At 41.6% G+C, this 57,671-nt stretch carries 49 protein-coding genes and 2 pseudogenes (2 of these 51 running past the window's edge); 6 read left to right on the forward strand and 45 right to left on the reverse strand.

Annotated elements, in window-relative coordinates:
• The 12 genes from MK409_RS06460 to MK409_RS06515 all read right to left on the reverse strand — a co-directional run.
• A protein-coding gene (locus MK409_RS06460) for a metal ABC transporter ATP-binding protein (RefSeq protein ID WP_033630490.1) crosses the window boundary here: on the reverse strand, positions 1-635 show its 5' portion. Its footprint begins 70 nt before the window's first position; the window shows 635 of its 705 coding nt (coding positions 1-635); the start codon lies at positions 633-635; its stop codon lies beyond the left edge, outside the window.
• Positions 635-1,075: a zinc-dependent transcriptional regulator AdcR gene (gene adcR / locus MK409_RS06465; RefSeq protein ID WP_001249325.1), complete on the reverse strand. Its 441-nt coding sequence runs from the start codon at positions 1,073-1,075 to the stop codon at positions 635-637. The genes MK409_RS06460 and adcR overlap by 1 nt, the downstream gene beginning before the upstream one ends.
• A gap of 148 nt (positions 1,076-1,223) precedes the next feature.
• Positions 1,224-3,275, reverse strand: a complete 2,052-nt coding sequence (gene nt5e, locus MK409_RS06470) for a cell surface ecto-5'-nucleotidase Nt5e (RefSeq protein ID WP_268705726.1) — start codon at positions 3,273-3,275, stop codon at positions 1,224-1,226.
• Positions 3,276-3,417: 142 nt separating this feature from the next.
• Positions 3,418-4,686, reverse strand: a complete 1,269-nt coding sequence (dltD, locus tag MK409_RS06475; RefSeq protein WP_268705727.1) for a D-alanyl-lipoteichoic acid biosynthesis protein DltD — start codon at positions 4,684-4,686, stop codon at positions 3,418-3,420.
• Positions 4,679-4,918 (reverse strand): D-alanine--poly(phosphoribitol) ligase subunit DltC, encoded by a 240-nt coding sequence (gene dltC, locus MK409_RS06480; RefSeq protein ID WP_061853292.1) that lies wholly within the window; start codon positions 4,916-4,918, stop codon positions 4,679-4,681. The genes dltD and dltC overlap by 8 nt, the downstream gene beginning before the upstream one ends.
• A 13-nt stretch (positions 4,919-4,931) precedes the next feature.
• The gene (gene dltB / locus MK409_RS06485; protein ID WP_268705728.1) at positions 4,932-6,176 is read right to left on the reverse strand and encodes a D-alanyl-lipoteichoic acid biosynthesis protein DltB; all 1,245 of its coding nucleotides are present in this window, start codon (positions 6,174-6,176) and stop codon (positions 4,932-4,934) included.
• Complete coding sequence (gene dltA / locus MK409_RS06490) at positions 6,173-7,723, reverse strand: D-alanine--poly(phosphoribitol) ligase subunit DltA (protein WP_268705729.1); 1,551 nt, start codon at positions 7,721-7,723, stop codon at positions 6,173-6,175. The genes dltB and dltA overlap by 4 nt, the downstream gene beginning before the upstream one ends.
• 20 nt (positions 7,724-7,743) lie before the next feature.
• A complete protein-coding gene (locus MK409_RS06495) occupies positions 7,744-7,875 on the reverse strand; it encodes a teichoic acid D-Ala incorporation-associated protein DltX (RefSeq protein WP_061407648.1) in 132 nt (43 codons plus the stop codon).
• Between the two features lie 235 nt (positions 7,876-8,110).
• Complete coding sequence (locus MK409_RS06500; RefSeq protein ID WP_268705730.1) at positions 8,111-8,815, reverse strand: MIP/aquaporin family protein; 705 nt, start codon at positions 8,813-8,815, stop codon at positions 8,111-8,113.
• Positions 8,816-8,885: 70 nt separating this feature from the next.
• Positions 8,886-10,712, reverse strand: a complete 1,827-nt coding sequence (gene glpO, locus MK409_RS06505) for a type 1 glycerol-3-phosphate oxidase (RefSeq protein ID WP_268705731.1) — start codon at positions 10,710-10,712, stop codon at positions 8,886-8,888.
• A 41-nt stretch (positions 10,713-10,753) separates the two neighbouring features.
• A complete protein-coding gene (glpK, locus tag MK409_RS06510) occupies positions 10,754-12,262 on the reverse strand; it encodes a glycerol kinase GlpK (protein WP_268705732.1) in 1,509 nt (502 codons plus the stop codon).
• Between the two features lie 156 nt (positions 12,263-12,418).
• Positions 12,419-13,846: a helix-turn-helix domain-containing protein gene (locus MK409_RS06515; protein WP_268705733.1), complete on the reverse strand. Its 1,428-nt coding sequence runs from the start codon at positions 13,844-13,846 to the stop codon at positions 12,419-12,421.
• Between the two features lie 164 nt (positions 13,847-14,010).
• Between MK409_RS06515 and hslO the strand changes: the two genes are divergently transcribed.
• Positions 14,011-14,883 carry an Hsp33 family molecular chaperone HslO gene (gene hslO / locus MK409_RS06520; protein ID WP_268705734.1) on the forward strand — a complete coding sequence of 291 codons (873 nt, stop codon included), beginning with the start codon at positions 14,011-14,013 and terminating at the stop codon, positions 14,881-14,883.
• On the forward strand, positions 14,870-15,850 hold the full coding sequence (gene dusB, locus MK409_RS06525) for a tRNA dihydrouridine synthase DusB (protein ID WP_000183317.1): 981 nt from the start codon (positions 14,870-14,872) through the stop codon (positions 15,848-15,850). Before hslO ends, dusB begins: the two co-directional genes overlap by 14 nt.
• Positions 15,851-15,915: 65 nt before the next feature.
• Here dusB and MK409_RS06530 read toward each other — a convergent pair whose 3' ends face one another.
• Positions 15,916-16,599 carry a hypothetical protein gene (locus MK409_RS06530; RefSeq protein ID WP_268705735.1) on the reverse strand — a complete coding sequence of 228 codons (684 nt, stop codon included), beginning with the start codon at positions 16,597-16,599 and terminating at the stop codon, positions 15,916-15,918.
• A 265-nt stretch (positions 16,600-16,864) separates the two neighbouring features.
• On the opposite strand from MK409_RS06530, the gene MK409_RS06535 reads away from it, so the two are divergent.
• Positions 16,865-17,095, forward strand: coding sequence for a hypothetical protein (locus tag MK409_RS06535; protein ID WP_268705736.1), 231 nt, complete (start codon positions 16,865-16,867; stop codon positions 17,093-17,095).
• A gap of 72 nt (positions 17,096-17,167) precedes the next feature.
• Here MK409_RS06535 and MK409_RS06540 read toward each other — a convergent pair whose 3' ends face one another.
• From MK409_RS06540 to MK409_RS06640, 20 genes and pseudogenes are all read right to left on the reverse strand, one after another.
• On the reverse strand, positions 17,168-17,941 hold the full coding sequence (locus MK409_RS06540; protein ID WP_268705737.1) for an NUDIX hydrolase: 774 nt from the start codon (positions 17,939-17,941) through the stop codon (positions 17,168-17,170).
• A 1-nt stretch (position 17,942) separates the two neighbouring features.
• A complete protein-coding gene (gene pnuC / locus MK409_RS06545; protein WP_215804229.1) occupies positions 17,943-18,722 on the reverse strand; it encodes a nicotinamide riboside transporter PnuC in 780 nt (259 codons plus the stop codon).
• Between the two features lie 9 nt (positions 18,723-18,731).
• Positions 18,732-19,790, reverse strand: a complete 1,059-nt coding sequence (locus MK409_RS06550) for an AAA family ATPase (RefSeq protein ID WP_071851763.1) — start codon at positions 19,788-19,790, stop codon at positions 18,732-18,734.
• 145 nt (positions 19,791-19,935) lie between these two features.
• Positions 19,936-22,368, reverse strand: coding sequence for an ATP-dependent Clp protease ATP-binding subunit (locus MK409_RS06555; protein WP_268705738.1), 2,433 nt, complete (start codon positions 22,366-22,368; stop codon positions 19,936-19,938).
• 1 nt (position 22,369) lies between these two features.
• A complete protein-coding gene (locus tag MK409_RS06560) occupies positions 22,370-22,828 on the reverse strand; it encodes a CtsR family transcriptional regulator (RefSeq protein ID WP_001211258.1) in 459 nt (152 codons plus the stop codon).
• 171 nt (positions 22,829-22,999) lie between these two features.
• Positions 23,000-27,121: a Spy0128 family protein gene (locus MK409_RS06570; RefSeq protein WP_326845913.1), complete on the reverse strand. Its 4,122-nt coding sequence runs from the start codon at positions 27,119-27,121 to the stop codon at positions 23,000-23,002.
• A 204-nt stretch (positions 27,122-27,325) separates the two neighbouring features.
• On the reverse strand, positions 27,326-28,054 hold the full coding sequence (locus tag MK409_RS06575; RefSeq protein ID WP_268705739.1) for an ABC transporter ATP-binding protein: 729 nt from the start codon (positions 28,052-28,054) through the stop codon (positions 27,326-27,328).
• Positions 28,054-28,790, reverse strand: a pseudogene (locus tag MK409_RS06580) (ABC transporter substrate-binding protein). The gene MK409_RS06575 and the pseudogene MK409_RS06580 overlap by 1 nt, the downstream one beginning before the upstream one ends.
• Before the next feature lie 38 nt (positions 28,791-28,828).
• Positions 28,829-29,374 (reverse strand): annotated as a pseudogene (locus MK409_RS06585) (ABC transporter permease); the annotation flags it as partial.
• 113 nt (positions 29,375-29,487) lie between these two features.
• The gene (gene polA / locus MK409_RS06590; protein WP_268705740.1) at positions 29,488-32,121 is read right to left on the reverse strand and encodes a DNA polymerase I; all 2,634 of its coding nucleotides are present in this window, start codon (positions 32,119-32,121) and stop codon (positions 29,488-29,490) included.
• A gap of 128 nt (positions 32,122-32,249) precedes the next feature.
• Complete coding sequence (locus tag MK409_RS06595) at positions 32,250-35,039, reverse strand: SIALI-17 repeat-containing surface protein (RefSeq protein ID WP_268705741.1); 2,790 nt, start codon at positions 35,037-35,039, stop codon at positions 32,250-32,252.
• Between the two features lie 107 nt (positions 35,040-35,146).
• Positions 35,147-36,256, reverse strand: a complete 1,110-nt coding sequence (locus MK409_RS06600; protein ID WP_268705742.1) for an SH3 domain-containing protein — start codon at positions 36,254-36,256, stop codon at positions 35,147-35,149.
• 90 nt (positions 36,257-36,346) lie between these two features.
• On the reverse strand, positions 36,347-36,622 hold the full coding sequence (locus tag MK409_RS06605) for a Veg family protein (RefSeq protein WP_268705743.1): 276 nt from the start codon (positions 36,620-36,622) through the stop codon (positions 36,347-36,349).
• 1 nt (position 36,623) lies between these two features.
• Entirely contained in the window at positions 36,624-37,976 is a 1,353-nt protein-coding gene (gene dnaB, locus MK409_RS06610; protein WP_268705744.1) for a replicative DNA helicase, read from the reverse strand.
• Positions 37,977-38,019: 43 nt separating this feature from the next.
• Entirely contained in the window at positions 38,020-38,472 is a 453-nt protein-coding gene (gene rplI / locus MK409_RS06615) for a 50S ribosomal protein L9 (protein WP_000864211.1), read from the reverse strand.
• Positions 38,469-40,442, reverse strand: coding sequence for a DHH family phosphoesterase (locus MK409_RS06620; RefSeq protein WP_268705745.1), 1,974 nt, complete (start codon positions 40,440-40,442; stop codon positions 38,469-38,471). The genes rplI and MK409_RS06620 overlap by 4 nt, the downstream gene beginning before the upstream one ends.
• Positions 40,443-40,604: 162 nt before the next feature.
• On the reverse strand, positions 40,605-41,783 hold the full coding sequence (locus tag MK409_RS06625; protein ID WP_268705746.1) for an acetyl-CoA C-acetyltransferase: 1,179 nt from the start codon (positions 41,781-41,783) through the stop codon (positions 40,605-40,607).
• A gap of 155 nt (positions 41,784-41,938) precedes the next feature.
• Positions 41,939-42,487: a ribosome hibernation-promoting factor, HPF/YfiA family gene (gene hpf / locus MK409_RS06630; protein ID WP_000599111.1), complete on the reverse strand. Its 549-nt coding sequence runs from the start codon at positions 42,485-42,487 to the stop codon at positions 41,939-41,941.
• A 79-nt stretch (positions 42,488-42,566) separates the two neighbouring features.
• Positions 42,567-43,229: a ComF family protein gene (locus MK409_RS06635; RefSeq protein WP_268705747.1), complete on the reverse strand. Its 663-nt coding sequence runs from the start codon at positions 43,227-43,229 to the stop codon at positions 42,567-42,569.
• Complete coding sequence (locus MK409_RS06640; RefSeq protein ID WP_268705748.1) at positions 43,226-44,524, reverse strand: DEAD/DEAH box helicase; 1,299 nt, start codon at positions 44,522-44,524, stop codon at positions 43,226-43,228. The genes MK409_RS06635 and MK409_RS06640 overlap by 4 nt, the downstream gene beginning before the upstream one ends.
• A 56-nt stretch (positions 44,525-44,580) precedes the next feature.
• On the opposite strand from MK409_RS06640, the gene MK409_RS06645 reads away from it, so the two are divergent.
• The 3 genes from MK409_RS06645 to cysK all read left to right on the forward strand — a co-directional run bounded on the left by MK409_RS06645 (position 44,581) and on the right by cysK (position 46,698).
• Positions 44,581-45,216 carry a YigZ family protein gene (locus tag MK409_RS06645; protein WP_268705749.1) on the forward strand — a complete coding sequence of 212 codons (636 nt, stop codon included), beginning with the start codon at positions 44,581-44,583 and terminating at the stop codon, positions 45,214-45,216.
• A gap of 15 nt (positions 45,217-45,231) precedes the next feature.
• Entirely contained in the window at positions 45,232-45,675 is a 444-nt protein-coding gene (locus tag MK409_RS06650; protein ID WP_268705750.1) for a PH domain-containing protein, read from the forward strand.
• Positions 45,676-45,771: 96 nt separating this feature from the next.
• Entirely contained in the window at positions 45,772-46,698 is a 927-nt protein-coding gene (cysK, locus tag MK409_RS06655) for a cysteine synthase A (protein ID WP_268705751.1), read from the forward strand.
• A gap of 89 nt (positions 46,699-46,787) precedes the next feature.
• On the opposite strand, the gene tsf is transcribed toward cysK, so the two are convergent.
• The 12 genes from tsf to yfmH all read right to left on the reverse strand — a co-directional run.
• Positions 46,788-47,828, reverse strand: a complete 1,041-nt coding sequence (tsf, locus tag MK409_RS06660) for a translation elongation factor Ts (RefSeq protein WP_268705752.1) — start codon at positions 47,826-47,828, stop codon at positions 46,788-46,790.
• 78 nt (positions 47,829-47,906) lie between these two features.
• The gene (gene rpsB / locus MK409_RS06665; RefSeq protein WP_000268475.1) at positions 47,907-48,686 is read right to left on the reverse strand and encodes a 30S ribosomal protein S2; all 780 of its coding nucleotides are present in this window, start codon (positions 48,684-48,686) and stop codon (positions 47,907-47,909) included.
• 278 nt (positions 48,687-48,964) lie between these two features.
• On the reverse strand, positions 48,965-50,176 hold the full coding sequence (locus tag MK409_RS06670; protein ID WP_268705790.1) for an aminoacyltransferase: 1,212 nt from the start codon (positions 50,174-50,176) through the stop codon (positions 48,965-48,967).
• A gap of 210 nt (positions 50,177-50,386) precedes the next feature.
• Positions 50,387-51,598, reverse strand: coding sequence for a peptidoglycan hydrolase PcsB (pcsB, locus tag MK409_RS06675; protein WP_268705753.1), 1,212 nt, complete (start codon positions 51,596-51,598; stop codon positions 50,387-50,389).
• A gap of 93 nt (positions 51,599-51,691) precedes the next feature.
• The gene (gene mreD / locus MK409_RS06680) at positions 51,692-52,186 is read right to left on the reverse strand and encodes a rod shape-determining protein MreD (protein ID WP_268705754.1); all 495 of its coding nucleotides are present in this window, start codon (positions 52,184-52,186) and stop codon (positions 51,692-51,694) included.
• Positions 52,186-53,004, reverse strand: a complete 819-nt coding sequence (gene mreC, locus MK409_RS06685; protein WP_268705755.1) for a rod shape-determining protein MreC — start codon at positions 53,002-53,004, stop codon at positions 52,186-52,188. Before mreC ends, mreD begins: the two co-directional genes overlap by 1 nt.
• Before the next feature lie 60 nt (positions 53,005-53,064).
• The gene (locus tag MK409_RS06690) at positions 53,065-53,859 is read right to left on the reverse strand and encodes an energy-coupling factor transporter transmembrane component T family protein (protein WP_268705756.1); all 795 of its coding nucleotides are present in this window, start codon (positions 53,857-53,859) and stop codon (positions 53,065-53,067) included.
• Positions 53,852-54,691 (reverse strand): energy-coupling factor transporter ATPase, encoded by an 840-nt coding sequence (locus MK409_RS06695; RefSeq protein WP_268705757.1) that lies wholly within the window; start codon positions 54,689-54,691, stop codon positions 53,852-53,854. Before MK409_RS06695 ends, MK409_RS06690 begins: the two co-directional genes overlap by 8 nt.
• Positions 54,676-55,503, reverse strand: coding sequence for an energy-coupling factor ABC transporter ATP-binding protein (locus tag MK409_RS06700; protein WP_268705758.1), 828 nt, complete (start codon positions 55,501-55,503; stop codon positions 54,676-54,678). The genes MK409_RS06695 and MK409_RS06700 overlap by 16 nt, the downstream gene beginning before the upstream one ends.
• Positions 55,500-56,045, reverse strand: coding sequence for a CDP-diacylglycerol--glycerol-3-phosphate 3-phosphatidyltransferase (gene pgsA, locus MK409_RS06705; protein ID WP_000712145.1), 546 nt, complete (start codon positions 56,043-56,045; stop codon positions 55,500-55,502). The genes MK409_RS06700 and pgsA overlap by 4 nt, the downstream gene beginning before the upstream one ends.
• A gap of 10 nt (positions 56,046-56,055) precedes the next feature.
• Positions 56,056-56,877 carry a cytoskeleton protein RodZ gene (gene rodZ, locus MK409_RS06710; RefSeq protein WP_268705759.1) on the reverse strand — a complete coding sequence of 274 codons (822 nt, stop codon included), beginning with the start codon at positions 56,875-56,877 and terminating at the stop codon, positions 56,056-56,058.
• Between the two features lie 36 nt (positions 56,878-56,913).
• A protein-coding gene (gene yfmH, locus MK409_RS06715; RefSeq protein WP_268705760.1) for an EF-P 5-aminopentanol modification-associated protein YfmH crosses the window boundary here: on the reverse strand, positions 56,914-57,671 show its 3' portion. 526 nt of this gene lie beyond the right edge of the window; only the last 758 of its 1,284 coding nucleotides appear in the window; the start codon falls outside the window, past its right edge — the gene reads right to left on this strand; it ends in the stop codon at positions 56,914-56,916.

Genomic DNA, 57,671 nt, shown 5'->3' on the forward strand with positions numbered 1-57,671 from the left:
ACTAGATGGATATTGCGATCCGCATAGTCCTTGACCTCCTCAGGATCATGGGTAATCATCAAAACGGCCTTGCCATGATGGTGGGCACTATGGTGCATGAGTTCGTAAAATTCATTTTTGCTTCCTGCATCCATCCCTGTCGTCGGCTCATCCAAGACAAAAATATCTGGGTCAGAAGCAAACATCCTTGCAATAACTGCTCGTTGCTTTTGCCCTCCCGAGAGAGAGCCAATTCGTTTGTCACGGTGTTCCCACATACCAACTGAGTCTAGACTGGCCTTGATGTGCTCCTCATCATGGGCATTCAAGCGACGGAACCAGCCCTTTCGAGGATAGCGACCCGACTTGACAAATTCATAAACCGTACTTGGAAAGCCAGCATTAAAACTGGCTATCTGCTGAGGAAGATAGGCTATCCTAAGCTTTTTCCCATGAGTATTTGTCTTTGAGATGGTTACCTTGCCAAATCTTGGCTGCAAAATGCCTAGACTCGCCTTGATCAGCGTCGTCTTGGCAGCCCCATTTTCACCAGTCAGGGTAACAAACTCCCCACTATCAACACTATAGTTGATGTGCTTGAGGACAGGTTCCTTGTCATAATAGAAAGACAAGTCCTCTACTGTAATATACCGCATTATTTGATTTCTCCTACTAAAGCAGTTAAAAACCGCTGGATGACTTCTTGTTCATTTGGAGTAAACTGATTTGCTACTTGTTCATAGGCTGAGAGCGTGTGCTCATGGTGGTGATGATGCTCCGCCGCTACTGGTCGAGCTAGCTCTGTCAGTTGATAAAAGATCACACGCGCATCCTTTGGATCTCTGGATGTCTCTAACATACCCTCTTTGACTAAAGACTTGATAGCCTTGGTCACTGCCGCCTGACTGACATTGAGGCGACGGGCCAACTCTGAATTGGTTAGGGATTCTTCTGACAAGAGCATGAGGATGTGTTCCTGAGTATTGGTCAAGGCAACGTCACTCGTGCAATGCCCGATCAGAATTTCATGCTGGTTCTCAGATCTCAAGATCACCTCGTTTAAAAAGTTATCGATTTCCTGCGCAAGCTGTCTCATGTGTTACTCCTTCCCTAGCTATCTTTTTCGTAAAAAACATAGATAATCACCGATTCTTTACTGGTTAATTATATCATAAACCCAAAAAGAGTCAAGGGAAAAAGGCGTAAAAACGTTTCCCTAGACTCTTCTAGAAGTAAAATTTAATCTATTTTTGCTTTGATTTTCGGCTCGATAAGATACCTGCCAGACCAGCTACCATTCCCATCAAGAGCAAGAAGATGGATTGTTCACTTCCTGTATTTGGGAGAGTTTTTTCTGAGACAACTGCCTTCTTGCTAAATTGACCTGCCACCTCATAAGTAAGTGGTACATTCGTAGTCGCATCGCTAGCAGCTGTATTCGTTTGAGGTGTTTCTACTGGTAGACTAAAGTTTTTAGAATCCACAGAAATCGTCCGTGAGTTCGGATTGATCTTTTCATACTGGGTCAAATCAGCGGTTTTCAGATAATCTTCAAAGGCAGCATCCATAGAAGGACCTTCTTCTCGCGCACCACCTAACATCGTGTAGCCATCGCCACCCGCAGCTAAGAAATCATTGGTTGCAAGATAGTAGGTTTTTGCGAGATCTAGGAGATCATAACGACCAGTTGTGCGGTTTTTGACCTGGATGGCCAAGACACGTTTACCTGATGGTAGATTGGTATCATAGTAAACCTTCACACCTGAAACTTGCAAGAAGCCACCACTTGGTTCTAGCAATGGTTGCCCGTTCTCATCCAAGACCTTCTTGCCATCCTTATCGACCTGCAAGATAGATCCGAGTGACTTTTCAAACATATCCAATACTTGTTGCCCAGTCACTTGGATTTGTGAGATGGTATTTCCAAATGGAAGAACAGCAATGACATTTCCTTTAGTGATCGGTTTGCCTTTTGCAATAGTTTCACGCAAGCCACCACCATTTGTCACAGCGATGTCAGTCGGACGGCTAAATCCTGTTTGACCATACTGATAGAGCGAGTCTGCTACGACGTTTCCGAGGTTAGTTTCACGAACCCGAACATTTTCACGATCTCCGTTGAGTTCTACAGGGCTGTTTGAAACGACTTCAACCGCATTTTCAGCATCGTATTTTTGTTTAATGTCTTTGACTAGTTTTTCTACTGTTGGATTGGCTGGTAATTTTTTAGCATCAGCAGCCGGAATCTGAGTTGGATTGCCCAAAAGCTGACGTGATTTGTAGGTGATTTTTCCTACATTATGAAGGTAGCTTCCCGTCTGGTTATAGGTAACATTATCTCCATAAGTCGTTGATTCTACTGTATGAGAGTGACCGTCGATTACTGTTACGCGTTTCCCTTTCAAACGAGGATTTTTAGACAAGGCTTCTGCCAAAGTTGAACCACGCCATTCGACTGGGGTTGTGGTATCCACACCCAAGTGAGCCAGCACAACATAGTGTTTGTAGTCCTTGCCTTCTGCACGAGCCTTGGCTTGAACTTCTTCGATGACCTTATTGACTTCAGAGATTGGATCTGTAAAAGTTACTCCTTTGACATTTTTAGGGTGAGTTTTGGTAGCTGTTTCAGGTGTTGTCACGCCGATTACAACAAACTCATCACCTTCCACAGTCTTATCTTTATCAACGATTGTAGAAGCTTCAAAGAGACGAGCACCATTGACGTAGGTATTTGAGCTAAGTAATGGGAATTTCAAGATTTCCTTGTATTTTTTAGCTTCGTCTAAACCAAAGTCAAACTCATGATTTCCTACTGCCATGGCATCATACTGCATCTTATTAAGAATTTCAGCGCGGGCTTCGCCCTTTGTAGAGTTGGAAATCGGTAAACCTTGGAAAGCGTCTCCCGCATCAACAACCAGAGTATTTTGATTTGATTTCGCGCGTTCCTGCTCAATAACAGTCGCTAACTTGGCATCTCCAATAACTCCTTTTTCCTCTACAATACGACCATGGACATCATTGGTGTGTAAGATAACAGTGTCCTTTTCTTCGCTTTTAGGAGATTCAGCAGGAGCTGACGGAGCTTCTGCAGGTGCATCTGCTTCTGAAGTTGCCGAAGTTTCCGGTACCGCAGGGCTCTCAACAGGAGCTGGAGTCGCCGACGTAGCAGGAGTCGCTACAACAGCTGAACTTTCTGCAGGGGCAGTTGCTTCTTCAGCATAGACTTGTCCAGCTAAGAAGGCTGGAGCTAACAGGGCTGTCGACAAGACAGGTAACAAAGAACGTTTGTTCATTTTAAAATCCCTTTCTTTTCTTCTTTTTCTATTACATTATACGCTATTTCTGAAAAAATTTAAACTTTTGACCTATTTCTCTCTCAAATATTCGCTATTTAACAAAAAAACCTGAACCAAAAAGTTCAAGTTTTTTCTTGATCTATTGAAAATCTTTGATCTTTCCATCATAGGTCGCCCAGTCCTTACTGAAGAAGCGGTCATTCATTTTATAGTCTGGAGCTGGGGTCGGATCCGTTAAGAAGGGATTGACAACCTTATCAAAAGCCAGCCAACCCAACCAACCAATATGAATCGTATCCTTGACAAAGTAGGGATCTCCGCCTTTTTTAGAAAAGTCTGCAATGTTGGTGAAACCTTGACTTTCTAACTGGTAACGAATTTTTTCAACAGCATGTTGGTACATTTCCTCGCTGAGCCCTGTATGGGTCATCCATTTTTTATTGACAGGCTGGATCACAAAAAGGACATTGACCTTTGATTTGGCAAATTGATTGAGGACCAACTGCAAATCATTGTATTCAGACGACTTGAGGAAATTGTAATTTTTTTGATAGCCCTTATACTTTTCGAGGTAGTCTTTCACCTGGGTCTTATAAAATTGATTTTCAATTCCCATATCGTTGTTATTGGTATTGGCTTCTGCATCCTTTCGAGCAATTTTTTCTAACTCCTCATAAGAAAATTGATCCGGAAGATCTTTTAAATAGTTCTCCACATGTTCCTTGTACTTGAGTTTTCCTCGAATGGAAAATTGCCCAAATAGCGAAGCCTGACGCTCATTAAAACGTGCAAAAGCCTTGATAATAGCATGGTCGATCTCTGATAATTCCTCACCCTTTGACAGCTTCTCAACGATACCCTTCATAGAGACTCCTGGATTTTGCTTTAAGAGACGTTTAGCCGCATGTTTGGCTCCTATATCTCCCGATTGATTTTCTAGAAAGGCTGTCAACTGATCGTTGTTAAAGTAGTTTTGGAAGAAGGCTGGCTCATAGTCCTCCTCTGTAAACCACTGAGGGGAAATGACAAATACCGCCTGCTTTTCCTCGATTTCTGGTAAGATCTGCTGCATACCGAAATACTGATTGAGAGAGGCCGCTCCTGCTTGTCCCAAAAAATAGGGCCGGTAGGGGCGACTATATTTCTCCGCCAAGACCGCAGGATGCATGCTATCAAAACGAATCCACTCACTTGAGCCAAAAAAGGGAATAAAGCGCATATTAGGTTCCGTAAAGGCTCTCACTTTTTGACTTCTCTCTTTAAAGCTCTCCGAACTAATCGCTGCTGCAGAATATTTTTCTTCAGTCAAATTATGACTCGGATTGTTTGGGTAGAAAAAGATTAGTAAGAAAACAAGAAAACTAGCAAGAAGCAGAGGGCCAAAGATTAACCACAAACGCTTAAGCATTCTGCAACTCCCTAATGCCTGCTACGATTTTATTGGCTGTATTCCAGTCATCGCGACCGAACTCCGTCACTGGCACACGAATGTCAAAACGATTTTCAATCTCAACAATCAATTCAACTGTTCCCATGCTATCCAAGACGCCTGCATCAAATAGATCCTCATCCATCATGTCAGAAACATCTTCCATAAACAACTCATCAATAATTTCGATAACTTCTGATTTGATATCCATATTTTATTTCCTTTTATTTTTTAAACCACAAATCATTCAAGAATCCAGAAAAGATCAAGAATGAAAACATGACGACATGGAAGGTGACAACCATGCCAAACAACTGAATCCAGCGATTGTCAGGTAAGGAAGCCTTCCCTGCTTTTTTGCGTTCTTTATTGAGTGCTTTTTTCTTGCGAACCCAAGCATCATTGATGACCAGTCCAATCCCATGAAAGAGTCCGTAGGCGATGTAGTACCAGGTCACTCCGTGCCAAAATCCCATAATCAGCATATTTACAATATAGGCGACACTTGAAGTCACATTGCGATTCTTAAAGACCTTCTTTCTAGTCAAGACCATCACCATTCGCATAAAGACAAAATCACGGAACCAGAAAGACAGGCTCATATGCCAACGATTCCAAAACTCCTTTAAATCCCTTGATAAAAAAGGCTTGTTGAAGTTTATCGGGCTACGAATGCCCATCAAGTTTGAAATGGCTAAGGCAAACATAGAATAGCCTGCAAAATCAAAGAACAGTTCTAAACCGAAGGTATACATGACTGCTAGGGCATAATGGTTAAATAAGCCACCGGTCTGCAGGGCCAAGTTCTTTAAAGGAGGTAGCAAAATCTCTCCTAGAATATGGGCCAAGATAAACTTGTAGAGAAAGCCAAGCATGATATACTTGACAGCCTCTTCTAGCATATCCATCAACTCTTCTCGCTCAGGAATGGTCTCGTAATTTTCATTGAAACGTTTAAAGCGATCGATAGGACCACTTGAGAAAGTCGGCATAAAGAGGAGAAAGCGGAGAAATTCCCATAAGGTGAAATCCCTAATCACCCCATCTCTCAGCTCGATGGTCATCCCAACCGAACGAAAGGTCAGGTAAGAGATTCCCAAAAAGCCAAGCAAGGACTGGGGAGCATGAATAGCAGGAGCTACTTTCACAAAGATAATCGGCAATAGAGATAAAAAGCTAACCAGATAAAAGACCCACTGACTATCCCGCTTCTTTCTGTATCTTTTGTAGGAAAAAACAAGTAGCAATTGCCAAACGACATAAAGAAGGAGAGCGCTTATTTGATCCGTCTTCCCACCTGTCAACATGGCTAGGATAAAGAAAAGACTAACGAGCACCTCATATAAGGCAAAACGTTTCTTGAAAAAAAGACCGATAAAGATGGGCAAGGTCGCTCCGATGATGTATAGAAAATACTGTGGATTCCCATAAGGTTCCAAATGAGGAAACTGTTTGAAAAATTCCATCATCGGCTGTTCACCTCGTTAATCAAGCCTTTGATGTCAATCTTACCATTTGGAGTCAGCGGTAGACTGTCCCGATAAAGGAATTTAGACGGCATCATATAGGACATCATGATATCAGTCAAGTCTTCCTTGATAGCCTTGGTTATATCGATATCGCGTTCAAACTGCTGACGGACACCGTCCTTTAGGATAACATAGGCCAGTAAATTCTGTACCTTATGGTCCTTGTTATAACGTGGGACAGCAACAGCCGACTCGATATAGCGAGACTTGTTGAGGTTTTGCGAGACATCTTCAAGCTCAATGCGATAACCATTAAACTTAATCTGGAAGTCCATCCGTCCACCGTAGAGCAGCAGGCCCTCATCTGTCATGGTTCCTACATCCCCTGTGTGATAGGCTGGAAGACCTTCGAACGTAAAGAAGGCTTCTGCTGTTTTTTCAGGATTGTTCATATAGCCTTTTGAAACAGCTGGTCCAGAAATGATGATTTCTCCCTGTTCACCATTTGGAACTTTCTTACCTTCCTCATCAATGATAAAGGTCGGAGAATCCGCCTTGGTATAGCCGATTGGCAGGCGTTTGAGAGTCGCCAACATCTCGTCTGTTACAGCAACTGCTGACAAAGCTACTGTCGCTTCTGTGGGACCGTAGGCATTAATGATACGAGCATTTGGGAATCGCTCGCGCAGTTTTCGAGCTGTTTTGACCGTCAATTCTTCCCCATCAAAGTAGAAATGCGTGATTCCTGGCATTTTCTCACTATTAAAGTCTTCTGACAACATGGCCATATCTGCAAAGGAAGGCGTCGAAGTCCAGATAGCGATGGGCAAGGAAAAGATGGTCGCAAAGAGTTGCTTAAAGTCCTGTGTGATGGCAGACGGTAGAGCAAAGAGTGTTCCACCTAGTGCCAAGGTTGGCGCCCAGTACATAACAGATAGATCAAAAGAATAAGGTGGTTGGGCCAGCATTTGTGGACGACTTGGCGTCGCAAATTCCTTGTCTGTAATCATCCAGTTGGTAAAGCTGAGGAGATTATCATGGGAGATCTGCACTCCCTTTGGCTTACCAGTCGTTCCAGATGTAAAGATGATGTAGTAGTTGTCATCTCCTTTTACTGGATGCGTGATGGTATAGCTGGAACGTCGAGAAAAGGCTTCATGGACCTGCTCTAAATTCAGCATTGGTATACTTGTCTGCTCTAATGGAAAATCTGATATAGCAATAATCAAGCTCGGTTCTGCTACTTCTACGATAGCAGCTACCCGTTCTAAGGCTGAATGGCTATCGATGGGAATATAGGCATGACCTGACTTGGTCAAGGCCACAAAGGTAGCCAACATCTCATACTCCTGCCCGCCATAGACGACAACAGGAGATTTTTCTGGCAAATTCAACTGATCAATGGCTGCAGCCAAACTATCCGAATCAGCCTTCAGATCACCATAAGTATGCTCTTGCCCCAAAACGTTGTAAACAGGATAACTAGCTTGTGTCTGAGCAAAGCGCTCAATCGTTTCAATCATATCAACTATGGGTTTATTTGACACAATAGATTTTCTCCTTTGAATTAAAATTCATTATAGATAAAGCCACCTTGTCCCTGTCCAAGGTAACTAAAAAAATATAGCAAGCCTAGTAAAATAACAAAATACAGGAATGTTTGAGCCCAAAAAATATAAAATGTTCTCTTTTTTTTCATATTCGACTTCTTTTCTGTAAACTTTCAGGAATATTGTGCAAATAAGCACTTACTATCTTATCTTTTTACCATTTTACCACTTTATCATGCTAATTTTCAACTGTTTACCGTCACTTAAAAGTTGGTTTTAGCTTATTTTAAGATAAATTAAAATGTTAATGATTTTAACATCAAAAAGACAAGAAAAGAGCCTGAGATTTCCATCTCAAACTCTGTTGCAAAAAGCTCTTTTATCTTAGAAAAGTGAAAATACGAGGACTGCCAGTGCTGCACCGAGGATAGGCCCTACAACAGGAATCCAAGCATAAGACCAGTCTCCGTCTCCCTTGTTTGGAATTGGTAAAATGCTGTGCATGATTCGAGGACCGAGGTCACGAGCTGGGTTCAAGGCATAACCAGTTGTCCCACCTAGTGAAAGACCGATACCGACAATCAAGGTCCCCACTGCAAAGGTTCCTAATCCTGCCTGAAGGTCATAGAGCCCCAAGGCAAAGATTGTCAAGAGCAAAACAAAGGTTCCAAGGATCTCACTAATCAAGTTTGACACAGTATCTTTGATAGCTGGTCCAGTGCTGAAAGTTGCTAGAATATTGCCTGCATTTTCTTCTGCTTCATAGTGCGGTTTGAATTGCAACCAAACTAAAATTTGAGCAAGCATCGCTCCAGCGAACTGAGCTAGGATATATGGGAATACTGAAGCCCAAGGCAAGTCACCTTTTAAGGCTACACCAAGCGTCACAGCTGGGTTTAAGTGTGCAGGACTAAGTTTGCCAGATACAAAGACAGCAACCGCAACGGCGATCCCCCATCCCATCGTGATGACAATCCATCCTGAATTGTTACTCTTGGTTTTGGGAAGAACCACACCTGCTACAACACCATTTCCTAGGAGGATAAGGATTAAAGTCCCCAAAAATTCTCCAAATAATTCTTTCATCATATCGTTGTCTCCATTTAAAAGAAGGAGAGAGAAAGCAAGGAAGGCTTGTCTCCCTCTCTTCTAGTTTTTCTTAATTTTTTAATGCCGCTAAATCGTTGTTAGCAAGGGCTGCTTCAACATCCGCACGGTAGGCTGCTTTTTCTTCATCAGACCAGTCATAGAATCGTCCCATTTCATCCAGAACTGGCTCCACAATGCTATCCAAACTATCACGCATGAAGAGCATGTGGTTGGTACGGCGAAGGAGGAAGTCAACTGGGCTCAGAGCCAACTCATTGCGCATTGCATAGTGAAGGGACAAGGTATCTGCCAAGCTGAGTCCTGGTGCTTGTTCCAAGCTGTGAGCAAGGGCAAAGACCTTCGGTGCATTTGAACCATAAAGATTTGCGAGATAGTGGGCTTCCTTGCTATCCAAGCCACGTGACACTCCCAGTTGCGCAAAGGCTTCGATTTCTGAGTCCACATTTGCTGGGTTCAATTCTCCGCCTGAAACAGGATAAGTCTTCGAGTTGATGAGTTTAAAGCTACGGTCAAATTCTGCTTTGAGAATATCAACTACGCGCTCCATAGCCCCTTCAGCCATCTTACGGTAGTCTGTGATTTTACCACCAGCAAGGGTCAAGAGGCCATTGTCATCACGGTCCAAGCTCGAACCACGTGAAACTGCAGATGGGTCCAAATGTTTCTCAGATGTGCTACTTTCAAGCTTGCTGACAGCAGACTCAACATCTTCACGCGTTTTTTCTTTCGATAGATAAGCCTCGACAGTCGCAATCAAGCTATTGAAGCTTTCGTCGCTAATGGTACCGTTATTTCCGCCGTTGTAGTCAGAAGCGCTATTGCCTGCGATCAATGGGCGAAGACCAGCCCAGCTGCTTTCGATATCATCAATGGTGATGTTGGCTTCTGGGAAGCGGTTGTTGACAATACCAAGTAGATAATCCACATCTTCTTGTGTTACTTTTGGATGTTCCAAATCGCCTGTGTAGTCTGTATCCGTTGTACCAAAGTAAGTCTTGTTTTCACGTGGGAGGACAAAGACCATCCGGCCGTCTCCCAAACCTGTATCAAAGTAAACTGGCTGTGAAACCTTGATCTTGCTTGAATCCACTACCAAGTGAACTCCCTTAGTTGGGCGCATTTGTGAGAATTGGGTTCCCTTATTGGACAAATTACGTACCTTATCGCTCCAAGGTCCAGTTGTGTTAATAACTAGGCGAGCCTTGATTTCAAAGACTTGGTCTGTCAACAAATCACGAGCTACAACACCTGTAATCTTGCCGCTTTCGTCAAAGAGGAAGCCTTCTGCCTTGACGTGGTTGGCAATTAGGGCACCGTCTTGGTTGGCACGTTTGATGTTTTCAATCACAAGACGCGCATCATTGTTACGGAAGTCAAGGTAAACTCCACCTCCTACCAAGCCTTCTTTCTTCAAGTTTGGCTGGCGTTCCAAGACTTCTTCCTTACTCAAGACCTTATTAGCAGCTGGCGTATTGCTGACACCTGCCAAAAGGTCGTATAAGTCCATGGCTACTTTGAGACGGAAGAGGCTAAAGGTCGCTCCATCTTCATCGTAAACTGGCAAGAGCATTGGATCTGGTTTTGGAATATGTGGAGCGATTTGTTGAACCACCGCACGTTCAGAAACTGTATCTGAGACCACTTCTACGTCGAATTGTTTGAGGTAACGCAGACCTCCGTGGACCAATTTTGTTGAACGGCTAGATGTTCCTTCTGCGAAGTCCTGCATTTCAATCAATCCAGTGTCAAGACCGCTGGCTGCTGCCTGCAAGGCTACACCAGCTCCTGTAATCCCTCCACCGATAATCAAGAGATCCAAGGTGCGTTCCTGCATTTTTTTAATTGACAATTCACGTGTTTTCTTTGAAAATTCCATATTTACACACTTTCTAACTGAGTCGCTTTATTCTTTCAGTATTAGTCGTCGATTTCCGCAAAGACTTGCGTTGCTTTCACAGCCTTCTTCCAGCCCTTATAAAGTTGTTCCTTACGCGATTCGTTCATCGATGGTTCGAAGAGTTCTCCTGTCTCGTTCAAGAGTTTCAACTCATCCAAGTCCTTCCAGTAACCCACTGACAATCCTGCCAGGAAGGCTGCACCGAGGGCAGTTGTTTCCAAGTTTTTAGCACGTGCGATATCAATTCCCAAGATGTCAGCTTGGAATTGCATGAGGAAGTTGTTCATGGCTGCACCACCATCCACCTTCAAGACTTGGATAGCTGTCTGCGCATCCACTTGCATAGTGTCGATGATGTCACGCACTTGATAAGCGATAGATTGCAAGGTTGCCTTGATAAAGTCTTCTTTGCTTGTTCCACGAGTTAAGCCAAAGACCGAACCACGAGCATTTTGATTCCAGTATGGAGCCCCTAGACCTGTAAAGGCAGGTACGACATAGACTTCGTCATTGTTGTGAGAATTGAGAGCATATTTTTCAGACTCTGGTGAATTTTCAACCATGCGAAGTCCATCACGAAGCCACTGAATGGCACTTCCTGCGATGAAGATAGAACCTTCCAAAGCATAGTAAACCTTGCCGTTGATTCCATAACCAATCGTTGTCAAAAGGTTGTTTTCAGACAACTGTATCTCTTCACCAGTGTTCATAATGATGAAAGAACCTGTTCCATAAGTATTCTTGACCATCCCTGGTTCAAAGGCCAACTGACCGAAGAGGGCTGCCTGTTGGTCCCCAGCCATACCTGAAATTGGCACTTCTCCACCGTAGAAATGGAATGGAGCAGTCTTGCCGTAGATTTCAGAGTTAGAACGAACTTCTGGAAGCATGGCCTTAGGAATGTTGAGGATTTCCAAAATATCATCATCCCATTTAAGATCCTTGATGTTATAGAGCATGGTACGAGCTGCGTTTGAGTAGTCAGTTACGTGAGCCGCGCCGTCAGTCAATTTCCAAACCAGCCAAGTATCAATGGTACCAAAGAGCAATTCACCCTTTTCAGCTCTTTCTTGCGCTCCCTCTACATGATCCAAAATCCAGCGAACCTTGGTAGCAGAGAAGTAAGCGTCAATAATCAAACCAGTCTTTTCATGGAATTTTTCCACATAACCTTGGCTTTTTAGTTGTTCAGCCAGAGGTGCTGTCTGGCGTGATTGCCAAACGATAGCATTATAGATAGGGAGACCTGTTTTCTTATCCCAGACGACAGTTGTTTCACGCTGGTTGGTAATCCCGATGGCCTCGATTTGACTTGGTTTCACACCACTTTCGATGAAAGCACCCGCGATAACTGACTGAACAGAGTTCCAAATTTCATTGGCATTGTGCTCTACCCAACCTGCTTGAGGGAAAATCTGAGTGAATTCTTTTTGACTAGAGCTGACCTTTTCTCCTTTTTTGTTAAAAATGATGGCACGAGAACTGGTCGTTCCTTGGTCAATGGCCATGATGTATTTTTCTTGTGACATGTGCTGTCCTCCTGATAAAATCTTGAGGGGGTCCCTCTTTACAGTAACTAGTATACAAAATAAAGCGCTTTCTTGTTTATCAATTTTTTTAAAATTTTAAAAAAATGTGAGGAGATTGTGCGAATTTCACAAAAAAGACCTGAAAATTCAGGTCTTTTAGGCAAATAGCATCTGACGAATCGTAGCTAAATCTTCGATGTCCAAATCATTTTTCAAATAGTAGACGGGTGTTTGTTCTTTCTTATGGATAGGGTTGTTAGTAATCAACAAATCATAATGTCGACTAGGATCATAGGCTTCAATAGTAATGAAACGATTGTACTCCAAATATCGTTTTAAAAGGGCTGACATTCTTGAAAAAACAAGGAAGCCTGCTGTTAGATCTAGCCCTATTCTCAGATGTTGACCACCATTTTCTGCCATATACTCGATCAACTGGAGCCATTCCCAGAGGATTTTTTTATCTAGATCCGTCCCCTGATGAAAGGCTGGCAAGGAGGCGAAAATTTTCTGAGCAATATCTCGAAAGTCATGCTCCATCAGCAAATAAGGGTGCCGATGCTCAATCTGATACTTGTATCGATCTTGCAAGATATAGCCCTTGTAGAGATAAACTTGACCACAAAGTTGACTCAGTTCATAAGTGATATGGTCCTCTGTATAGTCCCCTAACAGCTTCTCCTTCTTCATTTCCTGGATCATTTGTGTCAGTAAAGCCGCAAGTTCTCCCCCAAAACCGAGGATGTACTCCATGGTATGAAGAGGCAAAATGCGATGAGAAAGGAGGAAGGAGAAGAAAATCATCATCTCTCCATCCTCAGTTCCTAGAGGAATGTGCTGCCCACCAAAAAAAGAAGGAGCCTTGCCAAGTAGACGAAGGTAGAAAATATTGTCAAAATAGCCCCGCATTTTTTCTTCTATAACCTGAAATTGACAGGCATTAACCCGAAGGCGCTGTTGACTGATATGAGTCCAGAGAACCAAGTCTAATTTCTGACCCGAAGACAAGTTTGCACCGCAGATTTCTTCTAGGATAGCAATATCCTGCTTTCTCTCAGCTTTCTGCATATGCCTTTCCCACTCCTGACTGGACCAGACCTTGCGGAAAAGGCAGAAATAAAAGTAACGAATCTGATGCTCTGGACCTCGCCAACGACCATTTTGGATGGATAAGTCAAACTCTGACAAAATATGATTTAGACTAGCTAAGTGGCGACTAAGCGTGGCCTCGCTAATCATCAATTCTTGAGCCAGTTGATGGGCTAGGAACTGTTGGTGATAGAGAAGGTACACTAAAATTTGGTATTTAATGGCATTGTCTAGAAACAAGCTCCGAATCTCTCTCCCCTTTGTGGCAGTACCGACAGACAGACGCAGGCTTTCATCATCCAAGTGGATGGCCAGCTCTAATCCTCTTACCAAGGCATTTTCGTTAATCAGAGAGATGTACTTGGTTAGGGTCGCCTTTGAAAAACCTGTTTCTTCCATGACTTCCTTGACTGTTGTCTGCGAATCTTGTAATAAAAAGGAAAGGACTAAAAATTGACCAGATTCGGCTTTTTCCATCAAATCACCTAAATACATTTGTTACCCCTTTCATTTTCTCCTTCAAGAATAGCATAAATCTTTCAAATGCGGAAATAATCTGTTTCTCATTTTACTTTCAAGCTGATTTCCTCGTCCTTATTCCTCAGAAACAGCAAACACACGACTCCCCCTTTAGGCATTTTTATGCTAAAATAGTAGCTATGGATAAAATTATTAAAACTATATCAGAAAGCGGAGCCTTTCGTGCTTTTGTCCTTGATAGCACTGAAACCGTCCGCACTGCTCAAGAAAAACATCAAACCCAAGCCAGTTCAACCGTTGCACTTGGTCGAACTCTTATCGCTAGCCAAATTCTCGCGGCCAATGAAAAAGGAAATACCAAGCTAACCATTAAAGTTCTTGGAACCAGTTCTCTTGGTGCCATCATCACGGTCGCAGATACTAAGGGAAATGTCAAAGGCTATGTGCAAAATCCCGGTGTTGACATCAAAAAAACTGCAACGGGTGAAGTCCTAGTCGGTCCTTTTGTCGGCAATGGCCAATTTCTCGTTATCACAGACTATGGTACTGGAAATCCTTACAACTCCATGACTCCTCTCATCTCTGGAGAAATCGGTGAAGACTTGGCCTACTACCTGACTGAAAGCCAACAAACCCCTTCAGCAGTCGGCCTCAATGTTCTTTTAGATAAAGACGACAAGGTCGAAGTTGCCGGTGGTTTTCTTCTCCAAGTCTTGCCGGGGGCCAAGGAAGAAGAGATTGCTCGCTTTGAGAAACGTATCCAAGAAATGCCTGCTATCTCGACTCTTCTGGAAAGCGAAGACCATATCGAAGCTCTCCTCAAGGCCATCTACGGTGACGAGGCATACAAACGCCTATCTGAAGAAGAAATCCGTTTCCAATGTGACTGCAGCAAAGACCGTTTTATGAACGCTCTTGCCAGCCTTCCAAATTCAGACCTTGAAGAAATGAAAGAGGAAGACCACGGGGCAGAAATCACTTGTCAATTCTGCCAAACGACTTACAACTTTGATGAAAACGACCTGGAGGAACTCATTCGTGACAAATCTTAATACACCTTTTATGATTGGCAATGTTGAGATTCCCAATCGTACCGTTTTAGCACCCATGGCTGGTGTCACCAACTCAGCCTTTCGTACCATCGCAAAAGAGCTCGGAGCTGGACTCGTTGTCATGGAAATGGTCTCTGACAAGGGAATCCAATACAACAACGAAAAAACCCTGCACATGCTTCATATCGATGAAGGAGAAAACCCGGTTTCTATCCAACTTTTTGGTAGTGACGAAGACAGCCTCGCACGCGCAGCAGAATTCATCCAAGAAAACACCAAGACTGATATCGTCGATATCAACATGGGTTGCCCAGTTAACAAAATCGTGAAAAACGAAGCTGGTGCTATGTGGCTCAAGGATCCAGATAAGATCTACTCTATTATCAACAAGGTCCAATCTGTCCTTGATATCCCCCTCACCGTCAAAATGCGCACTGGCTGGTCTGACCCATCTCTTGCAGTAGAAAATGCCCTCGCTGCTGAAGCAGCAGGTGTTTCTGCCCTCGCCATGCATGGCCGTACCCGTGAACAAATGTATACAGGTCACGCAGACCTCGAGACCCTTCACAAGGTCGCTCAAGCCTTGACCAAGATTCCCTTCATCGCAAACGGTGATATCCGTACTGTCCAAGAAGCCAAGCAACGCATAGAAGAAGTCGGTGCTGACGCAGTCATGATTGGCCGTGCTGCCATGGGAAATCCTTACCTCTTCAATCAAATCAACCATTACTTTGAAACAGGAGAAATTCTCCCTGATTTGACCTTTGAAGACAAGATGAAAATTGCCTACGAACACTTGAAACGCTTGATTAACCTCAAAGGAGAAAACGTCGCAGTTCGTGAATTCCGTGGCCTCGCTCCTCATTACCTCCGTGGAACATCTGGCGCTGCCAAACTCCGTGGAGCCATTTCGCAAGCTAGCACCCTAGCAGAGATTGAAGCCCTCTTGCAATTAGACAAAGCATAATAGAAAAAACCGTAACTCGCTTGGAGTTTACGGTTTTTTTAGATTCTAGGAAAACCTAGATACTATTATTGAATCAAGGCAACGCTTGAAACTTTACCATCCGCACCTGTTGTAATTTGGATGATTTTTCCTCCACCGATTTTGGCATTATACTTACCATCATCAAGAGTGTAAGAGTAGCCTCTGATAGAATAGTTTTCTTTCTTTCCATCTGCAGTTTCTACTGTAAATTGGCCCCCTGATGAAACCGTAATAGTTTCGCCATTCGCTCCCTTCCAGTTGCCTGCTGCAGCTGAGAAATCACCATCCACCATGGTTAAAACTCCCTTGTAGCGTTTGTTGTGTTCTGCTTGCTTGTCTTGAAGTTTGCGGTCAGTTGTTGGATCATAGCTTGACTGGTTAGACTGGGCTTGAGAACCTTGCTGGGTTGACGGAGCCTGAGAAGGGGCTGGTTGACTAGGAGTTGCTTGTTCTTGTCTTGATTCAGGTGCTGATTTCGCTTGTGACTGATCTGCCGTTGTAGAAGACTGATCAGAAGATTCTTGAGCTTTTTCAGATGAAGCTGAGCTTGAAGATTTTTGAGTCTTGCTTTCTTTGTTAGAAGAAGCTGCTTTAGAACTTGATGATTGGCTTGTCTTTGCAGAGCTGCTGCTTTGAGTGGTTTCGTTTTTATTTCCACAAGCTCCTAGTAGCAAGGTAGAAGCCAATACAGTCGCTGCCATCAATTTGATATAGGTTTTCTTTTTCATTTTTCTACTCCTTTGTAACATTTTTGAAATGTTAGGAAATCTTTTTGTAATATAATTGTAACATTGGACTTTGAATCTGTCAACCATTTAGAGAAACTATTTTAAAAATTATTCTCTACTATCTCTATTCGTAATCGAAACGAAAAAATAGGAAATTTTTTTAGATAAGAGTCCTATTTTTTACACCACCTTTGTGTAATCGCTTGCATTGTATTAGACAAAGGAATATAATAACATTGAAATAGAATATAGGAGGTATGCTCTTATGCTAAATAAGTATTACAAGTATCTTCCTTGGTTGATTTTGGGAGCTATTGGCTCTTATCAATCAGCCACTTACTATGCGCGAACTGCATTTGATGTCTTCTATCTGACGATAATCTTTATGATTGTCTATATCGCTTTGTTATTTTTACATGAGAACTATCTCAAGTATCGATACAAAGACTTCTTTACTCATATGTTGAGCAATCCTAAGAAAGATAGGCACACCTAAAAGCAATCGCAACAACAAAACTATCTCATGATGGTACATAAAGAGGTCGGGAACTTTTCCCGACCTCACTTTTTATTTCAATCGATAGGTTTTCCTTGGTTTCTTTTTAGGCACTCGTTTGAGTCCGACTTCTTCTACATATTCGCCGTATTTTACGAGAAAGTTATTGCTGACGATTGGGCGACCAGGGTTGATGAGATTGACCAATTCAGTCCCCTCGTAGACAGTGAACTCCTCCTCCAGCAGATAGAGGAAGGTCGGATTCCAGTCGAGACGGCCTTGAATTCGTTTGATGGATTCTTGGATAATGGCATAATGGTCAAAGGCGAAGGCTTGCTCCTCCAGCTCGACTCCATCTAGGTAGCATTTGCCTGTCTGAAAATCGACATCTACAAAAACCACATCCTTGGCATCGTCACCTGCCTGAACGAGGTCTAAGGCACGACTAGGTAGGTACACTAAGTGGGCAATGGTCACTGTCCAGCCCCGGGGGTCACGCCCGGGAGTCGATACGGTCATCAATTGCTCGATTTTTTCCAAAGGTAGATCGAGACTAACTTCTTCTCTCACCTCACGCTGGCAGGCATGTGCAGCATCTTCCCCCTTGTCCATAAAGCCCCCAACCAAAGCCAAACAGTTCTGATAAGGGTGGGCCTTGCGACGGATCAGCAGGAGCTTGATCTTTCCTTCGACAAAGCAGTAGGCTACCATATCCACTGTCACACTTGGTTTTTCATATTGAGGGAGTTCCTGCCTGTAGTACCAGTCTAAAAACTCCTCCTGACTGGCATGGATTTCATAATATTCTTTTTCCGTCATCCCTTCTGGAATCTTTATGTCTGCCATCTTATGCCTCCTTTCGAACTGCCTTGGTCCATTGGTACCAACCCACTAGACTGTTGAGTGTGTAAACCCAGTACATCCCTTGGATGTGGATATTTTCACCCCACCAGAGATAAATACTAAAGAGATTGGTTGCAATCCAGAAAATCCATTGCTCACGGTAGAGACGTGTCATCAAGAGCTGTCCAACACCATTGGTCGCATCAGTAACACTATCACGGAAAGGGCGAGCGCTATTGATACTTTGATAAGCCAAGCCCATACCAATCCAGATAATGGCAGTCAAGGCCAAGTACTTGAGCCAGTCAATAACAGATAATTTCTTAGCTTCAAAGTGGGATTCTTCTGGTTTTTCCTGTTCATTGATACGATTGGACAACCAAGCATAGAGACCAATCGGCTGCATGACAAAGAAGTAAACGGTCGTCAAGACTTCACCATAAAAAGTCGCATTCATGGCCAAAATCAAATAGATAGCCGAGTTAATGGCCCCAAAGAGATAATTACTCGCACGCCCTTCTGCTACCAAGATAACACAGACAATCCCAGTCCAGGATGCAAACAAGCTCAACCAGTCATGGCTTTCTGTATTTTGCGTGAACTCTAAGATCAAGGGAACACTTGATAAGGCGATAAGATACAACCACTGGAAAAGGCTACGGCCGACAAAGAGATCTTTCCATAGCAAGCGCATGATTCCTGCAAAACCAATCTTACGGGCTTCAGCATGGACATTGTTAAAGTTTTCGATAAATTGTGTGATTTTTTTAGTTACTGTTTTCATAATTTTCTCCTAATCTGCTTGGTAAATGGCATCAATAGCCACTTTTGCTGCTTCATAATTGCCTAGATAATCCTCCGCTAGATAAACTAGTGGAATGGTGGTTAAGTATCGCTCCCTCATTTGGTCCAAATGCTGGGAAAAACTGTAGCGAATGTGGTCTTCTGCCATGGTCATATCTCTAAATCCGTCATTGACATAGGAGCCAACAGGCTGCACAAAGAGAATCAAATCCCATTTTTCCTTGGCCAAGATCGAAACAAAGAGATTGTCAAAGGTTTCTCCTGATAAGTCCCCTTGGTCCTCTGTCTCCATGTAATAATCATAGTAGCCCTTGGTTACCAAGGAGTTAGTATCGGCTATCACAAGGCCTCGATTGGCATTGCTGTCGATTAACTTGGAGGTCTGGTCATACTGCCCTAAAAGGAGATAATAGTAATCCTTTGGAGTCAATTCATCGTCCCGGACATTGTTTTTGATCTGGTACTCACGCGCGTATTCCAGACTAACGGGCGCATCGTAATACCTTGCCAAATCCTTGGCCAGAGTGGTCTTCCCATTACTGGCACTTCCCATAATCAACACTTTCTTTGTAAACTGACGACGGAAGGGTTGAGCGATGTATTTCCAATATTTGCTTGGATTTTCTCGAATCATAGTCGCTGAGATACCAAACTTTCTTTCTTGCAAGACAGTGCCAAATCCACGTTTAGCTAGTTCTTGCTGGTAGTCTGCTTCTCCCACAAAGAAAGTCAGTTCTTGCTGGGTTTCATCATAGGAAATCTCCGCTAACATCTGGTCCAACCACTCCTGCCAGCCCATAGGGTAACGGGGAAGGTTGGTCTCATCCAGCTTGCAGACAGAGGTCAATTCGTCATCACGAAAAGCCTCTCGGATATAGCGAAATCGTTTTTGAAGACTTAAACCTACCTGCTCCCCTCGGTCTCCCTCATATCCTGACACGACTACCCAGACCTGGTCACACTGACGCTTCGCTCGCTGGATCAGATCGATATGCCCTTGATGGAGAGGGGCAAAGGTCCCAAATACCACTGCTGTTTTCTTTTTCATAAATGTTTTACCTTTTTATAATTTTTGATATTTTTATTTTCTATGTTTTTATTATATACTATATTTTTGTTTTGTCAATAGTTTTTTATCATTTTTTATAAAAAAGTAGCAAAAAAGAATCAGGATTACTCCTGACTCTCCATTTTTAAGCAATATCAAATTTTAATTGACCAGCTTTAACACCAATCTTGAGAGTCTTGCCTGCTACCAGTTCCCCCTTAAGAAGGAGTTCTGCCAACTTGTCTTCCACCTCTGTTTGCAGGGTTCTGCGAAGTGGGCGAGCTCCCATTTCTGGATCATAACCTTGGCTTGCTAGTAACTTCAACGCTGAAGCTTGCAGTTTCAAGTCGATGCCTTTCTCTGCCAGGCTAGCAATTAATGGTTTAACCATGATCTTAACGATTTCCTGCATGTGTTCGCTATCCAAGCTATGGAAGACCACCTTTTCATCAATACGGTTAATAAACTCTGGTCGATAAGCTTTTTTCAACTCTTCAAACATGCGTTTTTCCATATTTTCCTGGTCAAAACGAATGTCTTTCGCGCCAAAGCCGATCGTCTTGTCATCACGAAGGGCTGTCGCACCAAGGTTTGACGTCATGATGATAATGGTATTTGAAAAATCCACCTTGCGTCCCTTGCTATCTGTCAAGACACCGTCGTCCAAAACCTGCAAGAGAACATTAAAGATATCTGGGTGGGCCTTCTCTACCTCATCAAAGAGGAGAACGGAGTAAGGTTTGTTGCGAACCTTCTCTGTCAACTCCCCACCTTCTTCGTAGCCTACATAGCCCGGAGGAGCTCCATTGAGACGGCTAGCTGCGAATTTCTCCATATACTCACTCATATCAAAGCGGATAAGGGCTGATTCGTCATCAAAGAGAACTTCTGCCAGAGCCTTTGCCAATTCGGTCTTACCGACTCCTGTCGGCCCTAGGAACATAAAGGAACCAATCGGACGCTTGTGACTGCGAATTCCTGACTGATTGCGACGAATGGCACGGCTAATACTTGAAACAGCTTGATCTTGTCCGATGACCCGTTTATGCAACTCTGCTTCCAAGTTCAGGTATTTCTTAGCATCTGTTTGCGTCAGCTTTTGGACTGGAATACCTGACAAACGACTCAAGGTGGTCAAAATATCAGATTCTGTCACTAAGTCTTTATAGACAGGGACTTCCTGCTCTTTTGCGATTAACTGGGCAGCTTGTTTCCACTTGCCATCCATCAAGGCCTTGTCAGCTGGACTCAAGTCGGATTCGTCTGCTTTCATCTGCTTGGATTTGTTTTGCACTGTTGCTGCCGCTTCATCCAATAGATCGATGGCAGAGTCTGGTAAGTGACGACTGGTCAAGTAACGATGCGCCATCTTAACAGCTGTTTCAACAGCTTCATCTGTGATTTGCACACGGTGGTGTTTCTCATAGGTCGCTTTCAAACCTTGCAAAATGGTCATACTGTCAGCTAAACTTGGCTCTTCAATCGTCACTTTGGCAAAACGACGAGAAAGGGCTGCATCTTTTTCGATGTGTTTTTGGTATTCTTCCTGAGTGGTGGCACCAACTGTTCTCAAAGTTCCACGTGCCAAGGCTGGCTTCAAGATATTGGCCGCATCTAGAGTCGAGTCAATACCGCTCCCAGATCCCATGATGGTGTGGAGTTCATCGATAAAGAGGATTACTTTACCGTCTTCCTCGATATCCTTGATGATATTGTTCATGCGCTCTTCAAAATCTCCACGGAAACGTGTCCCCGCAACAACATTCATCAAATCAAGCTCCAAAACGCGCATCTTGGCCATTTCCGCAGGTACATCCCCACTAGCAATACGCTGGGCAAGTCCAAGGGCCAGAGCTGTTTTCCCGACACCAGCATCTCCAACCAATACAGGATTGTTCTTTGTCTTTCGACTCAAAATCTGAATCATACGTGAGATTTCCTTGTCACGACCAATAACTGGCTCTAACTTGCCAGAGCGCGCTTGCTCCGTCAGGTCATGCGTGTAGTCCTCTAGACCGCCACTAGGATTCTGTGGCATGCCCATCATATTGGCCATGGAATTTTGCTTGTCTGCTACCGTGCGATGGCGTTGACGCAAAGCCTTAAGGTCTTCTCTTGTCCAACCTGCACGTTCCTCTAAATTGCGACGAAGAGCAGCAATTCTGACCTGATCTTTCTGGTCTTCATAAGAAAAGCCTGCTCTCTCCAAGATGCGAGTTGCCAAGGCATTGCCATCATGCAAAATCGCATAGAGGACATGCTCTGTCCCTAGCACCTTAGCATGGACCACTGAGGCCACATACTCTGCTTCTGCAAAGAGAACCTCCAAACGATGGGAAAAGGGCAATTCCGTATAGGTTTCGTCTTGGCTATAGTCCGTTTCAGTCAATTCCAAAGCAACCTCTTCTAAACGATCCATCTCGTATGGGTAATCATTTAGAGTCGCACCTGCCACACTGTAACTGTGATTGGACATGGCAATCAATAAATGCCAAGACTCTAGATATCGGGCTCCAAAATGGCCCGCAACCATGTAGGCACTTTCGATACATTCATTCAATGCTTTTGAATAATTCATCTTACTTCTCTTTTCTATCTACCTCTTGTAATAGTTGTCGGAGCATATTGGCACGGACAACTGAGGATTCTTCCCCTAGGACACGATCTGTTGCTACAGAAGTCAGCAAGGTCATCTCCTGCTTGGTCATCAAGTCCTGCTCCACCAAAAGCTGGAGAATATCCTCGTAAATCTCCTGACTAACTCGCTCACCAATCGAGTAAAGCAAATCGCGGAGCATCTCATGATGATTAGAAAACTCAATCCGTCCGATGCGAATGTAGCCTCCGCCACCGCGCTTGCTCTCAACCAAGTAACCTCTGCTTTCAGTAAAACGGGTCTTGATGACATAGTTGATCTGACTAGGCACAACCTGAAAGGTATCCGCCAACTGACTCCGCTGCAATTCCACGATACCAGACTGGTCTAAAATTGCCTTGATATAGGCTTCGATATGATCTGATGTATTTTTAAATCTCATAGTAAATCAAACTCCTTCTTTGAACCTTGACTATCTTTGACTATTATACCGAAATTTTTGATTTTTTTAAAGGAAAAGGGAACAAGTTGTGCAGATTATTATAAACTATCCAACACAAAAAGATGGGACCGTAAAACGGTCACCATCATTTTGCTTTATTCAAAGTTAAGATTAGTCAACTTTTTTAGCACGGTATACAAGTCCTGCCAAAGCTGCAAGAACTAGACCAAGAATAGTAGAGAATGCTGTAAAGTCTGCTCCACCAGTGTTTGGCAAATCTTTCTTAGGCTGTTCACCCTTAGGATCTTCCTTAGGCTTTTCTTCGCTAGGTGCAGTATACGTGTTAGTGATTGTTGGGTTGTTGTCAGTTACAGTCGCAACAAGTTTGCCTGCACCGTTGTCAACCACTTCAACTGTCACTTTGTAAGAATTCTCATCATATTTGATATTCTCATCGTTACCTTTTACTTCAGTAATAGTGTAAGTGTAGACACCTGCTTTGGCGAAATCAATTGCTTTGAAAGTAACAGTACCGTCTGCAGCGTTTGTAGCTGTCTCAAAGACTTTGTCACCTTCTTTAAGTTCAAACTTAAACTGACCTTCTGCAAGTTCGTTACCTTTCAAGACTTTCTTAGCTGAGAAAATTACTTGTGTTGAAGACGCAACATAAGTGTTGGTGAAGGTTGGGTTGTTGTCAGTTACAGTCGCAACAAGTTTGCCTGCACCGTTATCAACAACTTTAACAGTCACTTTATGTGTAGCAGTGTCATATGTCACACCGGCTTCGCTACCTGCTTTTTCAGAGATAGTATAAGTGTGCTCACCAGCTTCTTTGTAATCAATACCTGCGAAAGCAACTGTACCGTCTACAGCGTTTGTCGCTGTTCCGATTACTTTGTCACCTTCTTTAAGTTCAAACTCATATTTACCAGCTTCTAGAGCTTTACCATTCAAGACTTTCTTAGCCGTGATGTTTACAGTTGTTGAAGCTGCTTTATAAGTGTTGGTGAAGGTTGGGTTGTTGCCTGTAACAGCTGCCTCAAGTTGGCCTTGACCGTTATCTGTAACGTTTACTGTCACTTCATGTTTAGTAGTATCGTATGTCACACCTGCTTCACTACCTTCTTTTTCAGAGATAGTGTAGGTGTGTTCACCTGCTGCTGTGTACGTGATATCTTCGAAAGTCACAGTACCGTCTGCAGCGTTTTTAGCTGTCGCAACGACTTTTTCACCTTCTTTAAGTTCAAACTCGTATTTGTCAGCTTCAAGAGCTTTACCATTCAAGACTTTAGTAGCTGTGATAGTAGCTGTTGTTGAAGTTGCTTTATAAGTGTTTGTGAAGGTTGGGTTATTACCTGTAACAGCTGCAACAAGTTGACCTTGGCCGTTATCTGTAACGTTTACTGTCACTTCATGTGTAGCAGTGTCGTATGTCACACCTGCTTCGCTACCTGCTTTTTCAGAGATAGTGTAAGTGTGGTTGCCTGCTGCTGTGTACTTGATATCTTCGAAAGTAACAGTACCGTCGGCAGCGTTTTTAGCTGTCGCAACGACTTCGTCACCTTCTTTAAGTTCGAATTCGTATTTACCAGCTTCAAGGGCCTTACCATCCAAGACTTTCTTAGCTGTGATAGTAGCTTTTGCTGAAGCTGCTTTATAAGTGTTGGTGAAAGTTGGGTTGTTACCTGTAACAGCCGCCTCAAGTTGACCTTGACCGTTATCTTTAACGACTACTGTTACTTCATAAGCATTTGGATCGTATTCAACTCCGGCTACATCACCTGCTTTTTCAGAGATAGTGTAAGTGTGGTTTTCTACTGCTGCGTACTCAATGTCTTTGAAAGTCACAGTACCGTCGGCAGCGTTTGTAGCTGTGTCAACTATTTTGTCACCTTCTTTAAGTTCGAATTCATATTTACCAGCTTCAAGGGCCTTACCATTCAAGACTTTCTTAGCTGTGATAGTAGCTTTTGCTGAAGCTGCTTTATAAGTGTTGGTGAAAGTTGGGTTGTTACCTGTAACAGCCGCAACAAGTTGACCTTGGCCGTTATCTGTAACGTTTACTGTCACTTCATGTGTAGCAGTGTCGTATGTCACACCGCCTTCGCTACCTGCTTTTTCAGAGATAGTGTAAGTGTGGTCGCCTGCTTCTTTGTATTCGATTTCCTTGAAAGTAACAGTTCCGTCTGCAGCGTTTTTAGCTGTTGCAACGACTTTGTCACCTTCTTTAAGCTCGAATTCGTATTTATCAGCTTCAAGAGCTTTACCATCCAAGACTTTCTTAGCTTTGATAGTTGCACTTGTTTTAGCTGCTTTATAAGTGTTGGTGAAGGTTGGGTTGTTATCTGTAACTGTTGCTACAAGTTGTCCTTGGCCGTTATCTGTAACTTTTACCTTAATTTCGTGTTTAGCAGTATCGTATGTCACACCTTTTTCACTACCTGCTTTTTCAGTGATAGTGTAAGTGTAATCACCTGCTGTTTCGAACTCAATTTCTTTGAAAGTAACGGTGCCGTCTGCAGCGTTTGTAGCTGTCGCAACGACTTCTTCACCTTTTTTAAGTTCGAATTCGTATTTATCTGCTTCAAGCGCTTTACCGTTCAAGACTTTAGTAGCTGTGATAGTTTCTTTAGCTGGTTTAGCTTTATAAACGTTTGTGAAAGTAAGGTTTTCAGCACCTGTTGGAGTTGCGACAAGTTGACCTTGACCGTTATCTTTAACGACTACTGTTACTTCATAAGCATTTGGATCGTATTCAACTCCGGCTACATCACCTGCTTTTTCAGAGATAGTGAATGTACGAGTTTCTTCTTTTGTGAAGGTAAGTTTTGGGAATTGAATCTTACCGTTTGCATCGTTTGAAACAGTGTGGAGAACTGTTCCGTTTTCTTTCAACTCAAATTCAAATTGACCAGCTTCAAGAGCTTTACCCTTTAAGACTTTCTTAGCTTCAAGTTGAACTGTTGCTTTTTTAGCAGCGTATGTGTTTGTAAATTCTTTCTTAGAATCTTCAAATTTGACGCTCGCTAATTTTTCACCCAAAACATCTTCTACTGTTACAGTCGCTTTAAGGACGTTCGCATCATAAGTGTATCCAGGTTTGTTATCATTAACTTCTTTAATGGTATAGTTAAAAGTTCCTGCTTCTTTGTATTTGATTGCCTCAAACTTCACTTTACCATTTTCATCATTTTTGACAGTTTGTAAAACATTACCCTGATCATCTAGCAGTTGGAAACTAAATGCATCTTTTTCAAGAGTTTTACCATTAAGTTTCTTAGTCACTTCTAGAGCAACCTCATCCGATTTGGCACCTACACCAATACCGTCAGTAGTTGTAATTGGTGCAAAACCTTCAAATTCTATTGGTTGGGCTTCCTCGTTTGTAGTGACAGTTACATTGTTCAATACACGTTTAGTAACTGGATTGACTGGTTTAGTCAAACGAGTACGATACATGATATAAAGCCCTTTATAATCTAAGGTTCCATCACCATTAGGTGTAATTGTAAAATGATTTTTATCGGTTACTTGTACATGAGCCTTATCCAATTTTGTTCTTCCATAACCATTTTCCCAATCTGGGAAGTAGTATCCTGTAATGTCACTTGCAAGAACTTGCCCATCTGGAATAGTATCTTGGATATTAACACCAGTGTAAGATTTTGCATAGCGGTTAACACGGATACGCCAGTTTACATAGTTAGGATCACCTGAGTCTTGAACCCCCCATTTAGTAAATCCAGTTGGGTCAACGTCTGGAACGATACGAGTCAAATGGTAAACTCCTGCACCAGGAATGTTGATTTCATATTCCTTGTTCTTTTCAACATGGTCTGCCCATACTACAGTAAATGATGCAACAATTTGTTTGTTCTCATTAAACTTCTTAAAGTACTCTTCGTTTGTTACTGTAATCTTAGCAGTATTCGTTGCCTTCTCTGTTGTCAGCGATGCAATCGTTTCACCGTTCGGAGCTTTCAAATCTGTACTAGAATCTACTTCGATTTTAAACTCATTTGGAACGTGATAAACCATGAAATCACCGTTTTTCAGAGTTACATTGTCTGGGAATGCGTAAGTTGTTTTAAGATAGAACTTACCTTCACCATATTTGGCATGATCGACTAATCGGTTCGTATTAATCGTCGGTTCTGTAGTCAAAGTGTACTCTGATTCAGTTTTTTCTGCAGCACTAACTACTCCATTAAGTCTTAGTGCAGGCAAAAAGACCGACACAACCAGTAGCAAGGCCATCAAGCCACGAAAGAGTTTGCTAGTTCTCTTTTTCACCACATTATCCTCCTTATTGTCTATAATGGTTCAATTATATTATACAGAACCTTGACAGAATGTCAATTAAAATGATTCGGTTTTTATATTAACTTATTATTCATTTAAATATTAAGCCTAATCATGTATGTTCATCAGCTTTGAAACAATTAAATCCAGGCAAGGATTTCGCTTGTATTTAATATATACTAATTTCCTAAAAGGCTACGTATTTAATCCCAATTCCGCTAAGATTTGACGTTTATAGGCAATTTTTTGAACTTCCTTGTCTTCGCTCTGGGACCAATCTAGTTTAACTTCTGAAACAATCTGCCCAGGCCGATTTTTTAGGATATAGATGCGGTCACTGAGATTGAGGGCCTCCTCGATACTGTGGGTAATAATCAAGGTTGTCAGTTGCAACTGTTTGTGAATCTCCAGATACCAAGCATGGAGCTCCATCTTGATCATTTCATCCAAGGCGCTGAAAGCCTCATCCAAGAGAAAGAGCTTGTGTCCGAAAAGGTAGGTACGGAGCAAGGCCACACGTTGCCGCATCCCACCACTGAGTTCATGAGGATACTTGTCCCTTACGGCTGTCAACTGGAAGGTCGCAAGGATTTCATCCGCGCTAGCAATGGCTTCTGCCTTAGCAACCTTTTGAATCAAGAGGGGCAGGATAATATTGCCAAGGACTGTCTTATGCTCCAAGAGTAAATTCTTTTGTAGCATATAACTCACGCGCCCCTTGGGATTCTCCTCTCCATCAAGGACAATTTTTCCTGACTGGACTTCTAAAATCCCTGCGATTAGATTAAAGAGAGTAGTCTTTCCAACACCACTTGGACCTAGGATAGAAACCACTTCACCTGAAGTCACTTGTAGGTTAATGTCCTCTAAAATCTTTTCATTGTCGTAGGCATAGCTTACATGTTCTAGTCTAATTTCTGTCATTATTTTACAAATTCGTTAGTGAATCCTTTATCAGTCAAGTCTTCCTTGAGGATACCATTTTCTTTATCCCATTTGTAGAAGGCATTCCAGCGATCAGCATCAAATTGTCCCCATTTTTCCTTGTTGCTAGCATACTCTTTTGACAAGTATTTTTGAGATTCGATGACGAAATCACGTTTTTCCTTGAGTTCTGGGGCATTCTTGATCAGGATATCAGCCGCTTCTTCTGGGTGTTCCATGGCATATTGGTAGCCTTTTTTGATAGCTTGGATGACTTTACGAGCTTCTTCTTTATTGTCTTTGAGATAGTCGTTGTTTGCGATGATAACTGGTGAGTAGTAGTCAAACTCCTTGACATAGTCTTTCAAGTACATGAAGTTGGCGTCTACAACTTGAGATTTGGCAAGGATACCGTCCCAACCGTAGTAGATCCAAGCAGTGTCAAAAACGCCATTGGCAATTGGTGTAATCGAGTTTGAGTCGTTGTTTGGTACTTTTTCAACCTTTTCAAAGTCTCCACCTTGTGATTCTACCAAGGTTTTCAACATAGCCAGTTCCGTTGGGTCATTCCAAGTCCCGTGTGGTTGGTATTTGGCGTCCAGTCTAGGATAAAGTCAATCTTCTTAACTTCTGCTTCTTTGTTGTCCTTAGAAGCAGTTCCTTGACCACAGGCCACAAGCACGATAGCTACAAGAGCTGTTACAAGCGTTAAAAACACTTTCCATGTTTTCTTCATTTTCATTTCCTCTTTTCTTTTTCGAAAACGCTCTATTTTTAGGTACGTTTCCATTTAATCACATATTTTTCGCTAATATCGACCAGCTTCATACCCAGAAGACTGATAAGCGACACCAGAATAATAATCGCAAACATGGTATCATACTGAAACAGTTTTTTAGACTGAATCATGTAAACACCAAGACCTTCAAAACCTCCCAACCACTCAGACACCACGGTTGTGATAAAGGCGTAGGAGACACTGACCCTCAGACCTGCATAAAAGTAAGGCAGACTGACAGGGATTTTAAAATGCCACAGGATTTGCCAAGGGTTTGCTCGCATCAGACTAAACAAGGTCAGCATATCCTTGTCACAATGTCTAAAACCGTCCAAGATACTAACAATAATAGGGAAGGTTGTCGTCAGAATAATCAAGACAATCTTGGGCAATATCCCATAACCTAGCCACAAGACCAAGATAGGTGCTATGGCAATGGTCGGAATGGTCTGGATAACCACCATCATGGGATAGATAAGATCATTGAGCCAAGAGAGACTATCCATGAGCACAGCCATGAGACAGGCAATCAAGACACCCATATCTTATATGGAAATATAGTAACGCAAATACTAGGAAAAGTCACGGAAACTGCTTACAGAAAACTATGAAAAAGAGTTTGAAGGCAAATGCTTCAAACTCTTTCATAACTTTCTTATTTAGCTTCGTACCAAGTTGCTCCTTCATTCTCATCAGCAATGAGTGGAACACTGAGTTGGATGGCTTCTTCCATGGTTTGTTTCACTAGAGCTTTAACGGCTGCTAGTTCTGATTTCGGAACCTCAAGGACGATTTCATCATGCACTTGTAAGAGCATCTTGGTCTGATAACCGCCCGCTACTAAAGCCTTATCTAGTTGAATCATAGCAATTTTGAGAATATCCGCCGCCGATCCCTGGATAGGGGAGTTAATAGCAGTTCGCTCTGCAAAACCACGAATGTTAAAGTTGCGCGAATTGATATCTGGCAACTCGCGACGACGCTTGAAGAGGGTCTCTACATAGCCTTTATCACGCGCCTCACGTACCACTTCTTCCATATAGTTTTTGATCCCAGGAAAACGTTCAAAATAGGTATCAATGTAGGCTTTGGCCTTCTTACGACTAATACCAAGATTGTTTGCCAAGCCAAAATCTGAAATTCCGTAAACCACTCCAAAGTTGACGGCCTTAGCATTGCGACGATCGTTTGGAGTCACATCCTCAGGGCGTTCAATTCCAAAGACCCGCATGGCCGTCGAGGTATGGATATCTGCTCCCTCTTGGAAGGCTTTGATTAAGTGCTCATCCTTAGAGATATGCGCCAAAACGCGCAACTCAATCTGTGAATAGTCCGAGCTGAGCAAGACACTATCCTCCCATTCAGGGACAAAAGCCTTACGAATGAGGCGGCCTTGTTCCAAACGTACAGGAATATTTTGCAAGTTTGGATCCACACTAGACAGACGCCCTGTCTGAGTCAAATCCTGCACATAGCGCGTGTGGATTTTGCCATCATCCAAAATCCAGTCCTGCAAGCCTATCACATAGGTGGATTGAATCTTAGCAATCTGACGGTAGTCTAGAATTTTCTTAACTATCGGTGCAATAGGAGCCAGACGCTCTAGCACATCCACGGCTGTTGAGTAACCTGTCTTGGTTTTCTTGGTGTATTCTAGAGGAAGGCCGAGCTTTTCAAAGAGAAGCACGCCCAACTGTTTAGGCGAGTTGATATTAAACTCCTCACCAGCTAGTTCATAAATCTCCTGAGTGAGCTGCTCAATGACGACCTCATTTTCAGCCTGCATCTCAAGCAAGGTCTCTTTCTTGACTGTAATTCCAGCGATTTCCATCTTGGCAAGGACAAAAGCCAGAGGTTGTTCCATGTCATAGAGGAGATCTAACTGTCCATGTTCACTGAGTTTTTCAAGTAAAACAGGTTCGGTTTCAACCAATACCGCAACCTTGCGAGCTAGATGTTCCAAGAATTTTTCCCGTTCAGGAATTGCCTTCTTGACCCCCTTGCCGTAAAAGGTCTCATCATCGACTATGTAAGTCTGACCATAAAGACTTGCAATGGTTGAAATTTCATTATTCTCGACTGTTGAGAGTAAGTATTTTGCCAAGCGACTGTCAAAAGCAGGGGCCTGCAGGTTCAAGTCCAAGCGATTTAAAAGAACCTTAGCTTTCTTAAAGTCATACACTTTCAGAGGTGTTTTTTCTAGAAAATTCTTGAGAATAGGCTCCTGCAAGAGCTCAAGTTTATCTGTAGCGTAAAGTTTATCCCCACAAGACCAGGCAAAACCAATCAAGTCATCTGTATGGTAGTTTTCACCAAAAAGTTCAAAGTGGAAGATAGAGTTGGCACTCAGCATGTCATGACTGACATGGTCAACAATAGTGAAATCCAAACTTTCAGGCGCATCCGTTGACGAAACATTTAAAGCTTGCTTGAGTTGTTTGAAGCCCATTTCATCGTAGAATTTTCCGAGATTTTCCACATCCGGTCCACTATAGACCAAATCATCAAGGCCAATCTCAATTGGTGCCTGAGTTTCAATGGTCGCCAAGGTTTTAGATAGGAAGGCTTGTTCCTTGTCATTGATGAGATTTTCCTTCATCTTAGAAGCCTTCATCCCATCGATATGTTCATAAATACCCTCAAGCGAACCATGCTCCAGCAAGAGCTTGATACCTGTCTTTTCACCGATTTTCGTGACACCAGGGATATTATCAGACTTATCCCCCATAAGAGCCTTAAGATCAATGAACTGAGCTGGTGTGAGTCCCATCTTTTCCATGAGATATTCTGGGGTAAAGGCCTCAAACTCGGCGACACCTTTCTTAGAAATCTCAACTACCGTATGTTCATCCGTCAGCTGAATTAAGTCTTTATCTCCACTGACGATTGTTACATCAAAAGATTCCTTTTCAGCCAAGCGACCAAGAGTTCCAATGATATCATCTGCTTCATACTGTGGCAACTCATAATGGCGAATTCCAAGATGGTCTAGCAACTCACGAATGAAGGGAAATTGCTCACGAAACTCATCTGGAGTTTTAGCTCGGCCACCCTTGTAGTCTGCATACATCTCTGTTCGGAAAGTCGTCTTGCCTGCATCAAAGGCTACCAAAACATGACTGGGCTCAACCCGCTCTAAGACATGATTCAACATGAGTTGAAAGCCATAGATTGCATTGGTATGAAGACCATTAGCATTTTTAAACCGATCCAACTGCTGATAGAGCGCAAAAAAAGCTCGAAAAGCAACAGAAGATCCATCAATTAATAATAATTTATTCTTGTCCATACTCCCATTATAAAGGAAAGCAAGGAAAAATACCATCGGAAAGAGCTGAAAAACGTGGACTTGTCCCTATTTCTCCATAAAAAGAAAAGGATTCTACGAATCCTTTTCTTGTATCGATGTTAGGCAATTTATTTGTTCAATCTTCTCTTTGCAAATGGTAGCAAACTAAGAAGGAGACTGATAAATCCGAGCGATCCGACTGCTGAGGTGTCTTGGCTTCCAGTATTTGGAAGGAGCGGCTCATCCGTTGCTGCAGGAGCTTTGTAAGTACGATCTTGTTTCGTACCGAGAGTAGAATTTGTAGCCAAAGGAACCGCACTGCCAGTATATTCTGGAACTTCGTTTACTGCTGGTTCAATCTTTTCAGCATAGGCTGGAATATTGGCTACTGCTGGAGCACCGCTTTCTGCATAAACTGGGACATTCGCTACTGCTGGAGCACCACTTTCTGCATAAACTGGGAAATTCGCTACTGCTGGAGCACCGCTTTCTGCATAAACTGGGACATTCGCTACTGCTGGAGCACCGCTTTCTGCATAAACTGGAACATTCGCTACTGCTGGAGCACCGCTTTCTGCATAGACTGGAACATTCGCTACTGCTGGAGCACCGCTTTCTGCATAAACTGGAACATTCGCTACTGCTGGAGCACCGCTTTCTGCATAGACTGGGAGTTCATTTACTGCAGCTTCTACCGCGTTTACACCTTGCTTGTATTCTGGCAATTCTGTAGTCGCAGCTTCAACTGCATTCACTCCACCTTTAAAGTCTTCAATTTCAAGAACAGCCGACATGACACTACTTAGAGTCTTAATGGCATCCTCATAGTCTGCCAATGCTTGTTGCAATTCTTTTACTTGATTATTTTCAACACCATTCATTTTTGAAATAGAGATTTGTTCTTTAATTTTAATAACTTTTTTCTCTAATTTCAAAAGTTCTTGTTTCTTGGTATTTGTTTCTGGACGCTTAGCTTCTTCTGCTTTCCTAGCTTCCTCTGCCTTCCTAGCTTCCTCTGCCTTCTTAGCTTCTTCGGCTTTCTTAGCTTCTTCTGCCTTCTTAGCTTCCTCGGCTTTCTTAGCTTCTTCTGCCTTCCTAGCTTCTTCCTCTTTCTTGGTTTCCTCGGCTGCTTCCTTGTCCGCTGCAGCAAGTGTGGCTTGGTCTTGGCTAGAAAGTTGAGAATGAGTCTTCGCTTCAGCTGGGGTGACCTGATCGCTTTCCTCTGCCAAGAAGTCAGCTAACAAGTCTGACGCTTCGATATCGCCATCTTCAATGGCTTTCAAGATAGCGTCCTTGCCAATCAATTCTTTAGCTGCTTTAATCGCAGCTTCTTTGTCAGTAATAGAGGCGTCTTTGTTGATGTCTTCGATTGTTGATTGTTCGATACTCTCAAGGATTGTCAACAATTCGCTATGGGCTTTGGCTTCTGCTGCCTTCTTAGCTTCTTCCTCTTTCTTGGTTTCCTCGGCTGCTTCCTTGTCCGCTGCAGCAAGTGTGGCTTGGTCTTGGCTAGAAAGTTGAGAATGAGTCTTCGCTTCAGCTGGGGTGACCTGATCGCTTTCCTCTGCCAAGAAGTCAGCTAACAAGTCTGACGCTTCGATATCGCCATCTTCAATGGCTTTCAAGATAGCGTCCTTGCCAATCAATTCTTTAGCTGCCTTAATCGCTGCTTCTTTGTCAGTAATAGAGGCGTCTTTGTTGATGTCTTCGATTGTTGATTGTTCGATACTCTCAAGGGTTGTCAACAATTCGCTGTGGGCTTTGGCTTCCTCAGCTGCTTCCTTGTCCGCTGCAGCGAGTTTGGCTTGAACTTGGTTAGAAAGTTGTGATTGAGTCTTCGCTTCGGCTGGTGTTACCTGATCGCTTTCCCCTGCCAAGAGGTCAGCTAACAAGTCTGACGCGTCAAGGTCACCTTCTTCGATAGCTTTCAAGACGGCGTCCTTACCAATTACTTCTTTAGCTGCCTTAATGGCCGCTTCTTTATCAGTGATAGAAGCATCCTTGTTCAGGTCATCAATTGTCTCTTGTTCAATTTTTTCTAAGGTAGCGAGTAAATCTGAACGAACTTTAGCGGCCTCAACCTGGGCCTCTTTATCAGCTTCATCTAACTTAGCTTGATCTTCATCTGTGAATTCTGAGACAGGCTCAGCTTCCGTCTTATGCTCGCTCGTATCTGCTGGCCAATCTACAATAACATCACCAATCTCCAAATCCTCATCTGCAATAGCCTTCAGAAGATCTTCTTTACCAATCTCTTCTTTGGCTTCTTTGATAGCCGCTTCTTTATCGGTGATTGAAGCGTCTTTTTTAATATCTTCAATTACAGCATTTTCAAGAGATTCTAGGGCTTGAACCAGAGCACCTGTCGCTTGAGAAACTTGTTCTTTGGCATCTTTTTCAGCCTGGTCTAGTAGAGCCTTCTCCTCAGTAGACAATTTTTTATTAGTTTGAACTTCAGGGCCTGTTACCACAGCCTTATCTTCTGCACCTTCTGGTAATTCAGCGATAATATTGTCTAAACTGAGCTCTCCAGACTCAAGGGTATCTGAAATATACAGCTTACCGATATATTCCTTCACAGCCTTAACTGCAGCTTCTTTGTCCTCAATCGCTTCCTTATCCTCGATATCACTGATAGCCTGCTCTTCTAACTCATCCAAAGCCTGCATCAATTCTTCTTTGGTCATCTTGGCTAGACTTGTTGCTTCAGGATTAGCTGGACTAGCGTTTTCTAATCCCTTTTCAGTTTGATCACCGCTCTCACCTTCTGGCGCAGTTTGTGGTTGTGTGGGAGTCGCTGCCTGCTCCTCTACTTTTCCCCCATCTGCCTTAACTACTGAAGGTTGTGAAACGAATACACCAGCTCCCAGAACAGCTGCACTTGCTAAACTCGTTAAAATAACTTTCTTCTTGCCCATTAGACAACGCCCCTCTTTTTACTTTTTGTAATTATTATATTATATTGTACATTCTTCGTCAACTCCTTTCCTAAACAACTCAAACTTCCATGATTAAATTGAGCAAATCAGATTCTCTCCCCATTACTATCGAGTTTGTGCCCATCAACTACTCTATTAACAGCTAAGGCCCCCGAAGAATCAACATAGTAATGTTTACCAGAGACTTGGAACCATTGACTGGCTTTCATCCGACCAGATTCCTCTAAATAATACCAAGTTCCCTTGTCTTTAAGCCATCCCGTCTGCATCTGACCCGTTGGTTTCAAGTAATACCAATGAGAGCCGTCTTTAACCCAGCCACTTGACATGACCCCATTTTCTTTTAAATGATACCAATTGCCATTGACCTTTTTCCATCCAGTCGCTAGTTTACCGTCCTCTTGGTAATACCAAACACTACCTTCTTTCTTCCAACCATTTTCTGAAGCGCTTAACTCCTCATACTGAACGTATCGTCTAGCACCACTGTAAGATAGATAGCTGAGCCATTTATGCCCATCTTTTTCAAGGATCTGATCGTAATGCACACTTTCCCCAGAATAGTAATAATCAATGACTTGTCCTTCGCTTGATGGTTGATTCCTAATTGGCATTTTTCTTGTGAAGACCATGGTCCCACTTGACGAAAATTCTAACCCGCGAGCTCCCTCGCTAACTCCACGACTTGAGGACAAATCCCTGAAATGAATAAACCCTGTCATGGTGCTAGCCTTAACTTTTCGACGGTTATACCTCTCTCGCACTCCATAGTTATACTCTTCGATCTCAATCGTATCCCCTAACACATTTGATACCCAGGCCACGTGCCCATAATAACCTTCTGTCGACCAAGCAATAGCCCCAACTTCTGGCTTAGTATCCACACGATAACCTTCTCTCCTTGCCCGATGTCCCCATTCATTCGCATTTCCGTAGGCAGGAGGAATCTCAAAGCCATTTACACTACTCAAACGAAAGGCCGCAAAAGATGTACACTGGCGAGAATACATCCGCCATTGATCGATTTCAACACTACCATTTTTGTAGTGAAGTGGATAGTCATCACCACGCGCTACACTGTCGGCCTGAACCGATTCCCCACCAAACAAAAAGGTACTCGTAACGAACAAAGTAGCCAGCCCTACACTCAACTGAGTACATCTACTCTTCTTAACTCCTGATTTAAAAAACGTCATTCATTCTCCTTAGTGATATAAATTTCCGAGGTTACCCTCGTTTATACTATTCGGGAGAAAAAGAAAAAAGTGAGCAAAGCTCACTTCATTTTATGATTCTTGGTCTAGATAGCGAATCAAGTTCTTTTCTGTCAAGATATCTGAGTAGGTGAAGGATTCGACATAGACATTGGCTTGTTTGTCTCCCTCAATATCCCCAAATTCAACGATAAATAGGGATGGATAAACCTCAATTAGCTTACCCAATCGATTTTTTTGGCGCTTACGGCCATTCTCCAAAGTCATTTCAACGACTTGTCCCTCATGCGCCTTGATCTCTTCTTTGATTTTTTTCATCTTGGCTACATCTGTAAATGCATCTGACATCTTATGCCTCCCTCTTTGAGATACTTGAAAATTTATTGTATTCTTTTTGGAAAATCAATTCCACCGTTCCACGAGCTCCACTACGGTTTTTCTCGATGATAACCTCTACCTTGTTATTTGGAATTCCTTCCTCTTCTTCACCCGCACGATCATAGTAGTCTTCACGGTATAGAAAGGCTACGATATCCGCATCCTGCTCAATGGAACCCGATTCACGAATATCAGACAAGACTGGTCTCTTATCCTGACGCTGTTCCACTCCACGAGATAACTGACTAAGAGCAATGACTGGAACCTTTAGCTCTTTAGCTAGGATTTTTAACTGACGAGAAATTTCAGAGACTTCTTGTTGGCGGTTCTCGCGACCAGTACCTGTAATAAGCTGTAGGTAGTCGATCAAAATCAAGCCTAGATTGCCTGTTTCTTGAGCCAGTTTACGTGAGCGAGAGCGAATTTCCGTGATCCGAATCCCTGGTGTATCATCGATATAGATACTCGCGTTGGCTAGGTTCCCTTGAGCAATGGTATACTTTTGCCACTCCTCATCAGTCAATTGACCTGTACGGATAGAATGGGACTCCACTAATCCTTCGGCCGCCAACATACGGTCTACTAGACTTTCCGCACCCATTTCCAGTGAAAAGATGGCAACCGTCTTGTCCAACTTAGTCCCGATGTTCTGCGCAATGTTTAAAGCAAAGGCTGTCTTACCAACCGCTGGTCGCGCCGCTAGAATAATTAATTCCTCCTCATGGAGACCTGTCGTCATATGATCCAAATCACGGTAGCCCGTTGCAATACCAGTGATATCCGTAGTTTGTTGTGACCGAACTTCTAGGTTCCCAAAGTTGATATTCAGAATATCTCGAATATTCTTGAAACCACTACGATTGGCGTTTTCACTGACATCAATGAGTCCCTTCTCAGCCTGAGCGATGATTTCATCTGCAGGCTTAGAAGCCTCATAAGCTTGGTTGACAGACTCTGTCAACTTGGAAATCAAGCGACGTAGCATAGCCTTTTCCGCTACAATTTTAGCATAATATTCCGCATTAGCTGAAGTTGGTACCGAGTTGACGATTTCAACAAGATAGGACAAGCCACCAATATTTTGGAGATCGCCTTGGCTATCCAAAATCGTTCGAACCGTCGTCGCATCAATCGCTTCCCCACGATCCGACAAATCTACCATCGCTTGGAAAATCAACCGATGAGCATACTTAAAGAAGTCGCGAGAATCAATATATTCTCGGACAAAAACGAGCTTACTCTCATCTATAAAAATAGCCCCAAGAACAGATTGTTCTGCTAAAATATCCTGAGGTTGAACTCGCAGTTCCTCTACTTCTGCCATCCGACTTTCCTTCCTTTTACAATCTTGTCAAGAAGTTGTAAACTTAACCTTCTTTTACACGAAGATTGATGACACTTGTAACATCTTGATAGATCTTCACTGGTACATCAATCAAACCTACTGCTCGAATTGGTGCTTGCACTTGAATATTGCGTTTGTCAATCTTAATACCAAACTGCTTTTGCAATTCTTCTGCAATTTTCTTGTTAGTGATGGAGCCAAATGTACGGCCATCTGGTCCAACCTTTTCAACAAACTCTACAACTGTTTCTTCTGCTTCAAGCTTAGCCTTGATGGCTTTTGCTTCAGCAATCATTTCAGCATGAGCCTTTTCTTCTGATTTTTGTTTTCCACGCAACTCACCCACTGCTTGAGCAGTCGCTTCCTTGGCCAAATTCTTTTTAATCAGGAAGTTTTGAGCGTAGCCAGTTGGCACTTCCTTGATTTCGCCTTTTTTCCCTTTTCCTTTGACATCTGCTAAAAAGATTACTTTCATTCTTCTTTCTCCTTTTCCTTTTGTTCATCCAAGACAAGTTGAGTCAATTTTTCTCCTGCTTCTGACAGACTCATATTCTCGATTTGCGCAGCAGCTAGATTAAAGTGACCACCGCCACCCAACTCTTCCATAATGCGTTGCACATTGATTTTACTGCGACTTCGAGCCGAGATAGAGATAAATCCTTGTGTATTTTTCGCTAGAACGAAGCTGGCTTCAATACCAGACATGCCCAACATAGCATCGGCAGCCTTACTGATAACAACTGTGTCATAAGACATTGAGTCCTTAGCTTGGGCAATCAAGATATCTGAACCTAGCTTATGACCTTGTAAAATGAGTTCATTTACCTCACGGTATTCTTCAAAATCTGTCGCAGCAATCTCCTGGATCGCGATGCTGTCGCTTCCACGTGTTCGAAGGTAGCTAGCCACATCAAAAGTTCGACTCGTTACTCGAGACGTAAAGTTTTTGGTATCCAGCATCATACCAGCCATCAAAACACTGGCCTGCATACGACTTAAACGATTTTTCTTAGAATTTTGGAACTGAATCAATTCTGTGACCAACTCACTCGCACTACTTGCTCCACTTTCGATATAGGTAATTACAGCATTCTCTGGAAAATCCTGATCACGTCGATGATGGTCAATGACAATGGTTTGCGTGAATAGATCATAAAAACCTTTGGACAAGGTCAAAGCTGTCTTGGAATGATCTACTAGAATCAACAAAGAGCGCTTTGTAACTAGCCTCATCGCATCAGACAGAGGCAAGAGCTTGGTGACTCCCTCTTTTTCCAAGAAGTTGATAGCCCGCTCGATATCTGGCGACATTTGATCTGCATCGTAGACTGCATAACTGTCTTCTGTAATATTGCTCGCAAACAACTGCATACCAACAGCAGATCCCAAAGCATCCATATCTAGATTTTTATGACCGACTACAAAAACTTGGTCAACACTTCGAATCTTATCAGAAATGGCTGTCATCATGGCTCTGGTACGTGTACGAGTACGTTTGATAGATGCAGCAGTTCCTCCACCAAAGTAGACAGGATTCTTGGTTTCGTTATTTTCCTTGACCACCACCTGATCACCACCGCGAACTTCTGCTAAGTTCAAGTTTAGAAGAGCAACTTTTCCTATCTCATCATGATTTCCATCACCATAAGAAAATCCCATACTTAAAGTCAAGGGCAATTGTCTCTGTTTCGACTCTTCGCGGAAAACATCAATGACAGAGAACTTATCATTCATCAATTCCTCAAGCACGGTATAATCAGTAAATAGATAAAATCGATCCATCCCCACGCGCCGAGAAAACATGGCATACTTCTCCGTAAACTCCGATACAAAGTTGGCCACAAAACTATTGATATGACTGATATCCGAGTCAGAAGTCGCATCTTCTAAATCATCGTAGTTATCGACCGAGATGACTCCAATCACTGGTCGACTCGTTACCAACTCGACAGTTGCTTCGTATTCCCCTGAAACGTCAAAGAAATACAGGACACCTGAAGCCTTGTCCATATGAACGGCATAGCGTGTTTCCCCCAAGGTGGCGTAAGAACCAGGGTTCCCCACCGAAGCTTTGATGATGGTTTGAATCAATTCGACATCAATTTCGCCTTCTTCAGTAGTCAAAATCAACTCAGCATAAGGATTAAACCACTCTACTTCGCCAGTAGATAGGTCTAATTTCAGAACACCAACCGGCATTTGTTCGAGCAGCGTGTTTAAGCTATCTTCCGCTTGATGATTTACGTATTGAATTTGTTCAATTTCGCTCTTTTCATACTGTTTTTTTTGCCAGACAAATAAAAGCAGATAAAGAAGTACAAATAAAAACAAGACACTGATTGTTACAACATTATTTTGTGAAAAAATAATCAGCATTGTTAAGGTTCCGAAAGTTACAAGCCCTAGTAGAATCGCAGAATTCGGAGTTAAATTATTTTTTTTCATTCTAAACCTCTTGCGCATTATTATATCACAAATGCCCTTAAAAAGCGACCTTTTAAAAGAGGTAAACCTTCCTTTTATTGAGAATTTCATATAGTTTTAGACGAAAAAAGGAGGATAAGCTAACCATCCTCCCGCACATCTATATACTCCGGTTACTGTCACTTAACGTTCAACGATGAGGGCTGTTCCCATCCCTCCTCCGATACAGAGAGTAGCTAAACCAGTTTTAGCATCACGTTTCATCATCTCATGTACCAGAGTCACTAGGATACGGCAACCTGAAGCCCCAATTGGGTGACCAAGAGCAATCGCACCACCATTGACATTGACAATATCGGTATTGAAGCCAAGCGTTTTCCCAACCGCACAAGCTTGAGCAGCAAAGGCTTCATTTGACTCGATCAAGTCGAGATCATCAACTGTCAAATTGCCTTTTTCAAGAGCTTTACGGGTCGCATAAATCGGTCCACATCCCATAATCTTAGGATCCAAACCTGCACTTGCATACGAACGAATGCGAGCAATGACTGGAAGTCCCAATTCTTCAGCTTTTTCAGCACTCATGACCAAGACAGCTGCCGCTCCGTCATTGATACCTGAGGCATTTCCCGCTGTAACAGAACCGTCTTTTTTGAAAACAGGACGCAGCTTAGACAGACTCTCCAAGCTAGCATCTTTTCTAGGAAATTCATCTGTATCAAAGACGATAGGATCGCCTTTACGTTGAGGAATGACCACCGGAACAATCTCTTCCTTAAAGCGTCCAGATTCTATAGCCGCCACTGCTCGTTTTTGTGATTCCAAAGCAAGCGCATCTTGATCATCCCGGCTAACACCATATTCTGCGGCCACATTCTCAGCTGTAATCCCCATATGGTATTCGTTAAAGGCATCAGACAAACCGTCCTTAATCATGGTATCTACCACTTTCGAATCTCCCATACGGCCACCCCAACGGAAGCTTGGCAAAACATATGGAGCCTGGCTCATGTTTTCTGCACCACCAGCCACGACAATATCTGCATCTCCGCACTGAATCGCTTGAGCAGCTAACTGCACTGCCTTCAAACCGGAACCACAAACCTTATTAATGGTAAAGGCTGGTGTAAATTCAGGAAGCCCAGCATGAATACTCATTTGGCGAGCCACGTTTTGGCCTAAACCTGCGCCTAGGACATTCCCCATAATCACTTCATCTACCTGCTCTGGTTTAATATTCGCTTTTTCCAAAGCACTCTTAATTACCAAAGATCCCAAATCAACAGCAGAAACATTCTTCAAGCTCCCGCCAAAGGAACCTAAAGGTGTTCGCACTGCCGAAACAATAACTACATCTTTCATGACTACCTCCATTAAGTCTAGGAAATAAAAATTTTTCTTAAGTCTTTAAACCAAAAATTCCTAAAAAAAAACATTACAAAATCGTTATCAAAGAACTATTTTAAAATGCAAAAGTGGTTTACACTGGTGTAAACCACTTTGATAAAAACCTTTTCTTATGATTCTTTTACTTCGAGCAAACCAACTTCACCATCTTCACGACGATACAAAACATTTGTTGTTTGATCTTCTACGTCTACATAGATAAAGAAATCATGTCCCAACAAATCCATTTGAAGAAGCGCTTCTTCTAAATCCATTGGTTTTAAATCAATTTGTTTTGAACGAACTACTTTTGGTTGCACAACATTTGCATCTTCAACTAGGGCATCTGTAAAGAGTTGGCTTGTCGCAACTTTATTTTTATTTTTACGTTCAATTTTTGTTTTATTTTTACGAATCTGACGTTCAATTTTATCAGTTACAAGATCGATAGAGCCATACATATCTTGAGAAATATCTTCTGCACGGAGAGTAATAGATCCAAGTGGAATCGTTACTTCAACTTTTGCTGTTTTTTCACGGTAAACTTTCAAATTCACACGTGCATCCAACTCTTGCTCAGGTTGAAAATACTTTTCGATCTTTTCGAGTTTAGAAACTACATAATCACGAATCGCTTCTGTTACTTCTAGGTTTTCACCACGGATACTATATTTAATCATATAAGTACCTTCTTTCTAAACATTTTTGTTTTTCTAACTATATTATAGCGTTTTCATTTTCATTTTGCAAATTTTTTCCTCATCTTACAAGGGAAAAAGTTTTAACATCCAAAGCTCCTGCTTCTTCAAAAAGACGCTTCACACGATTGACAGTCGCACCTGTTGTATAGATGTCATCAATAACCAAAATTTTCTTAGGAAGAGGGTCTTCAGTTTTTATAAAAAATGGAATTTCGGTAGCTAATCGTTCCGAGCGATTTTTAGAAGAACTAGCCGTCTCTTCTCTTTTCCCTAGTAAATCTTGAAAAGAAAACCCTGCTGCCTCAACCAAACCTTCAACCTGGTTAAATCCCCTCTCAAGCAATCTTTCAGGACTTAGGGGAATGACAACAAATTGATAGTCTCCATACTTTTTCAATTCATTAGCTAAAACAGGAGCAAAAACCTTTCTAAGTAGAAAATCCCCATCAAACTTATATTGACTAAAGAAGTCTTTCATAGCTTGATTATAGGTGAAGATTGCATTATGATCGACTTGAATCCCTTCTTTACACCAAAATTTACAATCTTGACACATAGTTGACAGACCTGTTTTCATACAGTTCGGGCAATAGTCCTCACCAATTTTCTCAAAAGTAGACTCACAATCTGAACAAAGATGGTTGTTCTCATTCTTAAACAGCAAAAGGTGACTAAATGTCAAGTCACTCTTTATTGTCTGTCCACATAATAAACAGTTCATAAGCCTGCCTCCTTGTTCATCTGCTTAATTTCCTTGATTGCTTTTTTAATGGAAACATTTAATCCATCATGAAAGAAGAGCAATTCACCAGTCGGTCTATCCATACTGCGCCCAACTCGCCCTCCAATCTGAATCAAGCTAGCCTTGGTAAAGAGACGATGATTAGCTTCTACAACAAAAACATCCACACACGGAAAGGTGACCCCACGCTCCAAAATTGTTGTACTAATAAGGATTGTCAACTCCCCATCTCGAAAAGCTTGTACCTGCTCTAATCGATCTACTGTAACAGAGGACACAAAACCAATATTCTCATTCGGGAACTGCTCCTGCAGGATTTCTTTCAACTTCTCACCTTTCTGAATTTCTGATGCAAAAAGCAGTAATGGAAAACCGGTCCTCCTCTGTTTCTCTATATAGGTTTTTAACTTTGGAGATAACTGACTCTTATCTAAATAACAATTAAAATCCGATAACCAAACTGGCTTTGGAATAATCAATGGATTTCCATGAAATCGTCTTGGCAAGCTTAACCTTTTTAATTCTCCAGTGCGAACCTTTTTATCTAACTCATCTGTAGAGGTCGCTGTAAGAAATATCCTTAACCCCTCCTCCTTTACACATTTGTTTACAGCATAGTAAAGAACAGAGTTGTCAACATAAGGAAAGGCATCTACTTCATCCACTATCAGCAAGTCAAAAGCATGATAAAATTTTAACAGCTGATGAGTCGTTGCAACAACTAGTGGTGTTCGAAAATAGGGTTCTGACTCACCATGAATTAGTGCTATCTCACAAGCAAAGTCATTCTGCAGTCGTTTATACAGCTCCAAACACACATCAATTCGAGGGCTGGCTAAACAAACTGCACCACCTTCATTAATCACTTTAGCCACAACTTGATAAATCATCTCTGTCTTTCCCGCTCCTGTTACAGCGTGAACCAAGGTTGGCTCTTGCTTGTCTACCGCTTGAAGAAGTCCCTCTGAAACTTTTTCTTGAAAAGGTGTTAACTGACCACGCCATTTGAGGACGTCTTGCTTAGGAAAATCCTCCTGCGGAAAATAGTATAAAGCTTGATCACTCCTGACCCTCTTCATCAATAAACACTCCCTACAATAGTAAGCACCTACAGGTAAATGCCATTCTTCTAGAATACTACTATTACAACGTTGACAAAACAGTTTCCCTTTCTCTTTTCTCATTGCCGGCAGTTTCTCAGCCATCTGACGTTCTTCTTTCGTTAATTCTTTCTCAGTAAACAAGCGACCGAGATAGTTTGGATTTACTTTCATACTTCTTTATTCGTAAAAATATAGCGCTTTAGGTAATTTTTTAGTACAATTAAATCATGGAATTTAGAACAATTAAAGAGGACGGGCAAGTCCAAGAAGAAATCAAAAAATCACGCTTTATCTGTCACGTAAAGCGTGTCTATAGTGAAGAAGAAGCTCGTGACTTTATCACTGCTATCAAAAAAGAACACTACAAAGCCACCCATAACTGCTCTGCTTTTATTGTAGGGGAACGCAGTGAAATCAAGCGTACGAATGATGATGGTGAGCCTAGTGGTACTGCTGGAGTCCCTATGCTTGGCGTCTTAGAAAATCATAATCTTACCAATGTCTGTGTAGTAGTTACTCGTTACTTTGGTGGAATTAAGTTAGGCGCTGGCGGTTTGATTCGCGCTTACGCAGGAAGTGTAGCCTTGGCTGTCAAAGAAATAGGCATTATTGAAATCAAAGAGCAAGCTGGCATAGCCATTCAGATGTCTTACGCTCAGTATCAAGAATATAGCAATTTTCTTAGAGAACATAAACTCGCGGAAATCGAGACAAACTTTACAGATCAAATCGATACCATAATTTATGTTGATAAGGAAGAGAAAGAAAATATTAAGTCTGCTCTTGTAGAGTTTTTTAATGGAAAGGTTACTTTAACGGATCAAGGTTTACGAGAAGTTGAAGTTCCTGTAAACTTAGTGTAAATAAAGGAGAAATACATGGCGTTTGGGAAATTTATTCAAGGACTTGCTGGTAACTTCAGTGAGCAAAACAAAGAAGCTCTTATCAAAGAATATGGTCAATACCTACTAGAGAATGAAGAAATCCAAAGTGGATATAAGCTCATTCGTGACGCAATCATCTTTACAAATATTCGTATCATCTTTACAGATAAGCAAGGCGCTACTGGTCGCAAGATGTCTGTTAAGTCACTCTTTTTGATGAACATTGTCAACGTTGAAATGGAAACTGCGGGAGCAGGTATAGACGATAGTGAGATTACGATCACTTATTTAGAGAATGTCTTTCTAAAAGCACATAATGAGCATTTTAGTTACCACAAATTTGAATTTCCTAAGAAAACGGATATTCTTCCCCTTTACAGCTATTTACTAGAACTTGCTTATCACAATCGATTGAAATTTAATGGCTTAGATCTTTGATATAAAAAAATCCTATCGCTTCGATAGGATTTCTATATTTTACAAATAGCCTAGAGCACGTTATACTAGAATCATCTTATACAAAGAGGTATATCTATGACTATCTACAATAATATTACTGAACTAATCGGACAAACACCAATTGTTAAACTTAACAACATTGTTCCAGAGGGTGCTGCAGACGTCTATGTTAAACTAGAGGCCTTTAACCCAGGATCTTCAGTCAAAGATCGTATTGCCCTTAGCATGATTGAAAAAGCTGAGCAGGATGGCATTCTAAAACCCGGTGCTACTATTGTTGAAGCAACAAGTGGAAATACTGGAATCGGTCTTTCATGGGTTGGTGCTGCTAAAGAATATAAAGTTGTTATCGTCATGCCAGAAACGATGAGTGTGGAACGACGTAAGATTATCCAAGCCTATGGCGCTGAACTCGTCCTTACACCTGGTAGCGAAGGTATGAAAGGTGCGATTGCCAAAGCCCAAGAAATCGCAGCTGAACGCGATGGTTTTCTTCCACTCCAGTTTAATAATCCAGCTAATCCTGAAGTACACGAAAGAACAACAGGAGCTGAAATACTAGCTGCTTTTGGTTCTGATGGACTAGATGCCTTTGTGGGTGGTGTTGGTACTGGTGGAACGATTTCAGGCGTTTCACATGCACTTAAAGCAGCAAATTCTAATATTCAAATTTTTGCAGTTGAAGCTGATGAATCTGCTATTCTGTCTGGCGAAAAACCAGGACCTCACAAAATTCAAGGTATCTCAGCTGGATTTATTCCTCAAACACTTGATACAGAAGCCTATGACGGTATCGTCCGTGTAACATCAGATGATGCTCTTGCACTTGGTCGTGAGATTGGCGGAAAAGAAGGCTTCCTTGTTGGGATTTCTTCCGCTGCAGCGATTTACGGGGCAATTGAGGTTGCCAAAAAATTAGGTGCGGGTAAGAAAGTCCTTGCTTTAGCACCAGATAACGGCGAACGTTATCTGTCTACAGCACTCTATGAATTTGAAGTGTAGTCTCCTAAATGCACTTAGCCCTTATTAAAGGGCTTTTTGTTTACTCACTCTAAAATAAAAAAAGGAAGCAAATTGCTTCCTTTTCATTATTAGTTATTTAAGGCTGCTGCCATTGTAGCTGCAACTTCTGCTTCGAAGTCGTTCGCAGCTTTTTCGATACCTTCACCAACTTCAAAGCGAGCGAACTCAACTACTGAAGCGTTAACTGATTCAAGGTATGCTTCAACTGTCTTACTATCGTCCATGATGTAGACTTGTGCAAGAAGTGTGTACGCTTGGTCAACCTTAGTGTTGTCAAGCATGAAGCGATCCATTTTACCTGGGATGATTTTGTCCCAGATTTTTTCTGGTTTGCCTTCTGCAGCCAACTCAGCTTTGATGTCAGCTTCTGCTTGAGCAATCACTTCATCAGTCAATTGTGCTTTTGATCCATACTTCAAGTGTGGAAGGGCTGGTTTACCAACCATTGCACGGCTTTCGTTGTCTTGATCAATTACGTGGTTCAATTGAGCCAACTCATCTTTAACAAATTGCTCATCCAATTCTTTGTAAGAAAGAACTGTTGGTTTCATCGCAGCAATGTGCATTGAGATTTGTTTAGCAAGAGCTTCGTCTCCACCTTCAATAACAGAGATAACACCGATACGGCCACCATTGTGTTGGTAAGCTCCAAAGTGTTGTGCATCTGTTTTTTCAATCAAAGCAAAACGACGGAATGAGATTTTTTCTCCGATAGTTGCTGTTGCAGATACATACGCTGCTTCAAGAGTTTCACCTGAAGGCATTGTCAAAGCGAGAGCTTCTTCATTGTTAGCTGGTTTTCCTTCAGCAATTACTTTAGCTGTAGCATTTACCAAGTCAACGAATTGAGCGTTTTTCGCAACGAAGTCAGTTTCAGCGTTTACTTCAACTACTGCTGCAACGTTACCGTTAACAAATACACCTGTCAAACCTTCTGCAGCAACACGGTCAGCTTTCTTAGCTGCCTTCGCCATACCTTTTTCGCGAAGCAATTCGATCGCTTTTTCGATATCACCGTCTGTTTCTACAAGCGCTTTTTTAGCGTCCATAACACCGGCACCAGATTTTTCACGCAACTCTTTAACAAGTTTAGCTGTAATTTCTGCCATTTTGATTCTCCTATATTTTTTAAAAATAGGAGAGCTGGGCTAGGCCCCGCCCTCCTAGGTAATTACTATTTATATGAATTAAGCGTTGTCGCCTTCTACAACTTCAACGATTTCTTCGATTGAGTCAGCTTGAGCTTCTGAAGCTGCAAATTCTGCTTCAACGGCTGCTGCATCTTCCCCTTGACGTCCTTCGATGATAGCGTCAGCCAATTTAGCTGTGATCAATTTAACAGCGCGGATAGCGTCATCGTTAGCTGGGATGATTACATCGATATCGTCTGGATCAGTGTTTGTGTCAACCATCGCTACAACTGGGATGCCCAATTTTTTAGCTTCTTTAACAGCGATTTGTTCTTTATGTGGGTCAACTACGTACATTACATCTGGGATACGAGGCATGTCTTCGATACCACCCAAGAATTTTTCAAGACGTGCACGTTGTTTGTTAAGAAGTGCAACTTCTTTCTTAGGAAGAACGTCGAAGATTCCTTCTTCTTCCATACGTTTGATTTCTTTCAAACGAGCAATACGTTTTTGGATAGTTCCCCAGTTAGTAAGAGTTCCACCCAACCAACGGTGGTTGATGTAGTATTGACCTGAACGTTCTGCTTCTTCTTTAACAGCGTCAGCAGCTTGTTTTTTAGTACCAACAAACAATACAACTGCATCGTTAGCTGCCGCATCACGCATAAAGTCGTATGCTTGGTCAGCGTATTTTACAGTTTGTTGCAAGTCGATAACGTGGATTCCGTTACGCTCAGTGAAGATGTACTTAGCCATCTTAGGGTTCCAGCGACGAGTTTGGTGACCAAAGTGTACACCAGCCTCAAGAAGTTGTTTCATTGAAATTACTGCCATGAGTATTTCTCCTTTTTGTTTTTTCCTCTCCTCGATTTCAACTTGCAAAACGACCCGAGGGCAACAGTTTCACAATTCATCAAGAATGAGTATTATCGTTTACACGATAAGTTTCATTCTATCATAATTGGAGCTTTATTTCAAGTGATTTTGTTATTTTTTCTTATTAAATTACTAGTTGAAAGCTCTAAATTTAAAACATCTCAACATATACTGCTGAGATGTTCTGATAGCTAATTTTTTTAAATTTAATATAGTGGCAAAATAATTAGTTTATCCTATCTACTTCGAAGTTTCTTACGAATTTTATAAGCTAGATTAAACAAGAAATATAATGAACTAGTTGGATAATTAAACTCACCAGCAAATTCTTCGATAGTAGGATTAAACTTGGATTTAAAGTTAATTAACCCACCCTCTAAGTTGTTTTCAATTCCACCCATATTATGAGTCTCAGCCCCTCGTTCAAAAGAATGTTGAGCTGTCTCAAACCATGTAGGAATAGCAGGTTGATAGTGTCTAAATTCTTCATTCATTCCAGCATATAAGTTTTCAGAAGTTTTCCCAAATTCGATAGTTAAAGTACCAGACAATGGGACAACACTATCTCCTCTATCAATATAGCTCTTAAGAAAAGAAATTTCTTCTTCTAATCGATTTCTCTCTTGCTGATTATCTTTTACTTTACCTTCTTTCGTTTTATCTGTAAACTTCTGCGCTGTTTTTAGATTCTTTTCGAATTGCTTCTCAACTTCTTTCAATCTATTAGGTAGATCTAAATAGCTCAGTGTGATAAAGGAGTGGCTAGGATAAGTAGTCAGTAACTTTTGATAGTAATCTTTGTCTCGTAAACTAATGTTCTTACGAGACTCTGTTTTCTTCATTAAAAATGAAAATTCATCTAATAAATCGAGTCCACCAAATTTTACTTCCAATCCTTTATTTCTTGCAGTTCGGATGGCCTGTCTAGTAGACTTAGAAAGTTGATCCAGTGAAAAATTTTCTTTATGAATATTAGCTTGAAAACGTGGTTGTATATTTTCTGCCATATCCTTTGTTAAGCCTGTCCAATGAACTTTATTTTTTTTCAGTTCTTCAACAATTTCTAAAGTCATAGAATTTTGGACAGTTTCTTGGCCAATAAGACCTCTACTGATAAATAGACTTGGGTCAAATTTAACCATTATTGCATGGCTTTTTTTAGCAAGTTTTTTCAACGTTAAAAGAACAAATTTCAGAAGTTCTTTATCTTCATAATCAATTACTGGACCTCGTGGAATGTAGAACATAGAAAGTCCTAATGGTAGCGGCTGAATTAAGATATTTGCTACTCCAACTAATTGATTGTCTTTATAAAAGCCAACTCTCTCATTCCCCCAAGTATTCTTTATCTTGTACCAATCACTACTCTGCAATAAATTTCCTTGAGGATGATTTTCTAAAAATAAATCCCACTCTTTAACATCAACATTTATTTTATACGTAAACATAACTCCAACACCGACTCCCTTAGAAAACATTCTTTATTAACATGCTACACTCGTACTAAATCCCTACGTTTCATTTTACTTTAACCAAACAATTATAAGAATAGAATAGAATAGAAGTTCAAGTAATTATATAATGCAATTTATTTTTCAGCACTATACAAAGAGTGAGATTAATAAAATCTCACCCTAAATTTAGTAATAATCAGTATATTAGTTTGGATAAATGTATCTTACAGTACCTCTTGATGCTGTCGGATTAAACCATCCACGATAATTTCCGATTGGTTGAGTTCCACTGCCATCATAGTTACACTCAGAAACTTGAATACGAGTTGATGATTCAACTGCTGTAACAACTGCTACGTGACCGTATCCTCCATCATCCCATGAAGCAATTGCGCCAACTTGTGGTGTAGAACCTGTACGGAAACCTGCAGCCGCTGCACTAGCTGCCCACTGACCACCATTACCCCAATAATCACCGGCCCATGGAGCCAAGGTCTTAGCACCCCATGTACATTGACCTACAGGATAACTTGAAGCATTTGAGCTATATGTTGGACGAGTTCTAGTTACAGTTGGAGCAGGTGCTGGAGTGTAGCTTGAATCATCATCTGATGAAGAGCTTGAAGCTGCTTGCACTTGATCTGAAAGTGTTGTATTTCCAGAAGCAACAACTGATTGTTGTTGGCTTGTTTGACGTGCTTTATAAGCTGCCTCTGCCTCAGCTGCTGCTTTCGCTTCTGCCTCAGCTGTTGCTTTTTGTTCCAACAATGTTGCTTTCTCACCTTCTGCAGTTGCTTTCTCAGCAGCAAGGTTCAACTCAGCAACTTTCAACTCAGCTTGCTTTGTTGTCAATGTTTGTGCATCGTCAGCAAGAGTTTGTTGGTTGGCAATTACGGTATTGATAGCTTCGTTATTCGCAACTTGTTTTTCAGCAATTGATTTTTTATCAGCCTTTTGTTGTTCCAACATTTTGTTGTTAGCTGATACAATCTCGCTCATAGCTGCAACTCGTGAAATAGCTTCAGTAATTGATTTTGAGTTTACAATTGTGTTGATGTAGCTAGTTGCAGCACCATTTGTTTGTGCGCTACGTGCTTGTTTTTCCAATGAGTCATTACGAGCAACAATGTTCTTAGAAAGCTCTGTAATTTCTCCTTCAAGCTTTTTAGACTCAGCTTGTAGTGTTTCATTTTCAGCTTGCAAGCTTGCTTGTTGTGTTTGAATAGCTGTAACTTGCGTTTGGATTTCATCTACTTCTTTTTGAGCTTCTTTTTGTTTAGCTGACAAGTCACTAATTTTACTATCTTGAGCAGCAATTTTTTCATCAGTTGTTTCAGCATGAACAGTTGTTAATACCGCCGTTTGTGAAACCAATACTGTACTTAACAAAAGTGACGCTAAGATTTTTTTCTTCATATTATGTAGATACTCCTTCTATTTAAGACATTACTAGTATACCAAAAAAAGACATAATAAATATTACGCCTTTGTTACATTTATATTTCTTTCTCATAGATAATATTTTTCAAAAATGTATTGGAAAATCACCATCCATAAGAAGTTCAGAATCATTGATGGGACAAGACTATAGACAATGAAAACTGGCATAGAATCTACCGTCAATCCTACAGCTAAAGCCAGAAGATAACTCCCCATATCAAACAGAAAACTGATTACAATAATAGTCAGCATCCTTGTCCAACGATTTGTCAGAATCACACTGTTAAACTTGTGGAGCGAAGCACCAATCACGATAAACAAAAGCGTGGCAATTCCAATCAAGTGGAAAAAATAAATATCGTAAACCAAACCCACTATACAACAATAGGCTAGATAGAGATACTCTGACACCTCGATTGTCTCAAATAAGAGAAACAAGAATAGAAAATGACTGGCTAAATGAAAGTGGGGGAAGAAGGATCCCACCAATTGACCAATATGAGCATCAACTAGAACGGCAACAGGGAGTAAAAAGAAAATACCAACTTGTTTAAACAGTCTCATTACGAATTCCCCACTAACTCTACCACATGAAGATCTTTGGTGTCAGCACTCAACTTTACTGTTACCTCTCGTGTTAGATAGTCACTACTGTGCGATGTGGCAACAACCTCACCAACAGGAATATCCTTAACATTAAAGTTTCCGAGCCCCCCTGTCGTCACCTTGTCTCCCGCGCTAATGTCGCTATTACTATTTAATTGACTAATTTTAAGCAGTTCGGTTTCCTTGTCATAACCAACGATGATTCCATAAATTTCAGTAGAACCATGCAGAATTTTAACGGAAATTTTGTCGGAATTTTCAGTGTTTGTCAATAAGTTGACCGTTGTTGAATGCTCCTCTACTTTTGAAACACTACCAATCAAGCCACCGTTTGCAATGGCCAACATGTTTTCAGAAACTCCTTTTGAACTTCCCACATCAATTGTCAACTCTTGCTTCCAAGACACAGGAGCTCGCATAATCACATCTGCTGCTAGGGTTTTTGTCGCCTGTAATTTTGACTTCATCTCTAGAAGCTGACGTAGTTGTTCATTTTCTGTTTTTAAACGTTCTGATTGATTAGACTCCACCTCTAGTTGATAGAGTTGTTTTTTTAGACTTTCGTTTTCATTGTAAGTCTGCGTCAAATGTCCCAAATCCGATTTGAAAGCATCAAACCACTGAAAGGGTTTTTGAACAATTCTATCTACTAAGGAAATGCCATCTCCTAGTTTTGTCACAATAGCACTTGAATAGGTTGTCACTAATAGTACAGAAACTGCCAGAACTGTGACAAAAACGATGATTAGATATTTTGATTTTTTAAAACGGTTCATATTCCTACCTTTTTACTAAAGATCTACTACTGTGATTTTTTTATAAATCTTACAAATCCACTAAGATTTTAAGAAAAATAAGAGACATCCCAGCACCAGAATCACAAGAATCGCCAGTGTATCCTTTTGACACCATCTCAACTGTCTATACTGGCTTCTACCCTTTCCTCCCTGATAACCACGCGCTTCCATGGCTATTGCCAATGAATCTGCACGCTTTAAGCTCGTCGCAAAAAGAGGAATTAAAATCGGAATCATAGCCTTTACTTTTTGAACGATACTACCTTCGCCAAAGTCAACTCCACGAGCCTTCTGAGCATTCATAATTCTCGTCGTGTCATCCATCAAGGTTGGAACAAAACGCAAACTCATTGATAACATGAGACCAATTTCATGAACGGGAACTTTCACGCGTTTCAGAGGTGCTAAAAGAGATTCAACTGCAGCTGCCAGACTCAAAGGCATGGTCGTTAAGGTTAGCAAAGTCGAAAAGAAAATAATCAATACAAAACGACAGAAAATAATCCCAGCTTGTTGCAAAGCATAATCCGTTATTATTATAAAAGAAAACTCAAATAAGACATTTCCACTTGAAATGAAAAAGAGTTGAAATAGAGTCGTAAAAGCAATCAAGAAAAACATGGATTTTAATCCCTGAACAAAAAATGAGAGGGAAACACCCGACAAAGCGATAAATATACCTGTCGCTACAAAAAGAATGAGATTGGCCAGGGGATTATTGGCCCAAAATACAATCAAAATCAACAGGATCATAGCGAGCAATTTACTACGGGGATCCAAGCGATGAATGATGGAATCTCCTGGTATATAACGCCCTAAAATCATACTATCCATTTAGCGACTCCTTAAACTCCTCTATCTTGATTGGCAGTTTTTTAAAAGCTACACCTCTATCTGCCAAACGTTTACAAAAGGCTGTTATTTTAGGCACACCTAACTGCACCTTTTCCATAGAGGCTACATCTTGGAAAACATCACTCGGTTTGCCACTTTTGACTAAACGCCCCTTCTCCATAACATAGACCTGATCAGCATACGTAGCTACATCATCCATCAAATGCGTTACCAGGACGATTGTCATTCCAGCAAGGTGAAGTTTTTTAAACAGGGTCATCAATTCTTTTCTGCCCAAAGGATCTAGTCCAGCTGTTGGCTCATCCAAAACCAAGACAGTAGGCTCCATGGCTAGTATCCCTGCAATGGCCACACGTCTCATCTGACCACCCGAAAGTTCAAATGGACTCCTCTCAAAGAGTGACTCATCAATGCCCACCAAGGCTAACTTTTCACGCGCAATTTCCTGTGCTTCTTCCTCAGAAACTCCAAAATTTTGTGGTCCAAACGCAACATCTTTCAAAACAGTTTCTTCGAAAATCTGATTTTCAGCAAATTGAAACACTAGACCGACTTGCTTTCGAATCTGTCGAATTTCTTTATTTGTTGATGTAGGAGTAATGACGGTATCGAAAACTCGAACAGAACCCTTACTTGGAAGCAATAGGCCATTTAAAAGCTGTAAGATGGTCGATTTTCCACTACCTGTATGTCCTATCAAAGCTGTATAGGAGCCGTCCTCAATCGCCAAGGAAACATCAGTCAAGGCTGATGAAGATAGGGGTGTCCCCTCTTGATAGGTAAAGCTCACATTTTCTAGAGTAATTCCCATAACTTGTCCTCTAGCTCTCCTTCTGTCAAATAACCATCTGGCAACTGATAGCCTGTCTCTCTCAAAGATTCTCTCAATTGATTCGTAAAGGGATCATCTAAGCCTATCTGGTCAAGGTCGTCCCGAGAAAAAAGTTCTCTGGGGCTAATGGTTGACTCCACTTGGCCTTTTTTCATGACCAATACACGGTCACTCATCGCAACTTCTTCCAAGTCATGCGTAATGGAGACAACTGTCATCTGATAGTCTTTTCGAATCTCTTGAACTGTCTGAATCAGTTCTCTGCGCCCCTCGGGATCCAACATACTTGTAGCCTCGTCCAGAATCAAAATAGCAGGTCTCAAGGCAACAACTCCTGCAATGGCCACCCGTTGTTTTTGTCCACCAGATAAGCGGGCTGGTTCTCTCTTCTTAAAGTCTAGCATACCTACTAACTCCAAAGATTCAGCCACTCTTTTCTTCATTTCTTCACGAGGAAGTCCCTGATTTTCTAGACCGAAGGCAACATCATCTTCAACAGTTGCCCCAACAAATTGATTATCTGGATTTTGAAAAACCATACCAATTTGACGACGCAAGTCCCAAACATTCTCCGAGGATAGCAATTGGCCATCTATCCAGATTTCTCCAGACTCCGCTTCAAGCAAGCCATCAATCAAACGAATAGTTGTTGACTTCCCACTCCCATTATGGCCTACGATTGAGAGCCACTCCCCACGTTTCACGTGAAACGTAACGCTGTTAACATCATAATACTCTTGATCTTCTTTGTATCGAAAAGACAGATCTTTTACTTCAATAATCGATTTCATTTCGAACCAAATGTCCCTTTGAATAGATGAGCGCTACCCTTGAAATAATCATAACCAGAGTAGATAGTGAAAAACAAAGCGATATAAAGCAACAGTTGCCCAATTAAATTCCAATGTAAGAGCAAAAAGATAATGGCAAACATTTGACTAAAGGTCTTGATTTTCCCAGGCATCGCTGCCGCCAGAACTGTTCCACCCGTCTCAACGAGCAACAGACGAAGGCCTGTCACAGCGAGTTCACGACAGATGATAATAGCAACAACCCAAGCTGGAGCCATACCCAACTCAATCAACATGATAAAAGCTGACATAACCAACAACTTATCCGCCATTGGATCTGCAAACTTTCCAAAGTTGCTAACCACATTCCATTTACGAGCAAGGTAACCATCAAGATAATCTGTCACACTAGCAACTGCAAAGATAATCGCTGCCAGCAGGTGACTGCCTTGTGAATCGTCCAAAGTCAAAATAAGAATAAAGAGAGGTATAAAGAGAATTCTACCAATTGTTAATACATTAGGGATTTGTTCTTTTTTCATTGGTTCTTCCTTAATCTGTAGTAAATGTAAGTGTTACAGTTCCAGTCTGAGTTGTCAGCTTCGAGGTATCGATTGTTTGATTGTCCACAGTTAAAGTAACTCCCTTCACTACACCCAAAGTAATCGTCACAGGTTCTTTCGTTGAAACTGTTGTTTTTGCGTTTTTATTGTCTGATGACAAGGTCACCCCACCTTCAAGGTCACTTCCTGAAACACTTACCCAGCTAGTTGCATCCGAAACAGTCAGCTGAACCGTGGCTGTTTCCTTACTCGTTTTATAGCGGGCTTCAATGCGGTTTCCTTCACCTGAAACGGTAATAGTTGATTCCGCAGTAGAAGATGAGCTTGATACCTGACTACTAAAAGATGAATTAGATGAGGTTGTTGAACTAGTTGAGTTCACAACACTATAGTTAGCTGAAGAAGGACTTGGCTGAGTTTGGATGTAGTTCCAAACATAGTAAGTCACAAAAATTAAAATTGATAAAGCAAATAGCACAAAATAAAATAAAGGGAGATAAGAAGTTTTTTTCTTATTTGATCGTCTACGACCAGACAAGTCTTCTTCATCAACATCGACCTCTTCATAGGTGATCATACTACCTGAATCATAGGCATCCAAGACAATTCTTTCATCTAACTCTACTGCCCAAGCATATTTTCTTAAAAAAGAACGAGCGTAAAAGGTACTAGGAAGTTGATCGAAATCATCCGCCTCCATTGCTTCTAGAAAATTCAACTGAATTTCAGTTTTTTCCTGCAATTCTTCTATACTCAATCCCTGGTTAATTCTAGCTAAACGCAGAACCTCGCCAATTGTTTTTTTTCTCATACTTACCATTCCTTCTTTCTAGTGTTCTTGCCTTATTTAGGCTGGAAAAATTGTAAAATCAACTAGATCACCATCATCAATCAAACGATGTCCAGCTTCAAGAACATCTTCCAAAGTAATTTCCTGTAAAATTTTCGGAAAATCAAAAATTGTTTCTCCGAGATCCATAGGATCGTATTGAGTTGCAATAAATTCCAAGGAGTTCATACTACTGAAAAATTCTCCAAACATCTCACTCTTAACAAGATCGAGATGCTCCTCAGTAATATCTGCATCACTACTAAACTGACGAATCGCTTTCCGAAATTGGTGCGACAAAGAAACAGGTTCCTTGGTATCCATCGTCAATATCACAAAATGAAAGCGACTATTTACCTCAACCTCTAGTGACAATGACGCATCTAACTTCCCTGTCTCGTATAATCTTTGAAAACGATCCGAGGTCCAGCCAAACATCATCGTAAATAGCAATTTCAATAAAATGTTGTAACGATAAGACTCCTCTTCCGTTATTTGACCAGTTCCTCTAATAGCAACAGCAAGTTTTGGTAAAGAAACTTCCATCCGAAGACTATCTGTTTGCTTCACAGGTTGCAAAGGTAGTTGCTCTTTTGAAACTGTAAACTGCTCTAAAATCTTATTTTCCTTTTTCGAAAAGTATTCCTCAATGAGCTCCACATCAATATTTCCAACTAAAAATAGAGACATGTTGACAGGTTTGTAAAAGTCTGTAAAGTTCTCTTTTAAATTTGAAACTTGAATCTCAGAAATTGATTTTTCACTCCCAACAATAT

The organism is Streptococcus oralis, from assembly GCF_026782375.1.
In the GTDB taxonomy this organism is placed as follows: domain Bacteria; phylum Bacillota; class Bacilli; order Lactobacillales; family Streptococcaceae; genus Streptococcus; species Streptococcus oralis_CL.

What these genes read in the sequence shown, in the direction of transcription:
- adcR (WP_001249325.1), bottom strand. Translation starts at nt 1,075, where the DNA reads ATGAGACAGCTTGCGCAGGAAATCGATAACTTTTTAAACGAGGTGATC.
- nt5e (WP_268705726.1), bottom strand. Translation starts at nt 3,275, where the DNA reads ATGAACAAACGTTCTTTGTTACCTGTCTTGTCGACAGCCCTGTTAGCT.
- dltD (WP_268705727.1), bottom strand. Translation starts at nt 4,686, where the DNA reads ATGCTTAAGCGTTTGTGGTTAATCTTTGGCCCTCTGCTTCTTGCTAGT.
- dltC (WP_061853292.1), bottom strand. Translation starts at nt 4,918, where the DNA reads ATGGATATCAAATCAGAAGTTATCGAAATTATTGATGAGTTGTTTATG.
- dltB (WP_268705728.1), bottom strand. Translation starts at nt 6,176, where the DNA reads ATGATGGAATTTTTCAAACAGTTTCCTCATTTGGAACCTTATGGGAAT.
- MK409_RS06495 (WP_061407648.1), bottom strand. Translation starts at nt 7,875, where the DNA reads ATGAAAAAAAAGAGAACATTTTATATTTTTTGGGCTCAAACATTCCTG.
- MK409_RS06500 (WP_268705730.1), bottom strand. Translation starts at nt 8,815, where the DNA reads ATGATGAAAGAATTATTTGGAGAATTTTTGGGGACTTTAATCCTTATC.
- glpO (WP_268705731.1), bottom strand. Translation starts at nt 10,712, where the DNA reads ATGGAATTTTCAAAGAAAACACGTGAATTGTCAATTAAAAAAATGCAG.
- glpK (WP_268705732.1), bottom strand. Translation starts at nt 12,262, where the DNA reads ATGTCACAAGAAAAATACATCATGGCCATTGACCAAGGAACGACCAGT.
- MK409_RS06515 (WP_268705733.1), bottom strand. Translation starts at nt 13,846, where the DNA reads ATGTATTTAGGTGATTTGATGGAAAAAGCCGAATCTGGTCAATTTTTA.
- hslO (WP_268705734.1), top strand. Translation starts at nt 14,011, where the DNA reads ATGGATAAAATTATTAAAACTATATCAGAAAGCGGAGCCTTTCGTGCT.
- MK409_RS06530 (WP_268705735.1), bottom strand. Translation starts at nt 16,599, where the DNA reads ATGAAAAAGAAAACCTATATCAAATTGATGGCAGCGACTGTATTGGCT.
- MK409_RS06535 (WP_268705736.1), top strand. Translation starts at nt 16,865, where the DNA reads ATGCTAAATAAGTATTACAAGTATCTTCCTTGGTTGATTTTGGGAGCT.
- MK409_RS06540 (WP_268705737.1), bottom strand. Translation starts at nt 17,941, where the DNA reads ATGGCAGACATAAAGATTCCAGAAGGGATGACGGAAAAAGAATATTAT.
- pnuC (WP_215804229.1), bottom strand. Translation starts at nt 18,722, where the DNA reads ATGAAAACAGTAACTAAAAAAATCACACAATTTATCGAAAACTTTAAC.
- MK409_RS06550 (WP_071851763.1), bottom strand. Translation starts at nt 19,790, where the DNA reads ATGAAAAAGAAAACAGCAGTGGTATTTGGGACCTTTGCCCCTCTCCAT.
- MK409_RS06555 (WP_268705738.1), bottom strand. Translation starts at nt 22,368, where the DNA reads ATGAATTATTCAAAAGCATTGAATGAATGTATCGAAAGTGCCTACATG.
- MK409_RS06560 (WP_001211258.1), bottom strand. Translation starts at nt 22,828, where the DNA reads ATGAGATTTAAAAATACATCAGATCATATCGAAGCCTATATCAAGGCA.
- MK409_RS06575 (WP_268705739.1), bottom strand. Translation starts at nt 28,054, where the DNA reads ATGACAGAAATTAGACTAGAACATGTAAGCTATGCCTACGACAATGAA.
- polA (WP_268705740.1), bottom strand. Translation starts at nt 32,121, where the DNA reads ATGGACAAGAATAAATTATTATTAATTGATGGATCTTCTGTTGCTTTT.
- MK409_RS06595 (WP_268705741.1), bottom strand. Translation starts at nt 35,039, where the DNA reads ATGGGCAAGAAGAAAGTTATTTTAACGAGTTTAGCAAGTGCAGCTGTT.
- MK409_RS06600 (WP_268705742.1), bottom strand. Translation starts at nt 36,256, where the DNA reads ATGACGTTTTTTAAATCAGGAGTTAAGAAGAGTAGATGTACTCAGTTG.
- MK409_RS06605 (WP_268705743.1), bottom strand. Translation starts at nt 36,622, where the DNA reads ATGTCAGATGCATTTACAGATGTAGCCAAGATGAAAAAAATCAAAGAA.
- dnaB (WP_268705744.1), bottom strand. Translation starts at nt 37,976, where the DNA reads ATGGCAGAAGTAGAGGAACTGCGAGTTCAACCTCAGGATATTTTAGCA.
- rplI (WP_000864211.1), bottom strand. Translation starts at nt 38,472, where the DNA reads ATGAAAGTAATCTTTTTAGCAGATGTCAAAGGAAAAGGGAAAAAAGGC.
- MK409_RS06620 (WP_268705745.1), bottom strand. Translation starts at nt 40,442, where the DNA reads ATGAAAAAAAATAATTTAACTCCGAATTCTGCGATTCTACTAGGGCTT.
- MK409_RS06625 (WP_268705746.1), bottom strand. Translation starts at nt 41,783, where the DNA reads ATGAAAGATGTAGTTATTGTTTCGGCAGTGCGAACACCTTTAGGTTCC.
- hpf (WP_000599111.1), bottom strand. Translation starts at nt 42,487, where the DNA reads ATGATTAAATATAGTATCCGTGGTGAAAACCTAGAAGTAACAGAAGCG.
- MK409_RS06635 (WP_268705747.1), bottom strand. Translation starts at nt 43,229, where the DNA reads ATGAACTGTTTATTATGTGGACAGACAATAAAGAGTGACTTGACATTT.
- MK409_RS06640 (WP_268705748.1), bottom strand. Translation starts at nt 44,524, where the DNA reads ATGAAAGTAAATCCAAACTATCTCGGTCGCTTGTTTACTGAGAAAGAA.
- MK409_RS06645 (WP_268705749.1), top strand. Translation starts at nt 44,581, where the DNA reads ATGGAATTTAGAACAATTAAAGAGGACGGGCAAGTCCAAGAAGAAATC.
- MK409_RS06650 (WP_268705750.1), top strand. Translation starts at nt 45,232, where the DNA reads ATGGCGTTTGGGAAATTTATTCAAGGACTTGCTGGTAACTTCAGTGAG.
- cysK (WP_268705751.1), top strand. Translation starts at nt 45,772, where the DNA reads ATGACTATCTACAATAATATTACTGAACTAATCGGACAAACACCAATT.
- tsf (WP_268705752.1), bottom strand. Translation starts at nt 47,828, where the DNA reads ATGGCAGAAATTACAGCTAAACTTGTTAAAGAGTTGCGTGAAAAATCT.
- rpsB (WP_000268475.1), bottom strand. Translation starts at nt 48,686, where the DNA reads ATGGCAGTAATTTCAATGAAACAACTTCTTGAGGCTGGTGTACACTTT.
- MK409_RS06670 (WP_268705790.1), bottom strand. Translation starts at nt 50,176, where the DNA reads ATGTTTACGTATAAAATAAATGTTGATGTTAAAGAGTGGGATTTATTT.
- pcsB (WP_268705753.1), bottom strand. Translation starts at nt 51,598, where the DNA reads ATGAAGAAAAAAATCTTAGCGTCACTTTTGTTAAGTACAGTATTGGTT.
- mreD (WP_268705754.1), bottom strand. Translation starts at nt 52,186, where the DNA reads ATGAGACTGTTTAAACAAGTTGGTATTTTCTTTTTACTCCCTGTTGCC.
- mreC (WP_268705755.1), bottom strand. Translation starts at nt 53,004, where the DNA reads ATGAACCGTTTTAAAAAATCAAAATATCTAATCATCGTTTTTGTCACA.
- MK409_RS06690 (WP_268705756.1), bottom strand. Translation starts at nt 53,859, where the DNA reads ATGGATAGTATGATTTTAGGGCGTTATATACCAGGAGATTCCATCATT.
- MK409_RS06695 (WP_268705757.1), bottom strand. Translation starts at nt 54,691, where the DNA reads ATGGGAATTACTCTAGAAAATGTGAGCTTTACCTATCAAGAGGGGACA.
- MK409_RS06700 (WP_268705758.1), bottom strand. Translation starts at nt 55,503, where the DNA reads ATGAAATCGATTATTGAAGTAAAAGATCTGTCTTTTCGATACAAAGAA.
- pgsA (WP_000712145.1), bottom strand. Translation starts at nt 56,045, where the DNA reads ATGAAAAAAGAACAAATCCCTAATGTATTAACAATTGGTAGAATTCTC.
- rodZ (WP_268705759.1), bottom strand. Translation starts at nt 56,877, where the DNA reads ATGAGAAAAAAAACAATTGGCGAGGTTCTGCGTTTAGCTAGAATTAAC.